At 64.9% G+C, this 46,209-nt stretch carries 40 protein-coding genes and 5 pseudogenes; 19 read left to right on the forward strand and 26 right to left on the reverse strand.

What is annotated here, in order from left to right:
* Nucleotides 1-430: 430 nt before the first annotated feature.
* On the forward strand, nt 431-3,631 hold the full coding sequence (locus tag ACSFCA_RS34780) for an autotransporter outer membrane beta-barrel domain-containing protein (protein ID WP_435462741.1): 3,201 nt from the start codon (nt 431-433) through the stop codon (nt 3,629-3,631).
* A 268-nt stretch (nt 3,632-3,899) separates the two neighbouring features.
* Here the strand turns inward: ACSFCA_RS34780 and tnpC are convergent, their stop codons facing one another.
* On the reverse strand, nt 3,900-4,649 hold the full coding sequence (gene tnpC, locus ACSFCA_RS34785; RefSeq protein WP_435474573.1) for an IS66 family transposase: 750 nt from the start codon (nt 4,647-4,649) through the stop codon (nt 3,900-3,902).
* Here tnpC and ACSFCA_RS34790 point away from each other — a divergent pair.
* Both ACSFCA_RS34790 and ACSFCA_RS34795 read left to right on the forward strand, forming a co-directional pair.
* On the forward strand, nt 4,630-4,950 hold the full coding sequence (locus tag ACSFCA_RS34790) for a hypothetical protein (protein ID WP_435462743.1): 321 nt from the start codon (nt 4,630-4,632) through the stop codon (nt 4,948-4,950). The two genes, tnpC and ACSFCA_RS34790, sit on opposite strands and share 20 nt — an antisense overlap.
* Before the next feature lie 82 nt (nt 4,951-5,032).
* A complete protein-coding gene (locus ACSFCA_RS34795) occupies nt 5,033-5,485 on the forward strand; it encodes a thioredoxin domain-containing protein (protein WP_435462744.1) in 453 nt (150 codons plus the stop codon).
* 50 nt (nt 5,486-5,535) lie between these two features.
* Here the strand turns inward: ACSFCA_RS34795 and ACSFCA_RS34800 are convergent.
* The 6 genes and pseudogenes from ACSFCA_RS34800 to ACSFCA_RS34825 form a co-directional block, all read right to left on the reverse strand.
* Nucleotides 5,536-5,673, reverse strand: a pseudogene (locus tag ACSFCA_RS34800) (PH domain-containing protein); the annotation flags it as partial.
* 85 nt (nt 5,674-5,758) lie between these two features.
* The gene (locus tag ACSFCA_RS34805) at nt 5,759-6,619 is read right to left on the reverse strand and encodes a hypothetical protein (protein WP_435462745.1); all 861 of its coding nucleotides are present in this window, start codon (nt 6,617-6,619) and stop codon (nt 5,759-5,761) included.
* 10 nt (nt 6,620-6,629) lie between these two features.
* Nucleotides 6,630-7,214, reverse strand: a complete 585-nt coding sequence (locus tag ACSFCA_RS34810; protein WP_435462746.1) for a peptidylprolyl isomerase — start codon at nt 7,212-7,214, stop codon at nt 6,630-6,632.
* 34 nt (nt 7,215-7,248) lie between these two features.
* Nucleotides 7,249-8,352, reverse strand: coding sequence for a glycerophosphodiester phosphodiesterase family protein (locus ACSFCA_RS34815; protein ID WP_435462747.1), 1,104 nt, complete (start codon nt 8,350-8,352; stop codon nt 7,249-7,251).
* A 114-nt stretch (nt 8,353-8,466) separates the two neighbouring features.
* Nucleotides 8,467-9,387, reverse strand: coding sequence for a DUF6528 family protein (locus ACSFCA_RS34820; RefSeq protein WP_435462748.1), 921 nt, complete (start codon nt 9,385-9,387; stop codon nt 8,467-8,469).
* Between the two features lie 131 nt (nt 9,388-9,518).
* The gene (locus ACSFCA_RS34825; protein ID WP_435462749.1) at nt 9,519-10,691 is read right to left on the reverse strand and encodes an ROK family transcriptional regulator; all 1,173 of its coding nucleotides are present in this window, start codon (nt 10,689-10,691) and stop codon (nt 9,519-9,521) included.
* Nucleotides 10,692-10,867: 176 nt separating this feature from the next.
* Here ACSFCA_RS34825 and ACSFCA_RS34830 point away from each other — a divergent pair, with 176 nt between their 5' ends.
* From ACSFCA_RS34830 to ACSFCA_RS34885, 12 genes and pseudogenes are all read left to right on the forward strand, one after another.
* Nucleotides 10,868-13,573: a TonB-dependent receptor gene (locus ACSFCA_RS34830; RefSeq protein WP_435462750.1), complete on the forward strand. Its 2,706-nt coding sequence runs from the start codon at nt 10,868-10,870 to the stop codon at nt 13,571-13,573.
* A 52-nt stretch (nt 13,574-13,625) separates the two neighbouring features.
* Entirely contained in the window at nt 13,626-14,426 is an 801-nt protein-coding gene (locus ACSFCA_RS34835) for a MotA/TolQ/ExbB proton channel family protein (protein ID WP_435462751.1), read from the forward strand.
* Nucleotides 14,427-14,452: 26 nt separating this feature from the next.
* Nucleotides 14,453-14,881, forward strand: a complete 429-nt coding sequence (locus tag ACSFCA_RS34840; RefSeq protein WP_435462752.1) for an ExbD/TolR family protein — start codon at nt 14,453-14,455, stop codon at nt 14,879-14,881.
* A gap of 3 nt (nt 14,882-14,884) precedes the next feature.
* Complete coding sequence (locus ACSFCA_RS34845; RefSeq protein ID WP_435462753.1) at nt 14,885-15,319, forward strand: ExbD/TolR family protein; 435 nt, start codon at nt 14,885-14,887, stop codon at nt 15,317-15,319.
* On the forward strand, nt 15,316-15,996 hold the full coding sequence (locus ACSFCA_RS34850) for an energy transducer TonB (RefSeq protein WP_435462754.1): 681 nt from the start codon (nt 15,316-15,318) through the stop codon (nt 15,994-15,996). Before ACSFCA_RS34845 ends, ACSFCA_RS34850 begins: the two co-directional genes overlap by 4 nt.
* Before the next feature lie 34 nt (nt 15,997-16,030).
* Entirely contained in the window at nt 16,031-17,287 is a 1,257-nt protein-coding gene (locus tag ACSFCA_RS34855; RefSeq protein ID WP_435462755.1) for an extracellular solute-binding protein, read from the forward strand.
* 46 nt (nt 17,288-17,333) lie between these two features.
* The gene (locus tag ACSFCA_RS34860) at nt 17,334-18,410 is read left to right on the forward strand and encodes an ABC transporter ATP-binding protein (RefSeq protein ID WP_435462756.1); all 1,077 of its coding nucleotides are present in this window, start codon (nt 17,334-17,336) and stop codon (nt 18,408-18,410) included.
* On the forward strand, nt 18,410-19,294 hold the full coding sequence (locus ACSFCA_RS34865; RefSeq protein WP_435462757.1) for an ABC transporter permease: 885 nt from the start codon (nt 18,410-18,412) through the stop codon (nt 19,292-19,294). Before ACSFCA_RS34860 ends, ACSFCA_RS34865 begins: the two co-directional genes overlap by 1 nt.
* Nucleotides 19,287-20,141 carry an ABC transporter permease gene (locus ACSFCA_RS34870; RefSeq protein WP_435462758.1) on the forward strand — a complete coding sequence of 285 codons (855 nt, stop codon included), beginning with the start codon at nt 19,287-19,289 and terminating at the stop codon, nt 20,139-20,141. Before ACSFCA_RS34865 ends, ACSFCA_RS34870 begins: the two co-directional genes overlap by 8 nt.
* A 60-nt stretch (nt 20,142-20,201) precedes the next feature.
* Nucleotides 20,202-21,095 (forward strand): glycerophosphodiester phosphodiesterase family protein, encoded by an 894-nt coding sequence (locus ACSFCA_RS34875; RefSeq protein WP_435462759.1) that lies wholly within the window; start codon nt 20,202-20,204, stop codon nt 21,093-21,095.
* On the forward strand, nt 21,092-21,931 hold the full coding sequence (locus tag ACSFCA_RS34880) for an inositol monophosphatase family protein (protein WP_435462760.1): 840 nt from the start codon (nt 21,092-21,094) through the stop codon (nt 21,929-21,931). The genes ACSFCA_RS34875 and ACSFCA_RS34880 overlap by 4 nt, the downstream gene beginning before the upstream one ends.
* A 31-nt stretch (nt 21,932-21,962) precedes the next feature.
* Nucleotides 21,963-22,112 (forward strand): annotated as a pseudogene (locus ACSFCA_RS34885) (helix-turn-helix domain-containing protein); the annotation flags it as partial.
* A 495-nt stretch (nt 22,113-22,607) separates the two neighbouring features.
* Here ACSFCA_RS34885 and ACSFCA_RS34890 read toward each other — a convergent pair.
* The 11 genes from ACSFCA_RS34890 to ACSFCA_RS34940 form a co-directional block, all read right to left on the reverse strand.
* Nucleotides 22,608-23,513 (reverse strand): amino acid ABC transporter substrate-binding protein, encoded by a 906-nt coding sequence (locus ACSFCA_RS34890; RefSeq protein WP_435462761.1) that lies wholly within the window; start codon nt 23,511-23,513, stop codon nt 22,608-22,610.
* Nucleotides 23,514-24,220: 707 nt separating this feature from the next.
* The gene (locus ACSFCA_RS34895; protein WP_435477478.1) at nt 24,221-25,003 is read right to left on the reverse strand and encodes a hypothetical protein; all 783 of its coding nucleotides are present in this window, start codon (nt 25,001-25,003) and stop codon (nt 24,221-24,223) included.
* Nucleotides 25,003-28,779 carry a pilus assembly protein gene (locus tag ACSFCA_RS34900; protein WP_435462763.1) on the reverse strand — a complete coding sequence of 1,259 codons (3,777 nt, stop codon included), beginning with the start codon at nt 28,777-28,779 and terminating at the stop codon, nt 25,003-25,005. Before ACSFCA_RS34900 ends, ACSFCA_RS34895 begins: the two co-directional genes overlap by 1 nt.
* Before the next feature lie 17 nt (nt 28,780-28,796).
* A complete protein-coding gene (locus ACSFCA_RS34905; RefSeq protein WP_435462764.1) occupies nt 28,797-29,378 on the reverse strand; it encodes a pilus assembly PilX family protein in 582 nt (193 codons plus the stop codon).
* Between the two features lie 8 nt (nt 29,379-29,386).
* Nucleotides 29,387-30,511, reverse strand: coding sequence for a PilW family protein (locus ACSFCA_RS34910; protein WP_435462765.1), 1,125 nt, complete (start codon nt 30,509-30,511; stop codon nt 29,387-29,389).
* Entirely contained in the window at nt 30,508-30,930 is a 423-nt protein-coding gene (locus ACSFCA_RS34915) for a type IV pilus modification PilV family protein (RefSeq protein ID WP_435462766.1), read from the reverse strand. Before ACSFCA_RS34915 ends, ACSFCA_RS34910 begins: the two co-directional genes overlap by 4 nt.
* Entirely contained in the window at nt 30,927-31,541 is a 615-nt protein-coding gene (locus tag ACSFCA_RS34920; RefSeq protein ID WP_435462767.1) for a pilus assembly FimT family protein, read from the reverse strand. Before ACSFCA_RS34920 ends, ACSFCA_RS34915 begins: the two co-directional genes overlap by 4 nt.
* Nucleotides 31,529-32,101, reverse strand: coding sequence for a type IV pilin protein (locus ACSFCA_RS34925; RefSeq protein WP_435462768.1), 573 nt, complete (start codon nt 32,099-32,101; stop codon nt 31,529-31,531). The genes ACSFCA_RS34920 and ACSFCA_RS34925 overlap by 13 nt, the downstream gene beginning before the upstream one ends.
* 610 nt (nt 32,102-32,711) lie before the next feature.
* Nucleotides 32,712-33,455 carry a response regulator gene (locus tag ACSFCA_RS34930; RefSeq protein WP_435462769.1) on the reverse strand — a complete coding sequence of 248 codons (744 nt, stop codon included), beginning with the start codon at nt 33,453-33,455 and terminating at the stop codon, nt 32,712-32,714.
* Nucleotides 33,456-33,554: 99 nt separating this feature from the next.
* A complete protein-coding gene (locus ACSFCA_RS34935; protein ID WP_435462770.1) occupies nt 33,555-34,577 on the reverse strand; it encodes a LysR family transcriptional regulator in 1,023 nt (340 codons plus the stop codon).
* A 118-nt stretch (nt 34,578-34,695) separates the two neighbouring features.
* Entirely contained in the window at nt 34,696-35,682 is a 987-nt protein-coding gene (locus tag ACSFCA_RS34940; protein WP_435462771.1) for a Bug family tripartite tricarboxylate transporter substrate binding protein, read from the reverse strand.
* A gap of 635 nt (nt 35,683-36,317) precedes the next feature.
* On the opposite strand from ACSFCA_RS34940, the pseudogene ACSFCA_RS34945 reads away from it, so the two are divergent.
* A pseudogene (locus ACSFCA_RS34945) lies at nt 36,318-36,642 on the forward strand (transposase); the annotation flags it as partial.
* Nucleotides 36,639-36,859, forward strand: a pseudogene (locus ACSFCA_RS34950) (integrase core domain-containing protein); the annotation flags it as partial. The pseudogenes ACSFCA_RS34945 and ACSFCA_RS34950, both read left to right, overlap by 4 nt.
* 94 nt (nt 36,860-36,953) lie before the next feature.
* On the opposite strand, the gene ACSFCA_RS34955 reads toward ACSFCA_RS34950, so the two are convergent.
* The 8 genes from ACSFCA_RS34955 to ACSFCA_RS34990 all read right to left on the reverse strand — a co-directional run bounded on the left by ACSFCA_RS34955 (nt 36,954) and on the right by ACSFCA_RS34990 (nt 44,786).
* The gene (locus tag ACSFCA_RS34955) at nt 36,954-37,184 is read right to left on the reverse strand and encodes a hypothetical protein (protein ID WP_435462772.1); all 231 of its coding nucleotides are present in this window, start codon (nt 37,182-37,184) and stop codon (nt 36,954-36,956) included.
* A gap of 55 nt (nt 37,185-37,239) precedes the next feature.
* Complete coding sequence (locus ACSFCA_RS34960) at nt 37,240-41,022, reverse strand: pilus assembly protein (RefSeq protein WP_435462773.1); 3,783 nt, start codon at nt 41,020-41,022, stop codon at nt 37,240-37,242.
* Between the two features lie 14 nt (nt 41,023-41,036).
* A complete protein-coding gene (locus ACSFCA_RS34965) occupies nt 41,037-41,681 on the reverse strand; it encodes a pilus assembly PilX family protein (RefSeq protein ID WP_435462774.1) in 645 nt (214 codons plus the stop codon).
* On the reverse strand, nt 41,678-42,871 hold the full coding sequence (locus ACSFCA_RS34970; RefSeq protein ID WP_435462775.1) for a PilW family protein: 1,194 nt from the start codon (nt 42,869-42,871) through the stop codon (nt 41,678-41,680). Before ACSFCA_RS34970 ends, ACSFCA_RS34965 begins: the two co-directional genes overlap by 4 nt.
* A 5-nt stretch (nt 42,872-42,876) precedes the next feature.
* The gene (locus ACSFCA_RS34975) at nt 42,877-43,302 is read right to left on the reverse strand and encodes a type IV pilus modification PilV family protein (RefSeq protein WP_435462776.1); all 426 of its coding nucleotides are present in this window, start codon (nt 43,300-43,302) and stop codon (nt 42,877-42,879) included.
* Between the two features lie 2 nt (nt 43,303-43,304).
* Nucleotides 43,305-43,901, reverse strand: coding sequence for a pilus assembly FimT family protein (locus ACSFCA_RS34980; RefSeq protein ID WP_435462777.1), 597 nt, complete (start codon nt 43,899-43,901; stop codon nt 43,305-43,307).
* A complete protein-coding gene (locus ACSFCA_RS34985; RefSeq protein WP_435462778.1) occupies nt 43,901-44,377 on the reverse strand; it encodes a type IV pilin protein in 477 nt (158 codons plus the stop codon). Before ACSFCA_RS34985 ends, ACSFCA_RS34980 begins: the two co-directional genes overlap by 1 nt.
* A 178-nt stretch (nt 44,378-44,555) precedes the next feature.
* Nucleotides 44,556-44,786 (reverse strand): hypothetical protein, encoded by a 231-nt coding sequence (locus tag ACSFCA_RS34990; protein ID WP_435462779.1) that lies wholly within the window; start codon nt 44,784-44,786, stop codon nt 44,556-44,558.
* 147 nt (nt 44,787-44,933) lie between these two features.
* On the opposite strand from ACSFCA_RS34990, the gene ACSFCA_RS34995 reads away from it, so the two are divergent.
* On the forward strand, nt 44,934-45,443 hold the full coding sequence (locus tag ACSFCA_RS34995; protein ID WP_435462780.1) for a hypothetical protein: 510 nt from the start codon (nt 44,934-44,936) through the stop codon (nt 45,441-45,443).
* 470 nt (nt 45,444-45,913) lie between these two features.
* Nucleotides 45,914-46,089: pseudogene (locus tag ACSFCA_RS35000) on the forward strand (IS3 family transposase); the annotation flags it as partial.
* Between the last annotated feature and the right edge of the window lie 120 nt (nt 46,090-46,209).

Here is a 46,209-nt window from a genome sequence, read left to right on the forward strand (position 1 = left end):
GCCGCAAGGGCCTCTCAAACGCATGGGGATGCTCGGTGAGACGAGCTTGCGAGCGCAACGACAAGCACACGCGCTCGCCATCAAGCCAATTTACGACTTGATCAGACCTTCCCTAGGATCAGAGATCGGCGAAATCCAATAATCCCCCGCTTGGAGGCAAGCGCGTTGCGGGGAGCCTCGATTGCCTCGAATTATGAGTGGATGAATTCCATTTTTGCGGGCCAATAAAAGCAAACAAATGTGAACGATTTCGCACTCATAGGCGAAATCCCAAATCCACTGGAAATCTGTCGAGTTGTGTTGTACGAACTTGCAATTGGTTGCATTAGAGTCCGCCCCGGTCAGGAAGGCACACAGCCCGGCCACACCTGTGCCGCGCACACAGTTCATTCCAGTGCGCCATTCGCTATTGACTACCAGGACTCAAGTAATGAATAAGATATTCCGCGTCATCTGGAACGACGCACTCGCTCTTTGGACCGTCGCTTCCGAACTCGGGCGCGGACACGCAAGATCAACCGGGGCCACACGGGGCGTGACGCTGTTCGTGGCCGCTGTGGTGGCGGCGGCTTCATTGCCCGCTTCTGCCGCATGCACGACCGACACGAATGCCAATGCGATCAACTGCACGGGCACCGACCAGACCGCAACAGTGGGCACCGGACTGGCAACTCCGGCAGGCACGGCTGTACTGGTCACGTCGGGCACGACAATCAGCACAGGTAACAGTTCGGGCATCAGCGTCGGCGACACGGCCAGCATCGTCGTCCAGAGCGGGGCCACGGTCCAGAACAACGCCGCCAGCGGCGGCGCGTCGCCCTATGCAGGCATCGGTGCGAACACGATCGAGGTCAACAGCAACAGCACGATCACCATCGAGGCGGGAGGGACTGTCAGCGCCAGCGGCGCGGGCACCAATTCCGAGGCCATCAATCCCGTGGGCAGCGGAAACACCATCACCAACAACGGCACCATCAGTTCTGCGCACACGGCGATCTGGTTCCAGGCGAACAGCGGTGCCAACACCGTCCTGAACACCGGCGCGATCATCGCGGGCGCCGGTACGAGCTCGACCACGACGACCGTCATCGGCGCCAGCGGCACGATGGCCGTCGACTTCACCAACAAGGGCAGTCTCACCGGCTCGCTCGCCTTCGCAGGCGGCGGCGATGCGCTGCGCTGGTACACGGGCGCCTCGATCACTGGCAACATCAGCGGCGGTGCGGGTGCCGACCTGCTCACGCTCAACAGCGACAACAACGCGACCGACACCTTCGCGCCGCTGTCTCTCACCGGTTTCGAAACGCTGGTCAACAACAGCGGCACCTGGAACTTCAATGTGGCGCTGGCACCCGCAGGCATCACGAGCACGACGGTCAATGGCGGCACGCTGATCCTTGGTGCCAACAACAGCGCCTACACGGGCAGCATGACCGTCGGCTCGGGCGGTGTGTTGCAGAGCAGCGCGCAATTCGCGCCGGCGGCGATCACCGACAACGGGCTCGTGCGTTTCGCCCAGCCTGACAACGCAACCTACGCCGGCTTGGTGAGCGGCACGGGTGGCATCGAAAAGACCGGCGCGGGCATGCTCACACTGACACAGGATCAGGCCTTCACCGGCACCACCACGATCAGCGCCGGTGTACTGCAACTGGGCAACGGCGGCACCAGCGGCTCGGTGAAAGGCAACATCGTCGACAACGCGACGCTGCTCATCAACCGCTCGGACGCGCTCACGCTGTCGGGCACGATCAGCGGCACCGGCTCGCTCGTCAAAGAAGGCGCAGGCACCACGACGCTCACCGCGGCCAACAGCTATGACGGCGGCACCGCGCTCAAGCAAGGCCGGCTGAACGTCGGCAACAACCTGGCGCTGGGCACCGGCACGCTGGCGATGGACGACGGCACCACGCTCGGTTTCGCCGCGGACGGCCTGAACCTCGCCAACGCCGTGGTGCTGACCGGCAACAACGACCCGGTGATCGACACCGGCAGCTTCAGCGCCACGCTCAGTGGCAACATCACCGGCGGCGGCTTCATCACCAAGATCGGCAGCGGCACCCTCACGCTCTCGGGCTCCAACAGCTATACCGGCGCGACCGATGTGGCCGAAGGCACCCTGAAGGCCGGCGCCACCGGCACCTTCAGCGCGGCCTCGGCGCACACCGTGCAAAGCGGCGCCACGCTCGACCTTGCAGGCTTCAGCCAGACGGTTGCCTCGCTCGCCAACAGTGGCACTGTCACATTGGTAGGCACCGCACCAGGCACCACCCTCACCGTCAACGGCGCCTATGTCGGCAACAACGGCGTGCTGCGGCTGGGCACCTTCCTGGGCGACAGCACCAGCGTGAGCGACCGGCTGGTGCTCAACGGTGCGAGCGCCTCGGCCAGCGGCAGGACCAGCGTGCAGATCACCCAACTCGGTGGCCTGGGCGCGCTGACCACGGGCAACGGCATCGAGGTGGTCTCGGCGCTCAACGGCGCCACCACCACCGCGCAGACCACCAAGGATGCGTTCACGCTCGCGGGCGGCCACGTGGATGCGGGCGCCTACGAGTACCGCCTGTATGCCGCCGATGCGAGCGGCGCCGGCGAGAACTGGTACCTGCGATCGACCACCACGGCAACGGGCGGTACCGGCACGAGCGCCGTGCAAGTGCCGGCCTACCGTGCCGAAGTCCCGTTGCTCTCCGCGCTGCCCAGCCAGGTGCGCCAGGCGGACCTGGCCATGATCGGCAACCTGCACCAACGCATCGGCGACGACGATGTCAAGGCAGGCGCCGCCGCATCGACCGACACCGAACGCCGCGCCTGGGGCCGCGTGATCGCCACCGACATCGACATCCGCCAGCAAGGCACCGTCGACCCGCACAGCAAGGGCAACGTCAAGGGCTTCCAGGCCGGCACCGATCTGTTTGCCACATCGAACTGGCGTGCCGGCGTCTACGTCGGCCAGCTCGACGGCCGCGTCAGGGTCAGCGGCTTTGCCAGCGGTATCGCCAACCTGGCCGTTGGCTCCAACGACCTGCGCAGCCAGTACCTGGGCGCCTACGGCACCTGGACCGCCGATTCGGGCTTCTACGCCGACGCCGTGCTGCAGGCCGGGCGGCACCGTTACACCGTCGAACCCCTGTCCACTCAGCGCAGCTCGGGCAAGGGCGACAGCCTGACGGCATCCATCGAAGTGGGCCAGGCCTTCGCCATGGGCGAGAGCGGCTGGAAGATCGAGCCGCAATTGCAGCTGATTCACCAGCACCTCAGCCTGGACGACATCGCGATCTCCGGTGCGAGCGTGCGGCAGGACAGCGACGATGGCTGGATCGCGCGCGTCGGCGTGCGCGTGAAGGGCGAGATCTCCACGAGCCTCGGCACGCTGCAGCCGTACGGCCGCTTCAACATCTACAAGGCGAGTGGCGGCGCCGACGTCGCCCGCTTCATCGGACCTGCCGCCACGACCGACATCACGGGCCGCAGCGGCTCTACCGTCAGCGAACTGGCCGGCGGCCTCACCCTGGCGCTGAATGAGACGACCAGCGTCTACGGCGAAGTCGGCAAGCTGTGGGCCTCGGGCGGCGCGACGGATGTGAAGACTTCCGTGCAGGGCTCCATCGGGCTGCGCATGAAGTGGTGAGGACCCACCGCACTATGGATCAGTTCCTGGCGCGGTGCATCTCAAGCATCAGGAGGCATTGTTGGCTCCAGCAAGCCGCCTCGATCACCCGGCCTTCTTCGTAAACGGGTGGTAGCCAGCGAAGGCATCAGCTTGCAGGATTCCCCTGAAGTGCCGCAGGTGGCGTACCGGATGTTTCGCCCTTGCGGTTCGCCGAGTATTGGAACCACACCGCCGGGGGCGCTGTGTCACCGCCGGGTCGGTCGTCCCTTACGTACACCCACAGGCGTCAGGTGCGAGCCTTGGCACCCGCGCCGCCGAGCACGCGGATCGGCGTGTCGTCGCCGTGGATCTTGTCGGCCGCCAACACGTGGTGGCCAATGGCTTCGGCCAGCGGGCTCAGCAGGCGTGCCGCTTGGGCCACCCAGTCGGCCAGGGTCGAGCGCTGCAGCTCCACGCCCTCACGGGCGTAGATCTGGCACAGCCGATACAAGGGTGTGTGATCGCAATACTTGCTCACCAGCACGTGCGCGAGCAAGCCGGTGCCGGCCATGCAGCGATCGATGGGGCGGCTCGGCGCTGGCGCCTGGGTGATCGTGCAGCAGCGCGTGCGGGCGAGCTTGGGGCGAACGTGTCGCACGACATGGAAGCTGCCCGGCTCGTAGTCGAGTACCTCCGAGACGTCCTGGCCGATCTCGCGAAGGCCGCAGCCGCAGGCCTCGCAGTCGCAACCGCTGTGCGGCGTGTGCACCACGGTGCACCGCGGTAGATGCGCTGGCAGATCACGCGTTCCGGTGCGCTCTCGTGCCCGACGCTTCTTGCGACCCTGCTCGATGGACGTGATGTTGGAATGGTGCTCGCCGTCTTCGGCGCCGGCGCCCTCGGCCTGCGTCGGGTTCAATGCTGGCTGCGCGATCTGGCCGCCCACAAGTTCAAGCTGGGCGTGCTCGAGTTGCTCGCTGGAGCGACCGTACTTCATGCGACGCAAGTACGCCACTTCGACCTTGAGCTTCTCGACGGTGAGCAGCGCGATCTTCAATGCCTCTTGCAAGCGCTGCACCTCGCCGCTGGCCGAGTCCGAGAGCACGCGCCATGCCGGCTGGGTGTGGCAAGCGCTGACCGGAGTGCCGCTGCCTGCCCGCGACGCCGAGGCCACCGCGAGCAAAGGCATCGCCGACGCGGGGCTCGACGATGACGACGGCCTGCCATGGCCCGACGTGGAGGCCGTAAGGGCGAGTGCCACGGCGTGGCCCACGGGGCGGAGGTTGCTGTTGGGGCGCGTGCTCGATGCAGACTTTGCCGGTCAACTGATCGAAGCCGAACTGCAAGGGGTTGCGTAATTGGCGTTGATGCGGACAGGCGCCATTCGTCGCCAATGCGCATCGGTTTTCGTCGCGTGCCTGACGGTGAGTGGACTTCGCCATGAGTACGAAGCTGCTAGACCCGTGGCGGGACGCCGCGGCCATTGCGAACGCGCTGCGCGGCCCAACGGCGCTGCTCGTCGTCGTTCTCAGCGCCGAGAGCTGGTGTCAGAAGTGTCGCGACTTCAAACCGCGGTACGAGCAGGTGGCTGCCGATGCGAGAGCCATCGGGGTCTGGCTGTGGCTTGACCTCGAGGAACATGCGGAGTTTTTGGCGGGCTATGTGTCGGATGATTTGCCGTGGGTGTTGGCATACCGGGGCAAGACGTTGTGGCGGTCGCAGGCGGTGAAGGAGATGGCTGCTTTGCAGCGCTTGTTCGACCTTCATCCCGTGGACGAAGATGTGCTTGCGGCTCAGGCCTCGGCTGGCGCAAGGGAGATACCATCAACCTGCCACTGGCTCGCGGTGATCGGGCATCTCTGCGAGCTGACGTCCGGGATTTGGGAACCATGAGATAGCGCAGGCGCGCCGACCGGACACTCCGCCAGCACCCGACGTTCAACTCATCTGAGCACGTAGCTCGTCAGCACGCTCTGCATCTCGCAGATGCTGAACTTCCTGTCGGATTGCTTCCGGATAGGAGCGGCCGTCCCCGAGAGCCATACCTTGAACTCGGCATGGAGATCGAAGGTACCAGCAACCGGGGAGAAAAACCGCTCAGGAACCGCCTCGGTGCCGACCGCTGTCGCTCTTCATACCCAGGCTTGCAGGGTTGGCGGCAGCGTGTCATCGAGTGCAACAGTGCTCGAAGAGTGACTTCGATACCGCCAGCACGCGTTGCCTGGTGGTTTCGTCCATGTCGTCGAGGACTTCGACACTGCCAGCTAAGTGCTCATCGGATGGGAACGGCACACTGGGCAGCTGGTATGACACCAGTCGCCATGCCGCCGCCTGCACCGGGTCGGAAAAGGGCGGCAGCGGCGAGGACAGCAACTGGTCAAGCGCCGTCATTGATTCCTGGTGCCCCTGGAGCGCCAGCGTCTCCAGTTCCGAGATGATGGTCTTGGCTTCGCTCTCGTCGACGGGGATGAATTCCGGCTCTTCACCTAGCCCGCGATCCCGGAGTGCGCCATTCAGCAGGGCCTCGCCACGTCTGCGCAGCAGGAGCCCCTGTGCGTCCAGGTTTCCATTCGACGCAGCAGTTCGCAACAGTTGATCGACCTGGCGATATTCGCTGGGGCCGACCTTCCGGCATTCGGCGTTCCTTGCATTGGCCTCTTGCATCAAATGCGCCGCAAGCGCGCCGCTCGGGTCGATGTCGTAGGCCTCGTCGGGCGAGCTTGTGTCTGGCGCGGCTTCTTTCGCCTGCTGCTCGCAATTGGCGTACAGCACGGCGGCCTCATAGCTTCGTTGGACATCGACAGTCGCCGGACTCGATGGCGGTTGAATCGGCATGGTCATTGCTGCCACCAACGAGCGTCGATTCACTTCGTCCGCATAGCGCCTCGCCGCCGAATCGACGGGCGCGCTTCGCTCACCGACGCTCGGCTGTTCCGGCGTGTCCTGGCAAGCGATGAACACTGCGACAGCCGCCGACACAGCGATCACAGCCACGACCGTTGCTTTCAGCTTTGCACGATGGCGCATGACGTTCGACTCAATCCGCCGGAGAACGAGGCAGAGCCTCGCCTCGCAATTGAAGCTCGATCAGCCCTCTGGCCGTTTCGAGCGTGGCGGCGTGCTTTTCTTCCAGCTTGATGAGGTGGTATCCGCTCGCCCCCCGGACTGGCTTCGACACTTCGCCGACAGTCAGCGTGCGGACCGCGACGACGAATTCGTCGGCCAGATAGAGGCCAAAGATCGACGACAGCTCGCCGCCCAACGGCACGGTCGCGGCGTCGTCGGACGCGACGCGCGCCAGGCTCGCGAAGTCCGCTCCCGCGTCGAGCTTGCGCTTGAGCATCCGGGCCCGCGTCAGTGCCTGGGATTCAGACCGCTGCGTTTTGGGTCTTGCCTTCGCGTCGGCGGTTTGCGCCGCGATGAAGATGTGGCTCAAGCGGTACTCGTCGTACACCCACGGTTGTGCCTCGAACTGGCGCTTGATTTCGGATTCGCGAATGGCTGCGCTGTCTGCGCGCGCCGTCGCGGGCTCCGCGGCACAGGCCCTCGAATGAAGGCCCAAGCTTGCCGCGGCCAGTACCAGTGCGGCAAACAGACACCGCGCGCGTTCAACACTTGCCATGGGGCAGTCTCCGGGAGCGTGGCCTCAGGGCCATTCAATGGACGTGCGAGACACGTTTGCCGTGATCCCCGAGAAAGCGGTTCACGCCCACGGGGTCGTCGGTGGTGATGAGCCCAAAGCCCTGATAGAGGAGGTAGCCCTGGTCTCCGCGGTGATCGGCTGTGTCCTTCCCGCCCGAGTATGAGAAGAAGAGGTCAGAGAGCCGGTAGCAGCATTGCCCCGTGTTTTGGTAGAACTGTCCGGACACGGGACCGTCCGGGATCGCATGGAATACGCCCACGCGTTTGCCGGCCCTCTTGGCCGTATCCATCTGCCCCTGGAGCAGGCCGCCATCCTGCTTCACGTTGATTTCCAGGGTGTTGACGTACCCCTGCCAGGCAGCTCTGCTGCTCGGCACGTCGATCTTGGACAGCATGTTCGTGGTGAACACGGGGATCGCCGTGATGTACTTGGCATTGCCAATGAACGCCGACGGTGTAGGGAACAACGTCGCGTTCACCTTGACGGCAACCACGTCGTCCGGGCGGCCGAACTTTTGCAGTGCGATCGTGTGGACCGCTCTGACGGCATCGGCCGTCTTTGTGTCGAAGACCATCGGGACGGTCATGCCCTGGCTCTTCCAGTAATCGAAGAGTTGGTCGAGGCGCGGCGGGTGGTAGCCGGTGGCGACGCTTCGATCGGGTGTGAGCAAACCGAGCCGCTCGATCGTGCTCCAGGCTACGGTGCTCACCGCGGGGTTCTGCCCCTGATTGGTCATGGGGTTGTACTTGGATCCCCCCATGACGGCATACACGTTGGTTGTCCTGCCGAGATTGAAGTCGTGCATCAGGATGGGTACGCCGTCCTTTGTCACCTTGACGTCCAACTCGACGCCATCCATGCATTTGAGGTCGGCCTGAGACAGGGACCCTCTGGAGTTTTCGGGCAGGGAAGGGATGCCTGCGTACTTTCCCCAGAGCCCACGGTGTGCCAGCACGAGCGTGTCGGCGGTATAGCTGGTGCCGAGAATTTCCCGCATCTTGGTCGTCGTGTTGCCGCAGGACGCGAAGGCGAATTGAGGCGCCGCGCAGGCGGCCGCCAGCAGCGCGAGAGCGAAGGTCTTCGCCGGGTTCAGTTTTCGAAGGCTGTGGTGTTGCATGGTGGAGGGAGGGATTGAAGGTGTTGGAGTAGGGCCCTGGCGCATCCTAATAATTCACTGTGACTGAATTATTAAATCGGACTGGGCAAAGAACTTTCTGCGAGGCCGGTGCCGTCATGGCGCCTGGTGGTCAGGGAGCCAGCGCACCTTGTAGAGCCGGATGTCCGGCACGGCGATGGCGCCTTCGGGCGCGAGCAGCCGGATGTGGTGGGACCACCAGCGCTCCTCGGGCTGCTGAAAGGCGATGCGGCCGGTGCGCGCTTCGACGCTGACGGCCTTGATGTTGCGCCGGCCGGCCAGCGGCGCATAGGCCGCGTAGACGCCGGTATCGGGGTCGAACTGCCAGACGCCGTCGTCGGTGCTCAGGACCAGTTCGCGGTCGCCCGGGAGACGGGCGAGGTCGTGTCCATCCGCCTTGCCCGGCAGCGGCCAGGACGCCACCAATGCCAGCCGCGGCGTCGGGGGGTCCCAGTCCGCCAGCTTGTACGCCCTGACGGCCTCGTGGCCCAGGGCATAGAGCAGGGATCGGCGCTCGTCCCACACGACGCCATGGCCCGAGTACAGCTCGGTGGCATGGAGCATGCGGCCCGGCAGGTTCGCGTCATAGATCTCGATGCGGTTGCCCTGCGGTGCGAGGGATGCAGCCACGGCGATGCGATGGCCCGGCAGCATCTCGGCGGAATGCGCCATGGCCACCTGTGCCCAGAACGTGGCATGGCCGGTCTGCAGGTCGACCAGTGCAACACCGCCCGTCGATGCCGTGACCAGGACCGCACTGGCGTCGAGAACAGGCTTGCATTCATCGATCTTGTCGAACAGCCCCGATTTGTAGGCCTCGGGCATGTTGCCGTCGGTTCGTGCGGACCATGACCATGTCACGGTCGAACGATCGCCGTCGACTTCGTACTTGCGAACCGCATCGCTGCCGCAGGCCAGAAGCGCAGCGCCGTGCGAGCTTGCGCCGAACAGCAGCGCCGAAGCGAGAAACAGCGCGGCGCGAACCTTGCCCGCAGGGTGGACCGGCAATGGAGACATGACAGTGATCCTTCGAATGAGTGCGAGAGCGGTGGGGCAAGCCGCCAAGACACCGAACCGCCGCCAGTCTATTTAATCACTGTGACTGAATTATTAAGGGCGAAGGAGGTTCACGCACGCCGATCACGCAATCACAGGAAGAAGTGCTCCTTGAACGGCAGTGCGGCCGCGCCGATGGCCGTGGCATCGCTGGGGGCCTCGGCCGGCACGAGGCGTGGTTCGGGCCGCTTGCGCCCGCGCCGGGGCTTGTTGTCGATGGTCGAGCCGGCGATCAGGCGTTCGGCCAGCGCCCGCGGCAGGCGCCCGCCGTAGACGATGGCGTCGGGGTCGAGCAACGCGACGATGGCCGAGACGATCAGCGACATCGCGGGACGCGCACGCTCCAGCCATCGGTCGCAGGCCGGCCAGTGGGGGTTGAACTGCGCCAGCATCGCGCCGATGTCCGCGAAGGCCAGGCCGTCCGAGGCCAGCATTTCGCGCAGCAGTTCCAGCGTGGGTGCCTCGATGCCCGGTATCGACAGCATGCCGGCGACTTCGCCTGCGTTGCCATGGGCGCCCCGGACGCATCGGCCATTGACGATCAGGCCGCCCCCCAGGCCCAGGCTGAAGTACAGATAGACGAAGTTGCGCGCCCAGCGCCCCACGCCCAGCATGCTCTCTCCGACGGCGGCCACGGTGCCGTCGTTGTCCAGCCACACGGGATGGCCCAGCTCCCGGGTGAGCAGCTCGTCCAGATCGACCAGCGCGAGATCGTCCAGCGGCGAGGGGGAGTTCACCCGGCGGCCTTCGCCCACGAAGAAGCCGGTGATGCCCACGCCCAGGCCGAACAGCCGCTCCGGCAAGACCTTGTGCGTGTGCAGCAGCGTCTGCGTGTGCTGGCGCAGCACCGCGACCAGCTTGCTGCGATCGAGGTTCGGGGTCTGCTCGTGTTTTTGCCCGAGCACATTGCCCGCGAAGTCGACGATGGCCGAGCTGACGCTGTCCGTGGTGATCGAAAAGCCGATCGTGCAGGCGTGGCCGGGCACCAGTTCGACCGCCTGGCTGGGCTTGCCCCGGCCTTCACGCGGCAAGGTCTCACCAAGGTGAAGCAAGCCGCGGTCGCGCAACTCGTCGACCAGCCGCATCACCGACTGCGCCGTCAGGCCGGTGGCACGCACGAGGTCTGCGCGGGACATCCGCCCCTGGCGACGGACCAGATCGAGCAGCTCCCGCTCGTTGGGGCTGGCCACCACGGGGTCGGCCGGCGTACGCCAGAACGCCGGTGGCGGCGTGCCCGTGTCGGGGCGGTGCAAGTCATCTTCCATGCGGCGAGTTTATATACATGAAGGTGACATAAATAAGAAAAAGACTGCGCATTCTCTTTTTCTTACAGCATCAGTGCTCTTTTTAATAATTCAGTCACAGTGAATAAATAGAGTCGTGACCGTTGTCAGGGCGATGCGCGCCCTTCTCACGAACCCCTTATTCATCTGGAGCCTTCATGCAAGCATTGTTCAGCCGGGCCGCACTGCTGAGCGCCCCTTTCGTCCTGGGCGTCCTGCCGCTTTCCGTAACCCAGGCCTGGGCGCAGGCACAGCCTGCTCCCTCGCCGGTGTCGTCCGCGGAGCCCTCCGCCCCTGCCACGGAACTGGCGCCCGTGGTCATCACGGGGCGCGCCCTGTCGGCGAAGAAGGCGATCGCGGAGAAGCGCGCCGAGCGCGTCGTGTCGGACGGCGTGTCTTCCGACGAGGTCGGCTCGATTCCCGATTTTGGCCTGGGCGAGGCGCTGCAGCGCGTGCCCGGCGTGTCGATGATCGTCAACAACGGCCGCGGCGAGGCGCAATTCATGACGCTGCGCGGCTTCAACCCCGACTACAACAGCGTCACGATCGACGGCATCGCACTGCCCGCGACGGAAACCACGCGCCGCGTCGTTTCGCTGGACGTCATTCCTGCGTCGCTGGCCAGCCAGGTGTCGGTCTACAAGACCTTCACGCCGGAGATGGAAGGCAACGCCATCGGCGGCCTGACGAACCTGCGCACGCGCAGCGCATTCGACAATCCCGGGCAGCACTTTTCGCTGCGTACCGATCTGTCGGACTGGACCAATCACCGGCGCCTCGACGGATCATCGCCTTCCGGACAACTCGAAGGCACGATGAGTACCACCTTCGGCGAGCACAACGAATTCGGTGCGCTGCTGTCGGGCAGCTATTTCCGGCGGGTCTCGTCGTCATTGAACACCGCGATCGACAGCTACAGCTTCTACCCCAAGGGCGGCGCGCAGACCAACGCGGCCAAGCTCAACCCCGCCACCGCGGACGTCAGCAATGCCATTGCCTTCCCCGACCGCCTGCGCTGGCTGACCTACGACAACATCCGCGAGCGCAAGAGCCTGTTCGGCAAGCTCGAATACGACAACCACAGCAACTTCCGCGCGCACCTGACAGGCGGCTGGTTCCAGCACCTGAACGACGAAGACCGTCGCGCGCAGTGGCTGCAGAACACCACCACCGCCTCTTCGCCCGTGACGGTCAACGGCCTGACCGGCAGCGCCGCGAGTGGCCAGTCGCAGACCGACTACGCCAAGTTCGACCAGAACCGCCAGCTGCGCTATGTCGAGGCCGGGGTCGAATACCAGCCCTGGGACCGCGGCCTGATCGACGTGACGTACAACCAAGCCAGCGGCAGCTATCGGCAGGACTCCAAGCTGCACACCTTCGCGACCGGCAACAGCACGGCGTTGGGCTACGACTACACGCTGGTGCCCGGAGCCGTGCCGGTCTTCACGCCCAGGAACGGCAGCGCCCTCTATGACACGAGCCGCTACAACCTGACGGAAAACACCTCGCAGGTCGAGCAGTCGACCACGCACCAGCACACGCTCAAGGTCAACCTCAGCCACAACCTGGAGGACGGCGCGCAGGGGTGGGGCTTCAAGACCGGCTTCCAGCTGCGGGACCTGACGAAGAACTACAACTTCGACGAGCAGCGTTTCAACCCCGCCACCGGCCGGCCGATCACGCTGGCGCAGGTCGGCGCCAGCAGTGCGATGGTGGTTCCCTACGACAGCAACGGGCGCTCGCTGCTGCTGGTGGATCCGACGCTTGCCCAGGCCTACTTCATTGCCCATCCGGGCCGCTACACGCTGTCCCCTGATCAGGTGGCGCGCAGCACGTCGCAGGACTTCGATGTTTCCGAGCGCATCAGCGCCGCCTACGGCATGGCGGCCTATCAGCTGGAGAACTTCACCGCGACCGCCGGCGCCCGCGTCGAGCATGCCGCCACGCGCATCGAAACCTGGATGCCCACGCCGCTGAACCAGTCCACCACCTACGGGCAGACATCGCAATCGTCCAGCCGCACCGACATGCTGCCTTCGGTGAACCTGAGCTGGGACATCCAGCCCGACCTGCGCCTGCGCACCGGCCTGGGCCGTTCGCTGGCGCGTCCGATCTACTCGGACCTGGGGCAGAACTCCAGCTCCGTCGCCGGCAACATCATCACCACGACCCAGGCCAACCCGGACCTGCAGCCGCGCAAGTCCCGCAACCTCGACGCTTCGCTCGAGTGGCATCCTTCGCTCGATTCGATGGTGTCGGTGGCACTGTTCGACAAGAACATCTCCAACGAAATCGCACGCCTGACCTCGACCAACAACCTGATGATCGGTGGCGCCAGCTACACGCAGAATCTGACGCAGGCCTCCAACGTCGGGACGGCCAAGGTCAACGGCCTGGAGCTCGGCGCGACCGATGTGCACTTCGACTTCCTGCCGGCGCCTTTCAACGCTTTCGGGGGGGCCGCGAACTTCACGTTCATGAACCAGAAGCCCGCGAGCGTGCGCATGAGCAACGGCACCAGCCGCGCCATGCCCCAGATGCAGGATTCGCCCACGCGCATGGCCAACCTGGCCCTGTTGTGGGGTCGCGGCGCATGGAGCGGGCAGGTCGCCTACAACTACACCGGCAAGACCCTGACCTCCCTGTCGACCACCAACTCGGCACTGGACATCTACTACGCCGCGATCAAGACGGTCGACATGCAGGTGCGCTACCAGTACAGCAAGGCGTTGTCCTTCGCCCTGCAGGCGAAGAACCTCACCGGCGCGAAGCTGCGCCGCGTGACGGGTCCGGGGCAATCCCTGCTCAACCAGGAGATCGACAACGGCAAGTCGTACTGGTTCGGCATGACCTATGCGCTCTGACGGCGCAACGCATGGCCCGCACTTTGACCACTCAACCCATTCGCTCCAACCCATGAAGAAACAACGCCGACTTCCCGAGCGTGCGCGGCACGCGCTGCACCGCTTCGCCACCCTTGCTGCATGCGGCATGTGCCTTGGCTCGCAAGCCTTCGCTGCAACCCCGGCCACCGTCGGCAACCCCTACGGCTTCGACGCGCTGTGGAGCCAGGGCGACCTGGTGGCCCGGACGGTGCTCGTGATCCTGGCGATCATGAGCATGGGCACCTGGTACCTCATCGTGACCAAGCTGCTCGAGCAGGGCAAGATGAAGCGCCAGGCGGCCAACGCAGGGCGTGAATTCTGGAGTGCCCACAGCACCGAAGAGGGCGTCGAAAAGCTGGCCGACGGCAGCCCCTTTCGCTTCATTGCAGATGCAGGCCTGAACGCCACCCGCAAGCATGCGGGGCTGCAGGCCAAGGTCGACTTCTGCGACTGGGTGGAGCTGTCCATCCACCGCGCCACCGAGCGCGTGCAGCGGCGCCTGGGCAACGGCATGTCGTTCCTCGCGACGGTGGGGTCCACCTCGCCCTTCATCGGGCTGTTCGGCACGGTCTGGGGCATCTACCATGCGCTCACCGCCATCGGTGTGGCGGGGCAGGCCAGCATCGACAAGGTCGCCGGTCCGGTGGGCGAGGCGCTGATCATGACCGCCATCGGCCTGGCCGTCGCGGTGCCCGCGGTCCTGGGCTACAACTGGCTGCTGCGCCGCAATGTCGGCGTGATGGACGAGGTGCGCGACTTCGGCGGCGAACTGCACGCGGCGCTGCTTCTGTACACGACGCAGCTCGTATCGCCCCCAAGGCAGGCCGCATGACGCGTCTTTGAGACCGGAGCAACGCGATGGCCATGAACATCCCCGCTGCCGATGGCGACGAAGACCAGGTCGTCTCGGCGATCAACACCACACCGCTGGTGGACGTGATGTTGGTGCTGCTGATCATCTTCCTGATTACGATCCCGGTTGCGAACCATGCGGTGCCGGTGGATCTGCCCAAGGAGCGCAACGAAGTGCGCGTGAGCAAGGCGGAGGACGTCGTGATTTCGGTGGACGCCCGCGGTGACATCTACTGGCTCGACAGCCGCCTGCCCGACGACGCGGCGCTGGCCGGGCGGCTGCGCGCAGTGGCCGCGATGAACCCGCAGCCCGAAGTGCAGATCCGCGGCGACGGCGCGAGCGACTACGAGCCCGTGGGCCGGGTCATCGACGCCTGCCAGAGCGCCGGCATTGCCAAGGTGGGCTTCATCACCGAACCTCCGGCCAACGACTGAACCATGCGCAAGAACAGGAAAACCCCACGCCACTGCGCTGCGGCAGACGCGCCGGTCGCGGACATCAACACCACGCCCTTGATCGACGTGATGCTGGTGCTGTTGATCATGCTGATCATCACCATCCCGGTCCAGTTGCACGCGGTCAATCTGAACATGCCCACGGTCAGTGCGCCGCCCAGTGAACCCAGGCCCGAAGTGCTGCACGTCGACGTCAGCGCCGCCGGCGTGGTGGCGTGGAACGGCGAGCCGCTGGCCGACCGGGCCGAGCTCGTGCGCCGCATGGAACAGCTCGTCGCGCGGCCCGATCAGCCGCCGGTGTACCTGCGGCCGGACCGCAAGGCGAAATACGAGGTGGTCGCTGCCGTGCTGGCCGCGGCGCAGCGCACCGGCCTGACCCGGATCGGCATCGTCAGCTCACAGGCGCTGGCTCCATGAGCGCGACCATGCCTGCTGCGAGCCTCGGCCGCGTGAAGGACTTCAAGCCAGCGAACCGCTTCGGCCCCGCGGGCCTGGCGGTGATGGTGGGGCTACACCTGCTGATCGGCTATGCGCTGGTCACCGGGCTGGCGCGCAAGGCGGTGGAGGCCGTCGCCCGGAAGCCGCTGGAAGCCGTCATCGTCCAGGAGGTGAAGCCGCCGAAGGTCGAGAAGATCGTCGAGGCCCGCAAGACGCCAACGCCGCAGCCGGCCCGCGCGCCGCGGCCCGAGGTCGTGCGAACGCCCGCGCCTGTTCCCGTGCCGGCACCGGCGCCTCCCGTCGTTGCGATGCAGAGTCCCGAACCAGCCCCTGCACCGGCACCATCGCCGCCGGCCGCACCAGTGCCATCCCCCACGCCGGCCCGGGCGGCATCGTCGAGTGTGGGCGTGGTGTGCCCGGGTTACCAGGCCGCGCTGCAGAGCGGGCTGGCCGGCGTCTTCGAGCGGGTTGGTCTGGCCGCCACGGTCAAGGTGCAGTTCCGCGTGCGCGGCGACGCCGTGCTCGACGTGAACCTGCTGTCGGGCCCGCGCGAATACCAGCGCGCGGTTCAGGCCGCGGTGCGCCGCTTCACCTGCAAGTCCGAAGGTGCAGAGGAAGCGCTCGTTGTCTTCGACGTCAATTTCCGTGCCGAATAGCCGGCAACCCGGGTCCGTATCCATGTCCATATCCATGTCTTCGATGCTCCGCACCACCGCATTGCTTGTCCTGCAGGCGGTCGCGCTGGTCGGCGCACTGCTCGGCGCCCATGCACAGGCTTCGCTGAAGTACGCCGACTTCGATGCGGCCGCGCTGACGCGCGACAACTTCTACAAGGTGCTCGAACCCGTGGCCCGGCGCGAAGGCAAGCTCATGCTCTACAACTTCGCGGGCAATTTCGATCCGGTGTGGAAGCTCGGCCTGATCCCGCGCTTCGAGGCGCGCTACGGCATCAAGGTCGAGTACCGCAACGTGCGCCAGGCGCAGGCCAACCAGCAGCTGATGGCCGTCCACAAGGCCGGTGCGCCTTCGCCGGTGGACGTGTACTTCGCCGGGAGCACCGACAGCTTCGAGGTGCTGCGTTCCGCCGGCGTGATCGCACAGCTGGACTTGGCCAATGTCATGCCCAATCTCTCGGCGGTTCCTGCCGAATACAAGCGTGCGATCTTCGGCGTGGACACCGGCGGCGCATGGCCGCTGGTGCATCTCAACCAGACCGCGCTGGGCTACGACAGCGCGCTGCTGCCCACCGCCGAGGTGCCCGCGAACTTCGAGTCGCTGCTGGCGTGGGCGCAGAAAACCCCCGGGAAATTCGCCCTCACTTCGCCCGCCAAGGGCGGCTCCGGCAGCGGGTTCCTGTATGCGGCCGCGCTGCACTTCGCCAGCGATCCGGCATGCCGCAAGACGCTCGCGAGCGCGCGCATGACCGAGGACGAGGCCGTGCAATGGGCCGCGACCACGCGCTGCCTGGACCCGCTGTGGGCTTACCTCACGCAACTGCTCAAGGTGGCAGAGCTGACCAACGGCAACGCCGACACGCTGAACCTGCTCAACAACCGGCAGGCATGGATCGGCACGACGTGGGAAGACCTGTCCCTGGCGTTCGTGCGCGACAGGCAACTGCCGTCCAGCTTCAGGCTCATGCTGCTCGAGAGCGGCATGGCCGCCAGCGGCGACGGCCTGATCGTGCCGGCCAATGCCAAGAATCCGGCCGCGGCGCTGCTGTTCATCGACATGGCGTTCGACCGCGAGTTCCAGGTCTGGAAGCTGGAGCACCACGCCTCGCGTTCGCCGCGCAACGACGTCGACCCCGCGGCCGTCGCGAGCGCCGCAACGGCACCCTACCTGGTGCCCGCCGCGCAGATGCGCACGCGCTCCGTGCCGGCCAACTGGCTGGTGACGCGCGGGCTGATCCGCGCGTTCGAGGACAAGGTGCTCGCGAAGCGCTGAGCACGCCATCCCCTGTTCCATCCTCCATTTCCTGAAGCGGCAAACGATGGCCTCCCTGACACTGAGCGGCGTTCACAAATCCTACGGTTCGACCGTGGCGCTGGCGCCCACCGACCTCGAAGTGCCGCATGGCGAGTTCGTCACGCTGCTGGGACCTTCGGGCTGCGGCAAGACAACCTTGCTGCGCATCGTCGCGGGCATCGCGAGCGGCAGCGGCGGCGAGATCCGGCTCGGCGGGCGGCGCATCGACACCTTGCCACCCGAGCAGCGCGACGTGGCCATGGTGTTCCAGACCTATGCGCTGTTCCCGCACATGAGCGTGCGCAAGAACCTGGGCTTTGGCCTGCGCATGAAGAAGGTCGCGCCGGCCGAGCAGGCCCGCCGCATCGAGCATGCCGTGGCCATCTGCAGGCTCGACGGCCTGCTGGATCGCATGCCGCGCCAGCTCTCGGGCGGGCAGCAGCAGCGCGTGGCGCTGGCGCGCGCGATCGTGATGCAGCCGGCACTGCTGCTGTTCGACGAGCCGCTGTCCAACCTCGACGCCAAGCTGCGCGAAAGCCTGCGCGACGAGTTGGTCGCGCTGCACCGGCGCGTCGGCACGACCAGCCTGTACGTCACGCACGACCAGACCGAGGCGATGGCGATGTCGGACCGCATCATGGTGATGAACGCCGGGCGCATCGTCGAAAGCGGCACCCCGCTCGCGCTGTACCGCCGGCCAGTGGACGCATTCACGGCGCACTTCCTTGGACACACGCACCTGCTGCGCCTGCCGGTCACGGGCCGCGGCAAGGACTGCAGGGTGATGCTGCCCTGGGGCGCGTCCGCCGCCATCGACGACCTGGCCGACGGCGCAGACTCCGCGCTGGTGTCGCTGCGGCCCGAGGACCTGTGGGTCGTGCCCGATGCCGAAGGCGCCGGCGAGGTCACGGCCGCGAGTTTCACCGGAGCGCAGCTGAACTACACGGTGCGTATCGCGGATCTGAGCCTGCGCGTCACCGTCACGGCCGGCGATGGCGCGGCATTGCTGCCCGTGGGGCAGCGCGTGAGCGTCACTGCCGCAGAGCGCCTGCACGCATTGAAGTGCGCGGGCGAAGACCCGGGCCACGGGGCCCGCCCGTGATGAAGAGCGCGTTCACCGCGGACACCCGCGCCCGGCTGCTGGCCTGGGCCTGCCTGCTGCCCGGGCTGGTCTTTCTTGGCGCGCTGTTCGCCGGCCCGCTGCTGTGGAGCCTGGCGGGCAGCCTGGGGCTCGATCAGGGACTGGCCGGCTTCACGCTCGAGCACTATGCGCAGGTCTTCACTCGGCCGGCCCTGCGCAGCGGGCTCCTCGTGTCGATCTACTACGGCGTCGCTCCGCTGCTGGTGACGCTCGTCCTCTCGATCGGCCTGGCGCTGCTGCTGCGCCGCCACTTTCGCGGGCGCGCATGGTTCAACGGGCTCTACAAAATACCGATGGCGGTGCCGGGCATCATTGCCGCGCTGATCGTCATGACCCTGGCCGAACGCGGCGGCTTCCTCGACCGGCTGGCCGCGCCGTTCGGCCTCGCGCTGCCTCGCCTGGTGCGCGACCCCTGGGGCGTGGGCGTCATCCTGACCTCGGTGTGGAAGCAGTTGCCTTTCATGACCCTGGTGATCACCGGCGCCTTCGCCGCCATCCCGCAGGAGGTGAGCCACGCCGCGCGCACGTTGGGCGCAGGCCGCTGGCGCACGCTGCTGTGGGTGGAGCTGCCGATGGCGCTGCCCGGCATCTCGGCCGCGGTGCTGCTGACTTTCATCGGCACCATGGGCTCATTCGCCATTCCCGATCTGGTGGGGCCGCCTTCTCCGCGCCCGCTGGCCGTGCACATGTACGCGGAGTTCGGCAGCGGCCATCTGCCGCTGGTCTACGCCATCGGCATGTTGCTCAGCGCCTTCGCGGTCGCGGTGCTGCTGGGCTACTACGCGTTGAGTGCGCGGGCTGCCCGGCTGCTGGGCGGCAGCGCCCGAAAGGACGACCATGAGTGAGGCGGCGTTGATCTCCCCGGCGCGTCGGCGCTTCGAGCCCGAAGACCGGATCTGGGTGTCGGCGGGCCTGTTCGCGGCACTCGCACTGGCGCTGGGACTGCCCTTGCTGCTGCTGGTGCTGTGGAGCGTGGCCGGGCGCTGGCCCGCACCGGACCTGCTGCCCAGCAGCTACACCGGCGCCCTCTGGCGGTCTGTGTTCGACGATGGCGACGTGTTGGGCGCGGCGATCACCAGCACCGCCGTCGCCGTGCTCGTGACTGCGCTCACAGCGATCGTGGCACTGCCCACGGCCTGGGCGATGGCCAAGTTTCCGCTGCGCTGCAAGCGCGCGGTCGAGGTGTTCGTGCTGGCGCCGGTGATCGTGCCGGGCATCGTCGTTGCAGTGGGCGTGGGGCAGGTGTTTCTCGGATGGGGCCTAACCTACACCGTGCCCGGCGTGGTGCTGGTGCAGATGGTGGGCACGCTGCCGCTGATGATCCGGCTGCTCGTGGCCAGCTTCGAGACCCTGCCCGACGAGTTGATCCACGCCGCGCGCTCGCTCGGCGCGAGCCCGCTGCGCGCCGTGTGGCATGTGGCGCTGCCGCTGTGCACGCCGGGGCTGCTGGCCGGCGCGCTGCTGTCCTTCGTCGGCAGCTTCGAGGAGTTCGACAAGACTTTCCTCGTCGGCGCGCCGGCGGTACAGACGCTGCCCGTGCTGCTGTACCACCACCTCGACCCGTATTCGCTGCAGTTCCCGCTGGCCGCGGTGGTGGCGCTGATCCTTCTGCTGCCGGTGCTGGTCGTGTTCGTGCTGTCGGGGCGCATCCTGCGCGACGACCTGATGGCCGCGGGCATGGGCAAGGTCTGAAAGCGTGCCGGCGAGCCGCTCACTTTTCGTTCACTTCTCTTTCAACATCAATCACCCGCAATGGCTGTTTCCGCATTCTTGCCAACCGACGACTCCTGCATCTCGACCACCGCACTCATCGGCCCCTCGAACCCCCGCGTGCTCGTGGCCGCGCACCGTGGGGCCTGGCGGGAGCTCCCCGAAAACTCGATCTCCGCGCTCGACGACGCCATTGCGCAGGGCGCCGACATCATCGAGCTCGACGTGCGCGCCACGCGCGACGACGTGCTGGTGCTGCTGCATGACCCGACGCTGGAACGCACCACGACCGGCCGCGGCGCCGTGGCCGCGCTCGATTTCGACCAGGTGCGCCGGGCCCGCCTCAAGCCCCGCGACGGCGGCAGCGCGCTGGTGCCGACGCACGAGCGCCTGCCCACGCTGGCCAGCGCACTCGAAGCGGCGCGCGACCGCGTGGTGGTCAACATCGACGTCAAGGACACGCTGATGGCCGACCACGTCGCGCAGGCCGTCATTGCCGCGGGCATGGCCGACCAGGTGTTCGTCAAGGCCACGATCACCGAGCAGCGGCACGTGGACCAGGTCCGGGCCAGCCCCTTCTTCGGCCGCATCGCCTTCGTGCCGATGATGCAGGCCCGCCCCGGCCGTTTTGCCGAAGACCTGCGCTGGCTCGAGCCGCTGGGCTGCCTGATGTACGAAGTGGGCTTCGCCGACCTTGCAGACCTCGAGGCCGGCCGCGACGAACTACGGCGCCAGGGCGCGCGCCTGTGGGTCAACACCATCGATTGCTCGCACAGCCTGGACTTCAATGACACGCATGCGCTGCAGGATGCCGATGCCGTCTGGGGCCGCCTGCTCGACATCGGCGTGGGTGCGATTCAGACCGATGTCGTGCCGGACCTGGTGGCCTACCTGGCACGCAGCAAACATCGCCAGGGTGCGGGAGCCGTGCGATGACCGCGGCGAACGAACCGGGCCAGGTTCGCGCAGGAATGCCCGACGGACTGGCGCGAGCGCACCGCATCGTGGCCGACGCGGCCGCATGCGCGCTCGAAGCGTTCAACGACCGCGGCAATCTGCGCATGCGTGCCAAGGGGCCACAGGACTTCGTGTCGGCAGCCGACGAAAAAGTAGAGCAGTTGATCCGCGCGCGGCTCGCGCTGGAATTCTTCGGCGATGCGGTGATTGGCGAAGAGGGCGGCGGGTGGCCCAGCGCGAATGCCACCTGGTTCATCGATCCGATCGACGGCACGAGCAACTTCCTGCGCGGCCTGCCGTTGTGGGGCGTGTCGCTCGGGCTGGTGCGTGGCGGCAAGCCGAGCATCGGTGTGATCGCGTTTCCGGCGCTGGACCTGATCGTCGGCGCCGAGGCCGGCTTCGGGCTGTTCGTCAACGGGCTTGCAGCGCAGCCGCAGCGGCCGTTCGGAGACGTGCACCTGGCCTCGGTCGGCGACGCCGACCTGGATCTCGAGGACGCGCTGGCCACGACGCGCCGCCTGCGCGAGGCGGGGTGGGTGGTCGAGTCCTACCGTTGCACCACCCTGGGCCTGGCCTTCAGCGCGCTCGGCCGCCTCGATGGGCACCTGCAGCATCGCGTGCAGGCCTGGGACATTGCAGCCGGCCTAGTCTTGTGCGCCGAGGCCGGCCTTGAAGTGCACCACGGTCCGTTGGACGAGAGGCCGACATGGGTGCGGGCCGGGTTGCCGGAGATCCACAGGATTACACGGGCAGGTTGGGTCGACGCTGGTGTTGGCACCGGCTGCGACTCATCGGCGCTGCGATCACGGCGCTGATGACCCCCGGCCATTGGCGGAAGGAACTTCTGTGCTCGACTTAAATGAAGTCGCCATGTTCGTGCAGATTGCGCGCTGCGGCAGCTTCGCCGAGGCCGCGCGACGGCTGCGCATGTCTTCGGCCACGATGAGCCGACGCATCCCGCGGTTGGAGGCGTATCTGGGCACGCGGCTGATACAGTGTTGGGTCAGAGATCGGCGGAATCCAACACTTAGTGTCTTGCCGGCATTGGTGAATCCTGCGAGCGTTGCCATCGGTTCTTGTCGACCCATATCTCGTTGTTCGCCGATCAACGGACATCATGATCATTCGGCCGACATGACGCCGATCGCGCTCACAGAATTGTGGGTAATTGAAAGCCGGCAAACCCGTCTTGAATCCCCCAATTGGCTCGGCCAGCGTACCCACCAAACTCACAGATGGACACGGCGGCCGAGTTGTAGCGCAAGCACTCAGTCATAGAGCGCTCGCGCAACGGGAGGCGCGTCGGCTAACCTCGGCAACGTAGGCCATGGCCCCGTTCAGGATGCAGAACCCTCCGACCATGAACTCCTACTCCTGGGTGAAGCGCACCGCCCTAAAACGCACGAAGAACAAAGGGCCCCCCGACGATCAAGCAGTCGATGCGAGCTCTGTGCGATGGCCCTGCCGTCGATGCGCACATCGGACGGCGACTCAGATCGAATAGCCGAGCACCATCGCGATGCCGGCCTGCTTGTTCGGCCGAACAAAGCTGTCTCGTGTCAGGCGCCCCATCTTGATGGTGAGCGCATCGGTTTTGAACCACTTGTCGTAAAGCGCGTTGATCTCGCCGCTCGCGTACAGCTGCGCGAGACTCCGGTCGACGGCCGCGAGCAACGCCGTATCACCCTTGCGCACCATCACCGCGTAAGGTTCGACCGACAGCGCGAGCCTGCTCAGGCTTAGCCTATCGAGCGCCTTGTCATTTGATGCCAGGCCTTGCAATAGCGAATCATCCTGCGCAAATGCGCGCACCTTGCCTTCTTTCAGGGCCTTGTAGGCCTCTCCGTTGTTTTCGTAGGTGGAGAACCGCGCGTCGCGCAGTTCTCCATCGGCGAGTTGCTTGAAGAGCTTTTCCGAGGTCGAGCCCTTGCTCAGCGCGACCCGCAGGTTCTTCAGATCCTTCACTGTCTCCACCTGAAGGTCTTTGCTCGTCAGCACGCGCATCGAGGCGACGAAGAAGGTGTAGCTGAAGTCCACCTTCTCCTGGCGCGCCATCGTATTGGTCGTCGAACCGCACTCGAGGTCGATTTCGCCGGCGAGCAGCTTCGGGATGCGTTCCGGGCCGGCCACGAGCTTGTACTGAACCTTGATGTCGGGAAGCTTGAGCTCGCGCTTGATCTCTTCGATCGCGTTCAGGCACAGGTCAACCGAATAGCCCACTGGCTGCCTCTGCGCATTGACGAACGAAAAGGGCGGCGCGGCTTCGCGCACGCCGAGCACGATCATGCGGGTTGCGCGGATCTTGCTCATTGTGTCGCCGGCGGCCTGGGCCGGTAGCGCCGCGAGCGCGACGGCGAAGGGAATAATCGTGGCACGCAGCACGGGAAAAAGGGACATGGGATGCGACTCCAACGAGTGTTTATTGGTTTTTTCGGCTCGCCCAGCGGGCAAAGAGCTCGGCTGAGATGCGTCGGCGAGAGCCTTGGCCAGTTGAGCGGTTTGATAGGCGACTGGTGCAAGGACAGCGCCATCCTGGGTAATCACGTTGACGACGAGCTTGCCATCGCGAGCGGTGCACGCAGCAGCCGACGGCGAAGCCCGACGCTGTCCGAATCATCGCGGTCCTGTTGCGACCGAAGTAGACCTTCTCGAAGGCGGCGTCGCTGATCGCAGTAATGGAGCAGGCCATTGCCGCCACACAACCGGGGCCGATAGCGTCCCCTGTCTCGGAAGCCACATGGAAACTATCGGCTACCATCACCGCAGTTACGCCCCCCGTTCATCACGCAATTTCTGCGCTTCGCGTTGCGCCAGTGCCTTGGCCGTTTTGGAAAAACTTGATTGGGAACTCCCCGCTTGCCTCCCGACCTGTCGGCTTTGAGCTATGCCAGTAGCGCGTCGATCAGCAACACCACTTCGTCCTTGCGCGGCACATCCACGCCAGGGACCGGAAACACCCGGATTTTTCTGGATAGTGAATGCTTTCGCGACCGACGCGTCAGAGTTCGGCAGATCAATCATGACAGGCAATACCTTACGCACGCATCCAATCGCCGCCGTCTTGCCCGCACCCACGGTTCCCGTGAAAAGAATCCTGTATTCCTTCACGGCATTCCGAGGCCCAGCCGGCGACGGATGCCGTTGACGAGGCTCCGCGCATAGCCGCTGCGGATGATTGCATCGGATTCCATGGATCTCGATGGTTCCACCTGTGCCGCGGCAACTGGCGCCACATGCAGTTCCAGCGTGCCCGCTACTCGCAGCACATGCAGGAATGTGACGCATTGAGAAAGCGGAAATCCGCTGATGTCTGCCAGCTCGATGGCGTTCAATGCCCGCCGTGACAGCAGGCTTGCCATCCGCACCTTGTCGAGGTCATTGCGCAACAGCAAGGCCGAAGGCCAGCGCCGAAGCATGAAGCGAACCGAATTGGAAACTTCGATTTTCAGGGCGGCTTGATCGTCCGCGGCCATCTCCACCGATTGCGCCTCGCGCAAAGCGCGTTCGGTGCTGTTCAGCCACTGCTGCAGTTTGTCGGCACGTATCGGTCGCGCCAGCGTACTGGGTCGCTCGTCGGAATTCATGCGCGTGAGCGCGAGCACGAAGCCGGTCATGCGGGCCAACTCGGAGCGCTCGGCCTCCGTCGCAGTCCCATCGACAAGCAGCGCGTCATACGGCGGTGCATTGACCAGCGTCCACGGAAAAGCGCCGTCGTTCGCATACAGTTGGATGATGGTTCGAATCACGTCGACTTCGGCGCTCGGCAACTTGTAGACGCCGAGCCGAAAAACGGAAATGTCTGTCCTCCCGAACGCATGCAATCCGTGGGCCCGTGCGTCAGACATGTCGATGGAGCGTTGTGGAATCGGTCGAGTAGTTTTCAGCATCAGTTCACTGCGGGCACTTCGCGCCAGTTCAACAGGCGCAACGAGATGCCGCTCTTCGGGTCGGTGGGAATCTTGGTGATATCCCCCTTGGTCGTTCCGGCAATGAGCTGGATGTTCCGGCCCACACCGACAAAACGCAGATCGGTCACGGCGGCGGCGATGGCCACATAGCCGGTCAGCGACGACAGCAGCACCGATTTTCCGGTGCCGTAGTTGATGGCATAGACCCGGCTCTGCCCCGACGGGCTGCAGGCGTCGCCCGTCGTCAGCAGGCTGGAGAAGGCCACGACGCCGTTGAAGGCCACGGGGTTGGAAACCATGCGCCAGCTGACATTGGTGTCGGTGCCCAGGTCGAGGTACCAGCCGAGCGAGGTGTTCGACAATGTGGTGCCCGTCGTCACGTCGGCGACCTGCGTGAGCTTTGCGCGGGTGATCGGGGTGCGAACGGTACTGAAGGCGCCGGCCGTTCCGTCGATGATGGCGTAGAACGACTGCGCGGCCTTCGAATTCACATCCGATGAGTCCAGCAGCTTGCCGGTTCCGAGCAGCACGAAGCGCTTGCGCGTGACGGGATTGATCTCGATCAGGGGCGTGGTCGTGACGAACTGCGCGGTGCCGGATGCATCGGCCAGCGTGGCCAGTAGGGTCGGCGCCGGGTAAGTGGCGGTGCTGCCCTTGGCGGCTGTGAGATCGAAGCGCCAGAGCTGTCCGTCGAGGTCTGCCGCATAGAAGGCATCGGCCGTGTTGTCGGCAAAATCGGCGACGTAGGCGGAGGCCTGCGCGAGTCCATTGGAAGACGTCGGCGTCGCTATCTTCTCGAGCAACGCACCGGTCTTCGGATTGACGATGTACAGATAGCCCTTGCCATCGCTGTTGTTGTAGCCCGAGGTCAGCAGCACGACCCAGCCGTACTTCTTGGTCTTCACGACCGTAGGCGCGCCGTAGCTGTAGCCCATGGTGGTGTCGGTGAATTCCCATTTCACCTTGCCCGCCACCGCGGCCTCGCTGGTCATGCTGGCCGGGTCGGTCACGTCGATCGCGTAGAAGCTCTTGCCGCCCTTGCCGAGTCCACCGATCAGCAGCGTGTGCCAGTCGGCATTGCTGCCATTGCTCGTGGTGGTGAAGACACCGCCGGCGCTGTTTAGGTCGACATCGAAGGCCAGTGGTGTCGCATCCACGTAGTAGTGGTGGGCGTAGTTGGGGTTGCCGAGCTGCGCCAGCCCGTCCACCTGCGGCGTGCCATTCGGCCCCTGGAACGAGGTGCTCGGCACGTAGGCGAACTGCTCCGTTCCGGCAGCGGTGCCCGAGAGGGCACCGTTGAAGGCGTGCAGCATGCCGTCGTTCGAGCCGATGTAGACCATGGTGGAACGGTGGCCGGTCCACTTGGCCTTGAATGCGGCATAACCCGGGTTGCTGTTCTCCGAATAGCTCTGGATGGGCGGCCCGACGGGTGTCACCTTCGCGTTGACGATGTCGCCCAGCAGGAGAGTTCGAGCGCGCAGGGCCCTGGTGCTTCCGGCGACGGTCGACGCGGTTTCGTTCTTGCGGTCGCCCCGAAGGTAGTTGAGGTAGTCGGTGCTGGTATTGCCCGTTGCATAGGCAGGCGTAAGCGCGGCCAGCTGTGCCGAGGTCACGCTGGCGGCACGGAATGCGACGCCCTTACTGCCATCCCACGTGACGACGCGCCGCGCCCCGTCCCAACCACCGCTGGCAAGTTGGGTTTCGAGCGTGCTGCTGGTGGACCAGGCCGGTGCGGCCGACGGTGTGCCGTCGCTTGTGAAGCTGATGGTGCTGGCCGTCAAAACACCCGTCCATCCCTTGGAGTCGTATTGCGACGCATAGGAGGCGTTGCCGGTGGAAGACACCTGCGCGGACGAGAGGGAGAAAGACGTGGTGTATGCCTTGATGGCATTGGCAATGTCGGTGAATGCCGACTTCAGGCCGCTCACCATCTGCCCTGCATTGCCCGCCAGGAAGTAGTTGTCGGGCCGCAGGCGGGTATTGCCGTTCATGTCGATACTGTCGCCCGCCGTGTTCCACCAGTTCTGCGTCAGCGGCGACGTGGTGTTGGCCGCGTCGTAGCTTGCGGGCACGCTGAAGCCGCCGTACTTGGTCGCCAGGTAGTAGGGATTCCGGTCCTTGGCCCGCTGGAATTCCATGACATCCATCCAATAGGTGGAGATGTTCTGGACACCGGTCAGGTCCGGGCGGATGTCGTTGATGTGCGCGCCGTAAGCCAAGCCTGCGATGTAGTAGGTCGCAGTGCTGTTCCACCAAGGGGTCGATTTCAAGCCCTCGAGCGCTTGCACATTCTTCGTCCACGCATCGGCCTTGTTCAGCGTGTCCCCCGCCACCGCTGCAGGAATGGCCCGCGGCCTGCTGACTGAACTTCCTCCTACGTTGTAGTCGTAGTGGGTGTTTTCGTCGCCGATGCCCAGAATGAAATTCTTCTGGCAGGAGTAAACGATGGGGTCCTTCTCCTTCCAGTCGACCACTGCCGGAAATCCATCGAGCTTGGTGTCTCTGTCTGTCGCGTTGGCCGCGACCGAATTGGTCCACTCCGCCACATTGCCGAGGTTTTCGAAGTACCGCAGCGCCGCGTAGTAGAGCTCGCTGACGTTGTCGTTCGTCATGTAGCTCTTCGCGACCTGGCCGAACTTGTTGAGGTAGTTCATCACCCCGCTCTGCGACACGCCGCTGGCCGTCGCAGAAGCGGTGTCAGGATTGGTGGTCATGATGCCGGTCGTGGCGTCCCACTCGCCGCGGGTGTTGGTAACCACTGCGGTGGACAACGGCTGCGGGTAGGTTGGCCCGATGAAGCCCATTGGCGCCCGCAGCACACCGCCTTGCTGCGTATCACCCCCGGCATTCAGGAACGAGAAAGTGCCGTAGCGGATCTTGCTGGCGTTCTGCTGCAGCAGCCCTTCCGGCTTGTAGTTGCTTCCGTACTTGATGCAGTTGGCCTCGACGCCGCCGGCCGTGGCCGCGGTGTCGCAGACCTTGACCCTGATGTAAACCCGGTAGAGAGAGTCTGCCCTCTTCGATCTATTCGCAGAGTCGAGATTGCTCAGGTCGTCTCCCGTCTCGGTGAGGTCCCCAGTCCCTGTGAGGTCTCCCGTTCCGGTGAACACCATGGTGTTGCCGCGCGACCAGATGCTCGAGTTGAAGTTGCTCCACTTGCTGAATGGCGTGACAGCGGAGATCAGGGCGCTGGGCAGGCTGTGGCCCGTGGGCTGGTCGGATCCCCGCAGGGGAAAGTTTGTCAGGTTGCCTTGATTGGAGCCCCATGCCTTCTCCAGGATGGTCTCGCTCGTCGTATCGACGCTGCGGTAGCCCCCTGAGAGCGCCCATCGGAACGGGTCGATGGTCTGCATCGTGACCCAGTTCATGAAGTTCCCGCTCCATTGGCCCGAACAACGGTGCTTGCTGGAGCCAGTGGCCGCACCCGCCGGCTGGAAGTAGCTGTTGGATGCGGCACCCTTCTTCACGACCGGTTCGACGTACGTGTACGTGTAGCACTTGCGGGGATCGAAGTAGCCCAGGTACTCGGTGGCATCTGCGTAGTCGTTGAGGTTCGCCACGCTGATCGCAGTGGGGAATTCCACCGACAGTGCCAGCAGCAGGTTGCCCGGGACGTCGGCCGTTGCGAAGACAGGCTGATCGGACAGCTTCGCGGTGGCCGCCAGCACAGCCGTGCTCGACAAGCCCAGCAATGCGACTGCGATCAGACCAGCTCTGGAGGCCACTGTCGATGAACGACGAAAAACGCTTGTCATGGAGATGCTGTGCCTTCTCAATCCGGTTTGGTGAATGTCGACTGCATGAACACCTGCGTGTCGCGGGGACCGCTGACGCGCAGGCTCAGGCGATAGATCGTTGCGGTGGGTGGTGCCGGCGGCGGCGTGGGCGTGACGGTGCCTCCGGCCGGGGCCGCGGAAGATTGCACGCAGCCGGTGCTGGTGGCCGGGCCGGTACTGCCGCAGAGGCGATCGATCACATAGCGGATGCTCACCTGCGCGGCGGCGTCGGCGATGTCGTTGGACGCCTTGCCGACGGCGGCGAATGTCTTGTCGTCCAGCAGCGCATTCGGCACGCCCTGCGTGTTGGTATCGAGCTTGGTCGCCTTGAAGTTCTCCCCGGGCAGATCGTCCGTCGCATTCGCGAGCGTTCCGGTACCGGCGAACTTGGCCAGCACGAGGGACACGGCGCGCTCGCCCTGGTTCACGAGGTCGCGCCGGAAGGCCAGGTTGCCGGCGGATGTCAGGGACGTGTTCATGGAGCGCACCACCGCCACGCCGCCAGCCAGCAGGATCACGAGAACGATAAGGCAGAACAGCAGGACGAAGCCGCGCTGGCGCGCGGCCCGCAAGGACATGGAAATCTTCATAGCAGCAGCATGTTGCGCAGCGGGATGGTGAATTCGACGACCCGGTAGCGGTAGTGCCGATCGTCGTCGGTGCTCAATGTCACGAGGTGTTCGAGCGACTTCTTCGACGCGTCCTGGAAGTCGCCGAACAGCGTGAGATTGGGCGGCGAAACGACGTCTTTTTCCTTGTTCACGCCGCGCATGACCAGCGCGACGCGAACGGCGACGATCTGTCGCATCGTGGCCGGCGCCTTCATGACGGTGGCGATGTCGAAGCCCGTGGCGCCCGGATCCGCCCAACTGTCGAGGATGCCGTCGCCGTCGCTGTCCAGGCCATAGATGGCATGCAGTTCGGCCACTTCGTCGGCAAGCGCTTGCGTGACATTGCCGGCGCCCTGCAGCAGGTCATAGCCGACCAGCGTGTGGTTGTCGCCCACGCCGAAAAGCTGGAACTGGACATTGCTGTTCACAGGATTGCCCAGCGGTGTGACGTAGGTCGAGGTGCTTGCAGCCAGTGTCTCCAGCGAGGTGGACTTGCCGGCTGTGTAGTACTTGCCGCCCAGGGTCAACACCTTGGCCGTGGTGCCGGTGACCTGTTCGAGCAAGCAGTCCGTCGTGTTCAGCTGACTGACCAGCACGAGGTCGCCTGCGGACACACCGACCGTGTTGTCCATTGCGAGCGTCGTGGCGCTGCCAGGGTCCGTCAGGCCACGGGGTATGCCACCCGCCACGGCATCGCCGCCCATGACGACCAGCACGTCGGAGCCGGTGTCGGACTGGCTCTTGCCGATAAGCACGGGCGCCACGCGCAGGTCGGACGTGGCGCCGGGCAGAAAGGCCTTCTTGAAGGGCGTGGGAAACTCGGCAGCGGCCGGCAGCAGGGAGGCCGCGTTGAGCCTGCAGCCGAACACGCCCCGGTCGGGCGGCTGGCTGGACTGGGCCAGGCTAGAGCCGGCGCTGCGTAGCGCGCGGTCGAGCACATAGGCCGCATACGCGCCGGCCTGCTCCATGTCGTTGGTCGAGGTGGTGACGCGCTTGTGCGTCTCGCCCACCACCACGATGCTGGTCACGGCCAGCGTCACGACCAGTCCGATGACCATGGCCACGAGCAGCTCGATCAGTGTGAGGCCTCGTTGCTTCATGGGAGGGTCACCCGCGTGGTGAGCGTGCTGCTCTGTTCGGTCTTCGCGCTTGCCCGGTCGGGTGCCTTCCAGGTGATCTGGATGTCGGCGCTGTTGGTGGTGCCGGTCACTGCGGCGACGGTCACGGCGCCGTTCGGCAGGCCTGCGTTGGCGGTGTCACTTACGCGTTTCTGCCAGACCGAGCTGGCGCTGGTGTCCACGACAACCGACTTGCCGAGCCACATCGCGCTGGCGATATCGTTGGCCAGCAACGCGGCGCGGTTGCGGTCCTGCGCGTCCGTCGACAGGCTGATGGCGCGCGCCTGCAGGCCGATCAGGCCGAGGATGCCCAGCGAGAACAAGAGAATGGACACCAGCGCTTCGAGCAGTGCGATGCCCGACTGCCTCGCACTGGAGGCTTTGCGGAAGCTTTTCTTCATGGGCAACCATCAGGAGAATCTGCCAGCTTGCGGGCTGGGTCGCACATGCGGACCTGCCCTCCGAAACCGACCAACACACGCAGTGGCCGGTCGGCACCGTTCACGGTGATGTCGTAGGTGAAGACCGATGAGCTCGTGCTTGTACTGGTGTTGGTGTCACAGTTGGCGCCGGCCACGCCGGTATCGGTGTTCGCCACAAGGCGCCCCATGGCGTTGAAGCAGATGGCCGCTTGCCCTTTGATCTGAACGCCGGATGCGACGTCCAGCAGCACACCGGCCTGTACGAACACACTGCTCGCATCCAGGCTTGACTTGGAAACGCTGATCGACCAATTGCTGCCGTTGTCCACTGCGGTCATGTTCTTCTTGGGCGCCGCACTGTTGGTGAGCGAGAAGACCATGGGCCGGCTGCGGCGCAATGCTTCGGCTTGTGCGAAGCGCAGTCCGTTCTGCAGCGAGTCGCTGACGGTGCGGACCTTGTTGTTGGCGATCCATGTGGTGAACGACGGCATGGCCAGCATCGTCAGAACGCACATCAGCGCGATCGTCACCATCATCTCGATCAACGTGAAGCCCGACAGGCGAACCATGCGACCGGTCACGTCGGGCACGACTGACCCCGCCTGGTCACCCAGGTCTTGTCGCAGCCGGTCCAGCCTGACACGCTCGTGATCGTGGTGCTTTGAACGCCCAGTTGGTCCACCATGAAAGTGAATCCCTTGGTGGGTCCGCTGCCGATGGCCTGCAGTGTGTATGTCGTTGAGGTGGCTGCGGTGACGCAAGACAACTGAAAAGTGCCGACGACGTTGGTTCTGCTGGCCGTGGCAATGCAGGGCGGAACGAAGCCGTTCGCTTTGTCATAGGTCCGGTTGTCCTGGTAGTAGCGCTCCATGTCCGCGCGCATGGCAGCTAGGCCATTGGTGCCGTCAACCAGTTGGCCGCGCAGAACATAGTCGCGATAACTCGGGAGCGCGACGGCCGCAAGAATGGCCACGATGGCCACGGTGATCATGACTTCGATCAGCGTGAAGCCGAGATCCTTCGGGCTGCGATGTCGATCACACACTGTTGCTGTTTCGCCGCTCTCAACTCTCAAGAGTCGTATTCGCATCTGCCACTCGTCCTCGCCACAAAAAATCGGATCCCCAAACGGCGCAGGCACGCGCTTCATCGGGAAACTTTGCGTGACAATTATTTGCAAAATCACACACTTTCTACTAGCCATGAAAAATGGAATGCAGGCACTCATTTTTTAGAGCAATGGCAGTGGCGCTGAGCACCCAGGAAGTTTTCCCATTGAATGCAGACATCTACTCCTGCATGCCTAGATTTTCCGTAACCATGTCGACAAACGCCGTCACCGCTATGAGATGACGACGCTGAGATGCTGCTCAGGCAACTACTCATGAGAAGTGCCAGCCCTCTTTCGCGGCATTGCTCGGCACAAGATCGTTCGGATGGTGGAAGAGTTCGCGGCAGATAGCCGCATGGTGACGCGACGCGTGAGGAGGATGATTCGGGGTTTCATCCTGGCAAAGCCCGCAAAGCCCGCAAAGCCCGCAAAGTCACGCGGGAGCGCAACCGCAAGCCACTCGTGGATGCCGGCATCGACCTTGACCGCTAACGGTGCGATAGGGAAGCCGACGGACGCCAGTCGATCGGTCAACCACAAAATACGCAAGATCAATGGCTGCTGTTGAAGTGCCTGCAGCATAGGTATTGGGCATGGCGCTGCGGCGGGCAGTACCTGTAACGTAAGCATGAGGGCTACCGCGAATCGTTCATCGGTAGCGGCGGATTGCATCGCCCCTGCCGCTGGGCTCAAACATATACCCCACGCCCCAAACCGTCTGGATGTACGAAAACGGCTCGTCTTCCAAGAGCTTTCGAATGCGCGAGACCTGCACATCCAAACCTCGTTCGAAAGCGCCGTGCTCGCGGCCACGCGCCACCTGCGCAAGTTTTTCCCGTGACAGCGGCTGTCCTGCATGGCGGACCAGCACTTTGAGTATCGCAAACTGAACCGTCGTGATGTTCAGAATCCGACTGTCTTTCTGGAGCGTGCGTATGCCCATGTTGAATTCGAATGCTCCGAATCGGACGACCTCGTTTCTGATCGAAGGCCCACCCGGCTCCTCCTTTGGAGGGCTCCTCCGCAGGATGGCCTGGATACGAGCGCGCAGTTCCCGCAGATTGAATGGTTTGCAGACATAGTCGTCCGCACCCATCGTCAAGCCGGCGATTCGATCGGCATCATGCGCCTTCGCGCTGACGATGATGATCGGTGTTCGTACACCCGCCGCACGCAATCGCCTGCAGATCGAGAGGCTGTCCTCGCTTGGCAACTGCAGACCAAGCACGATGAGGGCAATGGCGCGGCGACACAAGATTGACGAAAGTGATGCGCCATCCTCGGCTTCGAATACTTCAAAGCCTTCCTGCGAAAGATAACTACCGAGCAATTCCCTCATGTGCAGATCGTTGTCGACGATCGCGATCGCATCGCCACTATAGGCTGTGGTCATAGAAACAAACCTTCGCGCATGAGAGGCGTTGGCAAGGCCTCGTCAGTATTACTCGATGCGGCTGCCTGCGCGTCCTCGCTCTTCGAACTCGTCATGCTCTTACACAGAGACCAAGGGCAATCCGGCGCCGGTTCGCATCGACTCGTCTTGAGCCTGAGCAGGAAGATGGGGAATCGGAACTGGCTTACCTGCCCGGATCCCGGTGCGGGGGGCCCAATCCTGCAGGCAGAGTTTTGCCACCGCCATGTCGGCGAACGCCGACACCGCTTGCGGGAGCTGTCGTTGGCTCGTGTAGAGAACACTCAGACCGTGGCCGGTCCGTTTGTACTGCGGCAGAACAGGGACGAGCTTGCCCGATTCCACGTCGGCAACGGTCAAGACCGAGGGCAGTGCAGCGATTCCGAGTCCGGCGCAGGCAGCCAGTCGCTGCGCATCCAGGGAATCGCTGATGAAACGCCCGCTCACTTTGACATCAACCTCTGTGTCATCGGGGCCCTGCAGGCGCCAGGTGGAGCAATTGCCGGAGTCCGGCGGCGAAATCACGCACTCGTGCTTCGTCAGTTCCTGCAGGGTCGTGGGGGCCCCGTGCGCCGCGAGATAGGCCGGGCTGGCAAGCAACTCTCCATAGCTGGTGAAGATCTTCCGTACAACGTAGCTTGAGTCCGACAAAGGACCACCGCGGAAAGCGATGTCGATGCGCTCGGCGATCAGGTCGGCCAGGAGGTCGCTGAGCACGAACTCGAGCCTCACCAGTGGATGCTCGTCGAGGAATGCATTGGCCCATTCCATCTGGAAGAGCTTGAAAAAATTAACTGGCGCTGCCACCCGCACCAAGCCCTTCAGTTCTCGGTTGTCCATCCTCTGCCGCCGACCGGCCCTCATCAGCTCCTGGACTGCCGGGCCACACTGCTCATGAAAATCCTGGCCCGCTTCCGTCAACGTCAAGTTTCGGGTGGAGCGGTGCATCAGCCGGACACCGAGGTGTATTTCGAGTTGTTGGATGCGCCGGCTGACGGTCGCTGATGGCACGCGAAGGCGTCGGGCTGCCTCGGCGAAACTGCCACAGCACACAACCTCCACGAACATCGCGACATCATTGAGATCGAGCGCAGGGTCTTTCATCGGGGAATAGAGCGCTGTCCATGCCGAGTAGCATGCGACAAAGCGTGAAGGGACTGAGGTTGTTCGTGATGCTCAAACATTCAAGTTCGACCCAAGGGAAGCGGTTGAACCGGGAGGCTCAATCCAGGCGCAGTCCCAGGCGCACCACCAGTGCGCGGTAGCGAGAGATTTCCGAATCCATCACTTCGGCCAGCGCGGCGGGCCCGAGCAGGACGGGCTCCATGGACTGCTGCAAGAGCTGGTGGCGCACCTCGGGCTCGGCCATCACCGACCCGAGCGCCTTGAGCAGCGCCTCCTTGACCGTCGGCGGCAGGCCCGCGGGTGCCGCCACCGCGTACCAGGCGTCCAGCAACGCTGGCTGCAATTGCAGTTCGCCATAGGCAGGCACCTGCGGCATGAGGGTCGACCGCTTTTCACTTACGACTGCCAGCGCGCGCAGCTTGCCTGACTGCAGATGCGGGTTCATCGCGGCCATGGTGTCGATGCCCAAGCTCACGTCGCCCCGGATCACGCCGATGACCGCTTCGGAGCTGCCCTTGTAGGGTACGGCTGCGAGCGGCACGCCGGCTGCGCCGGCCAGCAGTTCGCCGGCCAAGTGCGGCGCTGAGCCCGGGCCGAAGGTGGCGTAGCTCACGCCGCCGGAAGTCGCTCGGGCTCTGGCCAGCAGGTCCTTCAAGCTCTTGAACGGTCCCTGGCCGGCGGTCACCAGCACCAGCGGCGCCCGGGCCACCATGGCCACGGGAGACAGCTGCTTGAATGGGTCGTAGCCGACCTTGCTGCGCACCACCGGGTTGACCGTGTAGCTGCTGGAGCCGGAGAACAGCAGCGTGTGGCCATCGGGGGCGGACGCGATGACAGACACGATGCCAATGGCGCCGGACGCGCCCGCCCGGTTTTCGACGACCACGGGCTGGCCCAACTGCGCGCTCAGACGCACTGCGATGATGCGCGCCGCGAGGTCCGTGCCTCCGCCCGGCGGAAACGGCACGATCAGCTTGATGGGCTTGACAGGCCAGGCCTGCGCTTGGGTTAGCGAGGGCAGCACGTTCGCGGCCAGTAGCGCGCCGAGCGCGCGAAAGGTGGAACGGCGGGAGCAGGATGGCATGGGCATCTCCGAAGGTGTGTGAATTGCAAGTAAGCCTCCAGCGCGGGATTGGGCGCGCCGCTGGCGCTCTCCGTGCGCAGGGCCAGGCGCCGCCGCAGCACGTCGAAGCAGTGGCCTTCGTCGAATCAGGCGGTGGCGGTGGCAAGGCAGGCGGAACGGGGCATATCGTGGGTGGCGGCAGTGCGGTTCGGGCCAATGTAGGGTGCCGCGAGCATTACTACAATTAGAGATAAAGCAACGAGCTATTGCCTAATAGGCAACGGCATGGCAAATGATGCCACCCGCCTTCTTCAGCGGGTGACATCATCGGAACGAACTTCGTGGTGCTGGCGCCGGCTGGGCGACATGTGTTCAACGGCTCGAGCGGCAATCTCGGCTCGGGGCCGCAGGTAGTCGGCGCGCCTTACGATCCTTTAACCGATTTAATCCAGTGAGCTTTCTCGGGCACATCCGTTTCGTCTTCGCGGTGTGCCCGTCGGTGCCTAGAAACACGCAGGCCGAGTTCATCGACTGCGCGAAGAAGAATCCCCCGAAAGATCAACCACGGCACCGTCGGCGACGGTACCGGCGGCCACATCACGGGTGAGTACCTACCGTCAGGCGAATTCCACGTGCGGTCGCACGAATGATCGACTCTGCGTGCAGGATCATGCTCTGCCAGAGCAGGGTGTTGCTGCACGGGCTTGATGCTTCCGCTGTCGCGCAAGAGCGTGGAGCCCATGGCCGTGCGGGTGGATCCGACGCACGCCAGCGCGCGGCACCAATCACTACACCACTTCGTGGCCAAAGGCCGAATAGTCTGACGCCCAGATGCTGCGTCGCGTGTATCAGTGGGTGATGCCCAGGATGGACTTCAGCCAGGGCGGCTGGTGGATCAGCGACGACACCGGGTTTCCGAAGAAGGGCCGCCATTCGGTCGGTGTTACGCGCCAGTACTGCGGGATGCTGGGCAAGCAGGATACCGGCCGCAGACCAATGGCAAGGCCGAGCGCTTCATTCAGTCGGCGCTGCGAGAGTGGGCCTACGGCGGACGTACCAGAAGTCAGCCGAGCGAACCGATGCCCTCGCCAGTTGGCGACACCACTACAACTGGCACCGACCACACAGCGGCATTGGGCGTATCGGTCCGATGCACAGGCTCGAATCTGCAAACAACCTCTTGACGGTTCACATCTAGGCCCATCAGAGCGATTGGATTGCCTTCCCCGGGTTCGACAGATCGACTGCCACTGGCGGTGGTGGCTCTCGGGGCGGTGGCAATCAACAGGTCGTCATCGCGGCGCTCGGATGGCGGTCGCCTCGACTTCTTCTTGCTCCACCCAGTGCGTCCCTGCGCCATGGGCCCTGTTGCCGGCTTCCACGGCGGCCTGGAACGCGGCGCGCACCGAAGGCGTGTCCGGCTCCCACAGCCAGTGGTCTTCGACGGGGTGCCCGAACAGGCCCACGCACGGCTGGTGCCAGCGCAGGCGGATCCATGGGCGTGAAGCTGCAGGAGTGCACATGCCGGCGAGTCTGCGTGGCGATGTGGGCTATATCTTGAGGGACCTGCCTTGCGCCTTACTCCACCACCGGCACCTCGCGCCAGTTGAGCAACCGAAGGCTCAGGCTCGACGAGAGCGACACCTTCAGGTTCTCGACCGTGCCGGTGCTGGAGCCCACCGACAGCGTGGTGCCGCCATTGGTGCTGCTGGTGAATCGCAGGTCCGTCACCGCGTACGACTCGGAGATGTAGGCGGCGTTGTTTTCCAATGCCGACTGTCCGGTGCCGAAGTTGATGGCGTAGACCCGGCTGGTGCCGGAAGGGCTGCAGGCATCGGCCGTGGTAAGTGTCGAGGCGAAGGCCACCACGCCGCTGGTGGTGGTCGCGCTGGTGATCATGCGCCAGGCGATGCCGCTGCTGCTGTCGGTGCCGAGGTCGACGTACCAGCCCATCGACGTGCTGCCGAAGCTGGCGGCGCTGGTCAGGTCGGTCAGCGCGGTGAGGTTGCTGCGCGCAAGCGGAAAGCTCACGCCCGTGGGCAGCGACGAGGCGGTGTTGAAGGCCGAAGACGTGCCGTCGATCAGCGCGTAGAAGTCTTGCGCCGCGGTGGAGCTGACATCGCTGGAGGACAGCAGCTGGCCGGTGCCCAGCAGCACGTAGCGCTTCTTCGTGCTCGGCTGCACCTCGATCAGCGGCTGCGTGGTGACCGGCTGTGCATTGCCGCTGGCGTCGGTCAGGTTGGCCAGCAGCAAGGGTGCGCTGTATGTCGAGGTTCCGGTGACGTCGAAGCGCCAGACCTGCCCGTTGAGGTCGCCGGCGTAGATGGCGTCGGCCGTGCCGTCGGTGAAGTCGCGCACGTAGGCCGAGGCATGCGTGAGCCCCGGTGCAGTGCTGCCGGTCTTGATCTTCTCAAGCAGCGCGCCGGTCTTCGGGTTGACGAGGTAGATGTAGCCGTAGCCGTCAGTGTTGTTGTAGCCCGAGGTGAGCACGACCACCCAGCCGTACTTGGCGGTCTTGACCACCGTCGGCTCGCCGTAGCTGTAGCCCATGGTCGAGTCGGTGAACTCCCACAGCACCTTGCCCGCAACCACCGATTCGGAGGTCATGCCTGCAGGGTTGGTGACGTCGATCGCGTAGTAGCTCTTGCCGCCCTTGCCGAGTCCGCCGATCAGCACCGTGCGCCAGTCCGAGGTGGAGGAGGAAGTCGTGGTGAGTGAGCCACCCGCATAGTTGAAATCGATGTCGAAGGCCAGCGGCGTCGCATCGACGAAGTAGCGGTGGCTGTAGCTGGGGTTGCCCAGGGCAGTGAGGCCGTCGGATGCGGATGTGTTGGGCGTGCCGCTCGGCCCCTGGAAGAGCGCGCTCGGCACGTAGGCAAATATTTCGGTGCCCGCGTCGGTGCCCGACAGCGTGCCGTTGAACGCATGCAGCATGCCGTCGTTGGCGCCCACGTAGACCACCGTGGGCCGGCTGGCCCATGTGGTCTTGAAGGCTGCGTAGCCGGGGTTGATCGAGTCCGAATACGTGAGGCTGGGGGCGGCCACCGGCGTGACCTTGGAGCCGACGATGTCGCCCAGCAGCACCGAGCGCGCGCGGTAGGCCTGGCTGCTGCCGCTGGTGGTCGAGCCCGATTCCTGCGTCTGGTCGCCGCGCAGGTAGTTCAGGTAGTCCGACCCGTCGCTGCCGCGGTAGGAGGTGACCAGCGCGGCCTTCTGGCTGGTCGTGAGGCTTGCATAGCGGAAGGGCTGGCCGCTGCTGCCATCCCACGTGGCGATGCGGCGCGCTGTGCTCCAGCCGGTGCTGGCGAGTTGCGTGGCGAGCTTGGCGGTGGAGGTCCACATCACGGTCGAGGTGGTGGTGAGGTCGCTGCCGATGGTCACGCTGCTGGCGGTCAGCACGCCGCTCCACGTCTTGGAGGCGTACTGCGCGGCATAGGCGGCGCTGCCCGAATCGCTCACCTGCGCGGACGACAGCGCGAGCGATGTGGTGTAGGCGCTGACGGCCGTGGCGATGGCCGAGAAGGCCTTGGTGAGGCCCGAGACCATCTGGCTGGCGCTGCCCGCCAGGAAGTAGTTGTCGGGCCGGTACTCGGTGGCAGTCCCCATCGTGATGGTCTCGCTGCTGCTGTTCCACCAGCTCTGCGTGAGCGCCGTCGTGGTTTGGGTCGGGTCGTAGCTCGATGGCACGGTGAAGCCGCCGTACTTGGCTGCGAGCCAGTAGGGGTTCTTGTCGGCCGCCGTCTGGTATTCCATCACGTCCATCCAGTAGGTCGAGATGGTCTGCGTGCCAGTCAGGTCGGAGCGGATGTCGGTGGTGTGCGCGCCATAGGCCAGCCCGGCCATGTAGTAGGTGGCGTAGGAGCTGTTCCACCACGCATCGACCTTGGAGCTCAGGCCTTCGAGCGTGAGCAGGTTGTTGGTGTAGGTGCGCGCCAGGTTGAGCGTGTCGCTGCTGACGGCCGACGGCTTGGTGCGCGTGCTGGTCAGGGTGCCGCCGCCCACGTTGTAGTCATAGTGGGTGTTGGTGTCACCGATGCCAAGGATGAAGTTCTTCTGGCACGCGTACAGGATCGGATCCGTCCACGTGGTGACGGCCGGAAAGCCATCGAGCAGCGTGCTGCGCGTGGTGGACGACGAGGTGGTGGCCGGCGTGATGTAGCTGGTCCACGTCGACACGTTGCCGAGGTTCTCGAAGTAGCGCACTGCCGCGTAGTAGAGCTCGCTGACGTTGTCGTACGTCATGTACGACGAGGCGGTGGTGCCGAACTTATTCAGATAGTTCATCACGCCGCTGTTGCTGATCGTGACGCCGCTTGTGGAGGTGGTGGCGGTGGCGGTGGCCGAGTCGGGGTTCGTCACCATGATGCCGGTGGCCGAGCTCCATTCGGCCTTGCTGTTGGTGGTGACGGTGGTCGACAGTGGCGTGGGATAGGTCGGCCCGATGAAGCCCATCGGCGCGCGCAGCACCGCGCCCTGGTTGGTGGCGCCGCTGCCGTTCAGGTAGGAGAAGGCACCGTAGCGGATCTTGTTGGCGTAGCTCTGCATCAGCCCTTCGGGCTTGTACTGGCCGTTCGGGTACAGCACGCAGTTGGACTCCACGCCGCCCGCGGAGCTGCTCGAATCGCACACCAGAACGCGGATGTACACGCGGTAGGTGCTGGCCGCATTGTTCGATGACGAGGCGCTCACCCAGTCGGTGCCCGAAACGCTGGTGTTGCTGTAGCTGCTGCCGGTGCCCGAGAACACCATGGTATTGCCGCGCTTCCAGATACTGGTGTTGAACGAGGTCCAGCTCAGGGGCGTTACCGACGAGATCAGCGAAGACGCCACGTTGTGGCCGGTCGAGGTTGCCTGACTGGTGCCGCGCAACGGGAAGTTGGTCTGCGAGCCCTGGCTCGATCCCCAGGCTTTCTCGAGGATGGTCTGGGTCGTCGTGTCCACGCTGCGGTAGCCGCCGGTGAGCGCCCATCGGAACGGGTCGATGGTCTGCATCGTCGCCCAGTTCATGAAGTTGCCGCTCCACTTGCCGGAGCAGGTGTGGTAGTTGGTGCCGGTCGCCAGGCCCGCCGGCTGGAAATAGCTGCTCGCCGGCGTGGTGGCGTTCAGCGTGTACGTGTAGCACTTGAGCGGATCGAAGTACCCCAGGTAGGTCGAGCTGTCAGCGTAGTTGCCGAGGTTGGCTACGCTGATGGCGGTCGGGTACTCGACCGACAGCGTGAGCGCCAGGTTGCCCGGAACGTCCGCGCTCGCGAAGACCGGCTGGTCGGCCAGTGTCGCGGCGGGCGAGGATGGCGCGCCCAGCAGCAAGGCGGCGGTGGTCAGTGCAAGGGCAACAGCGCGAAGGCGATTTGTCGGATTCATCGGTTTCATCGGAGTTACTCGGGCCGGGTGAACGAAGTCTGGAGAAACACCTGCGTCGAGCGCGTGCCGGTGACGCGCACGCTCAGCCGGTAGACGGGCGAGATGCTCGACGCCGGCCGCTGGCTCGCCGGCAGCTGGCTGCTGCCGCCGGTGACGTCGCTGCTCGAAGGCGAATAGACGCAGGTGCTGGTCGTCGCCGTGCCGGCGGCGCGGCACAGGCGGTCGATGACGTAGCGGATCGTGATGTCCGAGGTCGCACCCGTCAGGTCCGACGCCGTCGGGCTGAAGGTGGTGCCGGTGAAGTCGGTGCCGCTGGGCGAACTGCTGCTCGACAGCAGCACCAGCGGAATGCCCTGGTCGTTGGCTGTCAGCTCGACCGCGCTGTAGTTGGCCGAGGAAATGCTGGCCGCCGAGAGCGTGGCCGTCTTCAGCACGCCGCTCTTGAAAGCGGTCAGCACGTTGGAGGCCGCCTGCTCGCCCTGGCTTGAGAGGTCGCGCCGGAACGCGAGGTTGCCGGCGCTCGCCAGCGAGGTCTGCGTGGAGCGCATCACGGCCACGCCGCCGATGAGCAGGATGACCAGCACGATCAGGCAGAACAGCAGCACCACGCCGCGCTGGCGCCGGGCGCGCGAAGCGCGAAAAAAGAAAGCAGGTGTCATGACGTGGGCAGGAGCAGCACGTTGCGAAGAGGGATCGTCGATTCGACGACGCGATGGCGGAAGTGCTGCTCGCTGGTGCTGAAGCTGATCGTCTGCTGCAGCGAGGTGGCGAGGTCGCTGAACAGCGTGAGCGAGGCGGGCGAGGGCAGCTCGCCGTTGTCGTTCGCCCGCTCGGGGTTCGCGCTGCGCAGCACCAGGGCGATGCGGATGGCCACCACTTGCCGCGCGGTAGCAGGCGTGGTCATCATGGTGGCGATGTCGTAGCCGGTGGCACCGGGGTCTACCCAGGTATCGAGCACGCCATCGGAGTTGGTGTCGAGCCCGTACAGCGCATGCATCTCGGCCACGCCGTCGGCAATGGCCTGCGACGCATCGGTGCCGTTGCTCATCAGGAGGTCGTAGCTGTAGAGCGTGTTGTTGCTGCCCACGCCGAACATCTGGAACTGCGTGTTGCCCGCGTTGACGTTGCCCAGCGGCGTGAAGTAGCCGCTGCCGCTGGCCGCCAGCGTGGCCAGGCTGGTCGACGAGCCCGACGCTGTGTAGTAGGTGCTGCCCAGCGGCAGTGCGTCGTTGCCGCTGATGTCGGCAAAGGCGGTGCTGGCGTGCACCTGCTCCAGCAGGCAGTCGGTGGTGCCGCTGGCGCTCACCAGACCGAGGTCGCCTTCAGCCAGGCCCACGGTGCTGTTCAGGCGCAGGATGTTGCTCGACGTGCCGCTTGAAAGAATGAGCCGGGGCACGTCGCCCGACGCAGCGGTGCCGCCCATTACCACCAGCACGTCGGAGCCTGCGTCGGACTGGCTCTTGCCGATCAGCACAGGCGCCACGCGCAGGTTGGCGCTGCCGCTGGCACCACCCAGAAAGGCGGTGGCGAAGGGCGCGGGAAAGGCCGTGCTGCGCGGCAGGTTGGGCGTGCTCGGCAGCGTCGCGTTCAGCAGGCAGCCGAAGGCGCCCGCGAGGCTCCACGACTGCGTGAAGCCCGAGCCGGCGGCGCGCACAGCGCGGTCCAGCACATAGGCGGCATAGGCGCCGGTCTGCCCCATGTCGTTGGTGGCGGTGGTGGTGCGCTTGCTCGATTCGCCGAAGATCAGCAGGCTGGTCACCGCCAGCGTCACCACCAGGCCGATGATGATCGCCACCATCAGCTCGATCAGCGTGACGCCGCGTTGCTGCACGCGTCTCATGCGTCTCATGTGCTTCATGGCAGCACCACCCGCGTGACGAGCTGGCTGGCGGCGTTGGTCGCGGTGGACTCGCGCGTCACGGCGCGCCAGGCGATCACTATGTCCGCGGCATTGGCTGTGCCCGAGCTGTTGGTTGCGCCCGAGACGGCCGTCACCGTCAGCGTGGCGTTGGGCAGGCCGCCGTTGCTCAGGTCGCTCACGCGCGTTTGCCATGAGGTGGTGTCGATCGAGATAGAGCTCTTCAGCCACATCGTGCTGGCGATCTCGTTGGCGAGGAGCGCGGCGCGGTTGCGGTCTTCGGCGTCGACGGAAATGGTGAGCGAGCGCGCCAGCATGCCCGCCATGCCGAGCAGGCCGAAGGAGAAGATCAGCAGCGACACGAGCACCTCGATCATCGCGAAGCCCGATGACGGCATGCGGCGTTGGGTTGGAGTTTTCATGTTCAGCTCGGGCAGCCGTCGGGCGCGCTGGACGACAACGTCTTGGCCGGGTCGCACATGTGCACCTGCCCGCCAAGGCTCACGACCACGCGCAGCGGGCGGTCGGCCGATGTCATCGTGATGTTGTAGGTGGGCGTCGAGGTCAGGCTGCAGGTCGCGCCCGTAACGCCCGTGCTGCTATTGGCCACCAGCCGCCCCAGCGGGTTGAAGCAGACCGCGGCGGGACCGCTGATGCTCACGTTGGCGCCGGCAACAGTCAGCACGCCGGCCTCGACGAAGGTAGCGACGCCGGACGTGTCGAGCGTCGACGAGGCCACGAAGTTGATCGACCAGTTGCTGCCGTTGGCCACGGCGGTCAGGCTGGTCTTCGGTGCGGTGTCGTTGGTCAGAGAGAACACAGCCGTGCGGCTGCGTCGAAGCGCCTCGGCCTGAGCCTGGCGCAAGCCGTTCTGCAGCGCGTCGCTCACTGTACGCACCCGGGTGTTGGCAATCCATGCGAAGAGCGAGGGCATTGCCAGCGCCATGAGAACGGCCATCACCACCAGCGTCACCGAGAGCTCTATCAGCGTGAAGCCGCCGGATGGCGCGGTGCGTTTCATCAGCATCCTCCTCGCTTCGACACCCAGTCGGTGCTGCAGGTCGTCCATCCCGTGGGCACGCCCACCGTCGCGCGGTTGTTGGCTTGGTCGACGGTGAACACGAAGCCCGCCGTGGCATCGCTGCCCGTGGCCACCAGCGTGTAGGTGGTGGCGGTCACCGCACCGTATGTGCCGTCGCACGACAGCGTGAAGGTGCCGACCATGCGCAGCGTGGAGGACACCAGGCAGGGCGAGGTGTAGCTGCCCGTGGACAGGTAGGTGCGGTTGTCCTGGAAGTAGCGCTCCATGTTCGCGCGCATCGTCGACAGGCCGCTGGTGGCGTCGACGATGCGCCCGCGCAGCACGTAGTCGCGGTACGAGGGGTAGGCGATGCTCGCGAGGATGCCGATGATCGCCACGGTCACCATCAGTTCGATCAGTGTGAAGCCGAGCGCTCGCGCGCGGAGTTCGTGAGGCTTCTTCTGCAGCCGCGTCATGGTGTTCTTCTCCTCGTGTGCCGGAAACAAACGGAAACTTCCTGGGAACCGAGTCGAACATTCAACTTTGGAGAAATCTGGCTGATGCGTTGGGGTTTGTGTGTGCCTGGACACACCGAATCCGAGGTTTCTCCGACTTTGTTGCCCAGCATCACTGCTGCATCGGATCGACCGATGTTCAGGAGAAGTGATCGATGAAAAAGAAGATGTTGCTGTCCCTTGGGATGGCGTGTCTGGTGGGATGTTCGGCCGCGGCTTTCGCTGCTTCGACGACCACGGATAGCAGCAGTGCAAGCAGCAGCGGCACGAGCGGCAACTCGGCCGTTGATGCTGCGTTGAAGACCTGCGCGGCCAGCGTGACCAAGGATTCGAACGGCGGCCCAGACGAGACCGCGATGACTGCTTGCATGACCAAGGCGGGCTTTACCAAGCCTTCGCAAGACGGCGGCAGGCCGCCACCACCCCCCGGCAGTGCACCCCGGAAATGACGGTACGGCAGCGGCTGCCTCGCAGCAGCCGACGCCGGAAGGCGACTGAGAGCAATACATTGCCGCATGTGCACGACGGCCTCGCACCCGAGGGCGGCCCGGAGCTGAGGTCGGACGCCATCAGCCTCGAGGCCGTCATCGCGATGACCGGTATCAGCAAGCGCACGCTGTGGCGGCGCGTTTCCGACGGCACCATCGCCAAGCACAAGGAAGACGCACGGGGCCGGGCGATGCTCGCCTTCGCGCAGATCGCCGGCCTGATCGAGCTCGTGCTGTCCGACGAAGACCTGCACATGATCGTGAAGGCCGACAGTGGCGACGCGAACGCGCAGGCCGATGTCGGCGGGATGTTCTTCGTTGCGGGCTGCTTCGATGCGGCCGTCTACTGGTTCGACTTGGCGGCTGCGCAAGGCAATGCCGATGCCATGCAGTGGCTAGGCAACTGCCACGCATCCGGGCTGGGTGTGCCGAAGGACGACAGCCTTGCGATCATGTGGATCGCCAAGGTGGCTTCGTTGGGGCATCCGGTGGCGTGCCAGCAGATCCAGGGCATGAGGGCGGGATGCGGCGAGCCGTAGGCATGCGATTGCCTGCGTGGATTGCCTGTTCTGCGCTCGTGCTCACGGCACTCGCAGGTTGCGGAGGCTCACGTACGCCTGGCGACGAGCGTCCGTGGCCTGAGTGGCGTCCGGTACGGCGTTGGGGCACATCTCAGGCCCACTCTGCGTCTCTGCGTCATCCACCGTGGGTCGATCGTCACCGCCTGGTCCTTCGCGCGGCATTTGGCCCCGTGCTTCCTGTGTGGCAATCGCGCGAAGCAGTTGCCTTGTAACTCGTTGACTGCATTGCATACGTCACCTCGCCGAGAGCGTTATCACGTAACTCGGAAAGTTCATAACTAGAGTCGGACTTCTTCGTTGTATTGAAATCCTCTTCTGCAATCGCAAGGAAGCGGCATGCGGTCATGGCGATCTCCTTCGAAAAAGGGGTTAGGATACTCAGACCAGAGCACATCGTGCGCGCCAACACGCAGGGAGTCCATTCCATTAACTGGAAGAGCCATCTACTTGGCCGCGAGGTTGCAGCACCATGAAGTGCCAACACGATTTACCGCCAGGCCCTGAACGCGAGGAACTGGAGCGACAACTCGAATCGCTGCAGCGTGACATCCGGCAACTGCAACTCGAGCGCGACCTCTTGAAGAAGGCCAATAAAATATTAAAAACGGCCTAGGGAACATCTGATCAAGTCCACGGATGGCCGCTCTGAACGTTGATTACGCATGCTGAATGAAGGAGCGCCAACGATGAGCCAGATCAGTTTTTCGGATGCCGAGCATGCAGG

Source organism: Variovorax multivorans (assembly GCF_051216835.1).
Taxonomy (GTDB): Bacteria; Pseudomonadota; Gammaproteobacteria; order Burkholderiales; family Burkholderiaceae_C; genus Variovorax.

Coding starts and splice junctions, on each gene's coding strand:
- ACSFCA_RS34780 (WP_435462741.1), top strand. CDS start 431: ATGAATAAGATATTCCGCGTCATCTGGAACGACGCACTCGCTCTTTGG.
- ACSFCA_RS34795 (WP_435462744.1), top strand. CDS start 5,033: ATGAGTACGAAGCTGCTAGACCCGTGGCGGGACGCCGCGGCCATTGCG.
- ACSFCA_RS34805 (WP_435462745.1), bottom strand. CDS start 6,619: ATGCGCCATCGTGCAAAGCTGAAAGCAACGGTCGTGGCTGTGATCGCT.
- ACSFCA_RS34810 (WP_435462746.1), bottom strand. CDS start 7,214: ATGGCAAGTGTTGAACGCGCGCGGTGTCTGTTTGCCGCACTGGTACTG.
- ACSFCA_RS34815 (WP_435462747.1), bottom strand. CDS start 8,352: ATGCAACACCACAGCCTTCGAAAACTGAACCCGGCGAAGACCTTCGCT.
- ACSFCA_RS34820 (WP_435462748.1), bottom strand. CDS start 9,387: ATGTCTCCATTGCCGGTCCACCCTGCGGGCAAGGTTCGCGCCGCGCTG.
- ACSFCA_RS34825 (WP_435462749.1), bottom strand. CDS start 10,691: ATGGAAGATGACTTGCACCGCCCCGACACGGGCACGCCGCCACCGGCG.
- ACSFCA_RS34830 (WP_435462750.1), top strand. CDS start 10,868: ATGCAAGCATTGTTCAGCCGGGCCGCACTGCTGAGCGCCCCTTTCGTC.
- ACSFCA_RS34835 (WP_435462751.1), top strand. CDS start 13,626: ATGAAGAAACAACGCCGACTTCCCGAGCGTGCGCGGCACGCGCTGCAC.
- ACSFCA_RS34840 (WP_435462752.1), top strand. CDS start 14,453: ATGGCCATGAACATCCCCGCTGCCGATGGCGACGAAGACCAGGTCGTC.
- ACSFCA_RS34845 (WP_435462753.1), top strand. CDS start 14,885: ATGCGCAAGAACAGGAAAACCCCACGCCACTGCGCTGCGGCAGACGCG.
- ACSFCA_RS34850 (WP_435462754.1), top strand. CDS start 15,316: ATGAGCGCGACCATGCCTGCTGCGAGCCTCGGCCGCGTGAAGGACTTC.
- ACSFCA_RS34855 (WP_435462755.1), top strand. CDS start 16,031: ATGTCTTCGATGCTCCGCACCACCGCATTGCTTGTCCTGCAGGCGGTC.
- ACSFCA_RS34860 (WP_435462756.1), top strand. CDS start 17,334: ATGGCCTCCCTGACACTGAGCGGCGTTCACAAATCCTACGGTTCGACC.
- ACSFCA_RS34865 (WP_435462757.1), top strand. CDS start 18,410: ATGAAGAGCGCGTTCACCGCGGACACCCGCGCCCGGCTGCTGGCCTGG.
- ACSFCA_RS34870 (WP_435462758.1), top strand. CDS start 19,287: ATGAGTGAGGCGGCGTTGATCTCCCCGGCGCGTCGGCGCTTCGAGCCC.
- ACSFCA_RS34875 (WP_435462759.1), top strand. CDS start 20,202: ATGGCTGTTTCCGCATTCTTGCCAACCGACGACTCCTGCATCTCGACC.
- ACSFCA_RS34880 (WP_435462760.1), top strand. CDS start 21,092: ATGACCGCGGCGAACGAACCGGGCCAGGTTCGCGCAGGAATGCCCGAC.
- ACSFCA_RS34890 (WP_435462761.1), bottom strand. CDS start 23,513: ATGTCCCTTTTTCCCGTGCTGCGTGCCACGATTATTCCCTTCGCCGTC.
- ACSFCA_RS34895 (WP_435477478.1), bottom strand. CDS start 25,003: ATGCTGAAAACTACTCGACCGATTCCACAACGCTCCATCGACATGTCT.
- ACSFCA_RS34900 (WP_435462763.1), bottom strand. CDS start 28,779: ATGACAAGCGTTTTTCGTCGTTCATCGACAGTGGCCTCCAGAGCTGGT.
- ACSFCA_RS34905 (WP_435462764.1), bottom strand. CDS start 29,378: ATGTCCTTGCGGGCCGCGCGCCAGCGCGGCTTCGTCCTGCTGTTCTGC.
- ACSFCA_RS34910 (WP_435462765.1), bottom strand. CDS start 30,511: ATGAAGCAACGAGGCCTCACACTGATCGAGCTGCTCGTGGCCATGGTC.
- ACSFCA_RS34915 (WP_435462766.1), bottom strand. CDS start 30,930: ATGAAGAAAAGCTTCCGCAAAGCCTCCAGTGCGAGGCAGTCGGGCATC.
- ACSFCA_RS34925 (WP_435462768.1), bottom strand. CDS start 32,101: ATGAAGCGCGTGCCTGCGCCGTTTGGGGATCCGATTTTTTGTGGCGAG.
- ACSFCA_RS34930 (WP_435462769.1), bottom strand. CDS start 33,455: ATGACCACAGCCTATAGTGGCGATGCGATCGCGATCGTCGACAACGAT.
- ACSFCA_RS34935 (WP_435462770.1), bottom strand. CDS start 34,577: ATGAAAGACCCTGCGCTCGATCTCAATGATGTCGCGATGTTCGTGGAG.
- ACSFCA_RS34940 (WP_435462771.1), bottom strand. CDS start 35,682: ATGCCATCCTGCTCCCGCCGTTCCACCTTTCGCGCGCTCGGCGCGCTA.
- ACSFCA_RS34955 (WP_435462772.1), bottom strand. CDS start 37,184: ATGTGCACTCCTGCAGCTTCACGCCCATGGATCCGCCTGCGCTGGCAC.
- ACSFCA_RS34960 (WP_435462773.1), bottom strand. CDS start 41,022: ATGAATCCGACAAATCGCCTTCGCGCTGTTGCCCTTGCACTGACCACC.
- ACSFCA_RS34965 (WP_435462774.1), bottom strand. CDS start 41,681: ATGACACCTGCTTTCTTTTTTCGCGCTTCGCGCGCCCGGCGCCAGCGC.
- ACSFCA_RS34970 (WP_435462775.1), bottom strand. CDS start 42,871: ATGAGACGCATGAGACGCGTGCAGCAACGCGGCGTCACGCTGATCGAG.
- ACSFCA_RS34975 (WP_435462776.1), bottom strand. CDS start 43,302: ATGAAAACTCCAACCCAACGCCGCATGCCGTCATCGGGCTTCGCGATG.
- ACSFCA_RS34980 (WP_435462777.1), bottom strand. CDS start 43,901: ATGAAACGCACCGCGCCATCCGGCGGCTTCACGCTGATAGAGCTCTCG.
- ACSFCA_RS34985 (WP_435462778.1), bottom strand. CDS start 44,377: ATGACGCGGCTGCAGAAGAAGCCTCACGAACTCCGCGCGCGAGCGCTC.
- ACSFCA_RS34990 (WP_435462779.1), bottom strand. CDS start 44,786: ATGCAAGCAGTCATCGCGGTCTCGTCTGGGCCGCCGTTCGAATCCTTG.